A 57671-nucleotide genomic window follows, 5' to 3' on the forward strand; every position below is an offset into this window, starting at 1 on the left:
AGGGGTAACCCCCCTGCTTCTCCAGAGACCAGAGCATTATGATGTAAAAAAGAAACCCACGTCTCAAAATGACGGGGTTTCTCGACAATCTGAGAGCCTGATCTCAGGCTCTTTTTCTTCACTGCAATCTTGATCTACAACTGGAGTTCTACCCCTGTATAAGCCGCTTCCTGACCATTTACGAGCAACGCAATCCGATGCGTTCCCGCATAATGGCGACGAGTTGTCAGGTCTGCAAAACGGTGTGTCCGTGTACCTGTAAGATGGGTTCCTCCGGGGACCGTTTTGTCAGATAGCAAAAACAGTTTACGTGAAACTTGTCCTCTCGCCTTTACAAAGTCAATGCCGTACTCGATGCGGACTCGTACCGGGTCACCTTCACGAAGCTGAAGCGCGTAGCTCAACTCACAGCTATCACCAAGCTTTAGCACGGTAAGGTCTGTGGTGAAAGAGGCACCCGTGACCAACGGTCCCCCGTCTGTTTCATCCGCATAGCCGAACATTGCCATCACTTCGGGGATAGATTTGCGAATCAGGGTCCGGCAGCCATGACGCACAATCCAGTCGGTGTCAGGATGTGTCCCTTTCCACCGTTGAGCCGTAGCAATGACCACATCAGGATGATCCTTGGCAATATCGTTCAGGTTGTTGGCTACACTTTTACGTACATATAGTGATGGATCGGCTTTCAGTAATTCCAATACAGCCAATACTGGAGCAGGATCGCGCTTAAACACAGGCAACGCCTGTCCCCAGGGTAGCCGTGGACGGCAGCCTTCGCTGGCAAGACGACGAACGTGCTCACTTTGATGTCCCGCCCAGGTCGTCATTTGCTGCATCATCCGTTCCGGTTCACGCAGGAGGAAGGGTCTTACGGCGAACTCCGCAGAGGACCTAGATGTGAATCGCTCCAGCGCCTTCATGGACAGGTCCCAATCCCCTTCTCCCTGCCCATACACCTCCACAAAATCGGGGAAAAACAAGTACGGAAAACCACTGCAATGCTCATCTATATTAAAAAGAATACCCAGAGCTTCTTCATAATTACTGGGCAAAAATGCCCCTAATGTTAACGAAATACGCCGTATTCGTTCTTTCAGCTCCAGCTCATCCCATTTTTCATCCATCACTTGATGGATAAATCCGATGGTATCGAACGGCCTGTATGCAGACTGTACTTTTTCACCGAATTGTTGAAGAAAATTCTCCGTGTACATATTTTTTAAGGGCTCAGCCATTATATATCTCCTTTTGAATGAGGTTGAGAGAATTGTAGCAAGGCATACTAAAAATGCCAAGTCCTATGATGAGGACCTGACATTTTTACATCAACACAAGAAATCGATTTAACTTATAATTCGTGTTGGGCAAACCAATTGGTAATGCGTTGCAGTCGTTCCACGCGAAGCTGCGGGTGCCCTTTTCGTGAAAGCTCGTGACTTGAAGCTGGAAAACGGACAAATTGCGTAGGTTTCCCCAAGCGACGCAATGCTGTAAACAGCTGTTCTCCCTGCTCTATAGGGCATCGCAGATCCTGCTCCCCGTGCAATATGAGCAGCGGTGTGTTAATTTGCTGCACATAAGCCAGCGGAGATTGCCTCCACAAGAGCTCGCAATCCTCCCACGGATTCCCGCCGACTTCATCTTCAGTAAACGAGTACCCTATGTCGCTCACTCCATACATTGACAGCCAATTAGATATGGAGCGCTGGGTTACAGCTGCGCGGAAACGATCGGTATGGCCAACAATCCAGTTTGTCATAAAGCCACCATAGCTGCCCCCTGTTACACCCAGCCTTTCCGGATCAATGAATGGGAACTGGCGTATAGCCTCGTCCACTGCGCTCAGTAGATCAGTGTAATCGCGTCCGCCGTAATCTCTAAGGACGACATTGGTAAAAGACTGTCCGTACCCTCGGCTTCCTCCGGGATTCGTGTAGATGACTGTATATCCCTGAGCGGCCAGCAACTGAAATTCATGAAAAAAAGAATTGGAATACATGGCATGAGGGCCACCGTGTATCTCCAAAATGGCAGGATAGGATACTCCCTCCTTAAACCCAGCAGGCTTCATTACCCATCCCTGCACCCGTCGGCCATCCTCAACCTCCGTCCAAAAGCACTCAGGCACACTAATCTCAATCTCATCAAGCAAAGAATCATTTACTCGTGTCAGCCGTTCCTCAGTTCCTGAATGAATCGCAATCCGGAACAAATCGCCTGGTAAAGTTACATCGGTGGAAGCGGCAATGATATGCTGCTCATCCGATGTAAGCTCGAATTGGTAAATTTCTCGTTCTCCTTGCGTTAAAATTTTAAAAGTTCCATCAAGAGCAAACTGATATACGTGCACATTTCCTTCACGTGTAACCAGCGTGTACAGGGATTGACCGTCGGCACTAAAGCGTGGTGGTCCTATATGAAGATGTGAACGCATGTCGCTCATACCCGCATTACCAAGGTGAGCGTCAAGCATCTCACTAACGCATACTGCCGTCCCCCCACTGGAAGGAACCGTGTACAGTCGGGTCTGAGTAGCGCCTTTGGCATGTCGATCATGGCCGTAAAAGGCAATCGTTGAACCGTCGGGAGAATAAGCAGCACTCTCGATGTGCAGTTCAGTATAGGTCAGCTTAAGCGGTGCTGCGGCATCATCATTTGAAATCGCAGGAGTTATCGTAAACAAATCATTTAGTTCACGTAAATCCGTATCCTCTTTCGAATGTTCTGCTATTCTGGCGACGAATAAAATACGTTGAGCATCCGGTGACCACACAGGCTCTGCCGCATCATAAGCGCCGGAAGTCAGTTGAACTGTGTGCCCCGAAGTCACATCCGTTACATACAAGTGATCACGAGTATCATCCCACAGTCCATAGCCGTCGGATTTAGCTTTCGTTCGATTAACAACTCGTCCCTTAAGTTGCGCCTCCTGAGTTCCTTCATCGGATATCGGGCTTGACGGGTTCTCGGCCGTTTTAGCTACAAACGATATGCAGGTCCCATTAGGAGACCAGGCTAATGAACGAACGTTGTTCTCTACGTATGTAAGCTGTCGTGCCTCTCCCCCGCGTTCTGGAATAATCCATACCTGGCGCTTGCCGTCTGTTGTACGGAGAAAAGCTAGTTGTGATCCGTCGGGTGACCAGACAGGCATTTCATCTTTCGGTCCGTATGTAAAGGGTAATGCGCTAGCGCCATCGGACGATAATAGCCAAATTCCTGAGTTATAATCTGTCCGTTCTTTATTAATATACTGTTCTACGTAAGCGATTTCACCACTAATAGGATGAATAACTGGATCGCTAACCCAGTGAAGTCGATATAAATCCTCGGCTGTTATACAGCGCTTGGTCGTGCTAAATTGCGAGTCGCCCAAAAAAATCCCTCCTTATATCATCAGATTCCACATTTTCAAATTTTAATTAATCCGATTAATTTTATGTGATTATAATAATTATACAATTACGTTACTCTTTTAATTTATTTCTGTCAATTTGTCCAAAATTAAAAAGCCCCTCTCTCAGTCGCTATCGACCAGAAAATACCGTTATTTCGGTTAATTTCATGAGAGAGGGTAACGTTATTCATCAATCATAACTGAAAATTCATTCGCTCCAAGCCCCTTTCAGCGAACGAATCGGCTTCGTCTGTTCCGGTTGATCGGGTCTAATTTTGGTTGGCTGTCTCGGCTTCATTTTTTTCACGAATGTAAGTGGAGAATAATTCAGGATTCACCACTTTACGCAGTAAATGCATCGTCCCGTCCCCTGTTCCATGGTCAAAAGCATGGATACGTTCATATCCCCAACGCTCGTACATGGATAGCAAATAGGGATGCTTTTCTGCAGTCGCCAGTGTTACTGCAGGAGCTCCCACCTGATCACGTATAATCGTTTGCTCTACCCAATTCAACAATTTTTTCCCATATCCTTTGCCCTGGGTAGCCGGGTCTACAGCAAACCACATCACAAACGGTAGATCGGTTATAAAATTAAGGGCTCTATTTTTGAGATGGCTAACGGTAGCCTGAATGACACCGTCTACTTCCAGCACATAGCAATCATTATTTTTAATATTTTCTTGAATGAGAGCAACGTCTGCCTGAGCGGCAGGCCATCGAAGCCCCAACTGCCGAATTGTTTCATACGCCTCATACGTCACATACTGCAATCTTTCTGCGTCCTCTTGGAGTGCCAGACGATAGATTTCACTCATACTAACCCGCCTCCTTATAGTGTTTTTATAAAACGCGTGAACCACTATATAATTATTCCTATCTATTTAATCAGATATAAAAGTTAAAATAACTGTAGCATGCTCACCATCCAGCGACAAATTAATTTTTTCTATAACTCCATTTAAAATAACAATATCCCCTCGAAAGAGGGGCATTCGGTAAATCAAAGTCAACGCAAAAAAGCCCGAAAGCCGGGCTCCTTTACTTTCTTGACGAATAAAATGCTGTCCATGCCTCAGGCATTTTCAAACACAACATGTTTGCAGTGTTACTCCGCAGGGGCAGTAAAGCTGCGTTTGGCAAACTCGCTGTCCAGCATATAAAAGGCGTTGCTGTCTCTTTCAATGCGTTTAAGCTTCTGGATAACACTGTCGAACAGCGCTTCTTCCTCGACTTGCTCATCAATAAACCATTTCAAGAAATGGATCGTTGCATGCTCACGTGCATCGAGGGCCAAGTCAGCCAAATGATAAAATTTTTGCGTGTTTTGCTGCTCATGCTTGTAGCCATGCTCAAATACGTCCAGCATGGAATCGTAGCTGTTCTTGGGCTCTGGTAATGCAGCCAATGTAGCACGTCCTCTACGGTCATTAATGTATTTATACAGTTTCATGGCATGAAACCGTTCCTCCTCAGCTTGTACTAGGAAGAAGTTTGCAAACCCATCCAGACTTTCACTGGAGCAATAAGCAGCCATCGCCAGATATACGTGAGCGGAGTAAAATTCAAAGTTCATTTGCTCATTCAGAGCCTGTGCCAAATTGTCATTCATGTCTCAGGTCACCTCGGTCATGTATGTAATGATGTAACGATCATAGTGTACCACGAATCCGATCACAAAAAAACGGACGGAAATGAATCCAGTTCAGTGCTCTCACATTCCGCCCGCGATTTCCACACTCAGTTCGCAATCAAGGCTCCAGGCCCCAAACACGTTTGTCGTTTATATACAAAGGTGCTTTGTCCCAATCCGTATAAGAGGTCTTGGTAGAATCATAGGAAAAATCATCACTTTCGTTATAGTCGCTCCAGTCCGTCTTGTTCATGCGAATTTGAATATCTCCTGTATTTTCCCCTGCTGCCAGACTTCCCGCACCAGCTCCAAAGGAGATCTCCAGATAATAATCTGCACCTGTAACGGCCTTATCCAGTTTCACAAAACGTCCCTGAACGTTACTACTACCCAACTGTGCATAGTCACAATGGAATTCCTGTGACTTGTCGCCATCTACGGTATAGTAGTATCTCAGCTTAACATTTTTCAGTTCGACAGCCTCTTTACCCTTGTTTACAACACGGAACAGTGGCCGAATCTGGTTATCTCCCGGATTAGTGTCGCCCACGCGGTATTGGGCAATCACGTCTCCCGTTGCTGGAATGGGAGCTGCCGTAGGCTTAGCACTGACCTCGACAGAATCCGGGCTGGTTCCTAAAGAATTTGTTGCATTTGCTACATAATAATAAGTGGTTTCATTCAGCACTCCTGTATCCTTGTAAGTGCTGTCTGTTACCGTTGCTACTGTGGTATAAGGACCACCACTGGTTGTCGAGCGCTTGACCGTATAGCTATCGGCACCCGTCGCTTTGCTCCAAGTGAGTGTAACCTGAGCATCCCCTGCGTTTGCCTTCACATTTGCCGGAGCTTTGGGAGCTGTCGGCTCGGTTGGTCCACTACCGTTAATGAGACGGTCATACTCAGCATAAGCCGTTGCCATATCGACTTGGGACCAGAAACGGTGATACGTAAATTCTGGAGCACCTTTATCCCATTTTTTGGTCTGATTGTTCCAAGAAGTCGTGTATTTATCTTTAAGATAGGACCATTGCGGATCTTTAGTGATATTAGGCCGGATATCGCTATAGCTGGAATAGGTACCATTGCCGCCCTTGGACGGGTCAGAAGCGGTAGCGTCTGTGCCAGGGATCGTGTTGCCTTGTCCAGTCTTACCACTCCAGCCGTTCGGGATATACACTTCTTTAGTAAAATAACGATAATAATCCTCGCGAGCTTCCTTCGTTGTAATACCTATACCATCGTTATAACCCCATGCAGCATCAAGCAAAGCTTTAGACAGATCCTTAGCTTCCTTGCCTAACTCGGAATAGTCTCCTTTTTCAGCTTTCGTTCCAGCAGCAAAGAAAGTAAGTGCTTTAACATAGCTGCCCAGTACTCCGGCATCCTGCCCCGGATTCTTTGTTACCACATGGAGATTGGTATTCCCTTTATGATTGGCAAATCCGCTCCAGGTTTCAGGCTTTCCACTCCACTCCAGATTGCTCGGCAGCCAGAATTCGCCTTTAGCTGCTGTAGTAGCCACTTTCGGATTTTTGCCACCCAGAATACGCTTGCCTTGTGCATCCAAATAATATCCCTGCACGTCAGTCACAGGCCGTTCGTTGGCAAATACATAGTTCTTGGACCATGCGATCCAGTTTTCCGTCACTTGTTTAGCCATTTTAAACTGCTCGGACGAAGTATCCCCTTTCTTGGCTAAAATGTAGTACAGCTCGGCAACTCGCTCGACAGGCCAAGCCTGCATCCCGAACCAGTTATTCGACGGTGGATCGTTATATACAGGAGCCCCTGTATAAGCCATGCCATAAAAGGTACTTGTGCCAGATGGATAAGCCTTGTAGGCACCATCCCAGCTATTCGTCGCTCCGCCTGCAATGGCCCCCTCATCGGATTGCAGCCAAGTATAAAACTCCAGTTGGCGCTTCAGCGAGGTCGCCCAATCCTGTCCCGCCGTTGGTGAATTCGGTATTAATCCACCATCTTGGTTGGACAACGCATATGCTGCGACGACATTTTGGTAGCCCTGATGTGCATGGCTGGCACCAATACGCCAAGCCCAGTTGCCGCTTTGGCCAAGTCCGCCGCCCCAGGATGTATACCATGCCATCAGATAAAGACTGGCATCCTTGCCCGTACCAGCAATTGGACTTCCATTGGAAGCGCTTCCGGTTTTCTGGAAGTATTTATCGTACATGCCGTAACGCAAAAAGTCTCCCATCTTTTTGGCTTTATCCAAATATACGGAGTTGTCATATCCCAATTCCTTAGCCCAGTACATCGCTTGAACTGCCCGTGCATCTGCATCGGTGGCATTCGTGTAACGCCATTGCTGAGCCGGGGCATTATTTTCCTTGGTGAACAAGCTCATAAAGCCTTCATTAGGCTTGCCAAACTTTTGATTGTCTTGCGATGGATGTGGTACAACCTCCCAGACCGATTCCTGTTCCCCGCGCTGGAAGGTGTTTACATAGGCTGCTGTATGCGACGGATTCAGAAGATTTCCGAAACCGTACCAATTATCCACGTCCAACAACCAGTGCATCAGATAAGTCTGGTTGTTGCCATAGGTTGCCTTCAGCTCAGAGTCCAGTGGATCCTTGCCAGCACCATACTGACCACTTAGGCGGCTTGGGTACTGATCCGGCTGCGAATATTCTGCTGCATAAGTGGCGGGGCTGTTCGGGTTATAGTTACTCATTGTCGGTTGCTCTTCCTTACCGTCGCCTTCATTAACAGGAATGATATATTTCTCCATGTTGTCCCACGCGGATTCCAAATGCCCCCAATCCCCGGTATAATGACCATACAGTACTTCCAGCCACATCCAGTAGCTGTACGCTTCCGAAGTCGTTAAGTGTCCGTAATCCGGAGCCTCGCTCATGAGCGTTTCAACGGAATGATAAGGTATGCCTTCTTTTGAAAAGTATCCGCTAGCCGGATCCTTCAGCTGTTTATACAATTGTAGAAAGCGTGTCGATTCCGGTGTTGTAGCTGATGCACGGTCGGGTTCTGCCTGAAATAAGCCCAAGGTTAACGGAAGTACCAAAATAGCTGACATGACCATAGAGACAGATTTCCTGAACACGGATTTTCTGCTGATCACTTTGCATTCATCCTCTCCATTATCAATTTTGACTTTACACAAGATTTTATTCCGAAAAATGACAGCATAAAAAGACAGCACCATCACCTCACTTTCCCATAAAAAAGGTGGAGGACACGCTGTCTATTGCTCCAAATGCTTCGCATTGGCCCTGGAAAAAATATACCACACTAGGCGCCAAATGAGAGTCGAAAAATTATATATGTTTAGAGTTTCACAAGGAAAATTGACGAAATCAATTGGAATCGGTACTATTTCACAGGGAGGCGTTAAAACATGAAAATTTTGCTATTGCTTGGTTGTATCGTGATGTTTTTAGCCGTAGCGCTTGGAGCGTTCGGCGCACACGCATTGAAAAAGAGACTTTCCGCAGACATGATGAGCATATTCCAGACAGGAATTCAATATCAAATCGCTCATGGACTGGGTTTGCTGCTGCTTGGAGTTCTTGCTGACAGACTTGTCCATTCTTCTCTCATCGTAACCGCAGGCTGGGTTATGCTGGTGGGTATTCTCCTATTTTCCGGTAGTCTGTATGCCCTTAGTATATCCGGTGTGAAAAAGCTTGGAGCAATCACCCCCATTGGCGGGTTGGCTTTTTTGGCAAGCTGGGTCATTGTGATCGTGGCGGTTGTGCAGGGTTAAACAAGGGTAAAGAAACAGAGACTTGGAAAAGGAGGCGCTTCCAAGTCTCTCGAATTATTAACGTAGCATTCCTGAGTATTATGATAGAATACATTATTTCGTCTGCACTTGTTGCGCTTTCTGAGCGGCTATCCGGTGTCCTTCGATATAACGTCTGGATTCAGCCATCTCATGCTCCTGAGCAGCTTCCATAATAATATGAACCCCCGGCTTGTACTGCTCCAGCAGTTCCATGTAGAGGCCATAGTTCATGTCTCCAAAACCCGGCGGCACCGTCTCAATTTCACCCGACGATGACAAACGCCGGTCTTTGGCATGCGCAGCGATAATCCGGGGGCCCAGCAGTTGGAAAGCTTCCCGAATGATCTCATCCTGCTGCGCCATATTTTCCGTTTTCAGCAGATTACCAGGATCAATCACAACACCGATGTGTGAAGAGGGCACTTCCTCCAGAAAGGTAGCCAACTCTACGGCAGTTCCTACCAAGTGATCGTTTGCAGCTTCCAATCCTACGAATACGCCCCACTTCTCCGCTTCATCTGCTAATTCACGCACTACTTCCCTTACAACTCTCCAGTCACGTTCCGTATAGGCGGTACCATCCTCATTACGTCCCACTTCAGCTGCAACCATGGGTGCTCCTAACAGACCCGCATATCGGATCAGCTCTTTAAAGCGCTCTACATTTTCACGCAGCAATTCCTCATCCTGTACAAAAAAATGCAAATAGCACCCGAGCACCGATATGGAAACACCATGCTTACGAAATTCTTCTGCGATAGACAGTGCCAATCCCGGATTGAACTTACCCGGTTTATTAAAATCCACATCACTGATCGCTCTCCACGGAGCCAGCTGAACATGAGTAAAGCCCGCTGCGCCTACCTTTGCAGCCAATTCGCGATAAGGCAACTTGCCAAACAAATGTGCCAATACACCTACTGTCACTAAAATTCACCTCTTATTTTTATTTTTGTATGCTACTTGTTACCGTAATCTGCTCCAAGGTCTCATTGATGATGTGCGTAATCCGCTCCACTTCATCATGAATAAAAAAGTGTCCTCCCTCAAAGGTAAACATACGAAATTGCTGATCCGTATGCTGTGCCCATGCCTCTGCATCTTGTAAGGTCACCGTGTTATCGGTCATTCCCGTCAAAGCGGTGATAGGACAATGTAAAAGTGCGGCTTTAGCCGTGTACTTATACAACTCAACAGCTTTGAAATCCGCTCTTAACACGGGCATAAAATAGTCGTATAATTCCTGATTGTCAAAAATCGCTTCCGAAAGCTGACCGTACCGCTGCAAATGCGTCCTGAACTGATCTGCGGGCAGATCGTGTAACCACGAGGAATTTCTTGGGACATGCGGTGCCCGTCCACCCGAAACGAACAGATGAGCAGGCTTGCCATATCCACCGGCCACCAGCTTGTAGTACAGCTCGAATGAGATCATCGTCCCCATACTGTGGCCGTATATGGCATAAGGATTGCCGGGGGCTATCTCTTCGCTGATCTTGTGCATCAGATCCTCGCTCATCTCCTCAATGCTTTCCTTTAGCGGTTCCCCAGAACGAATACCCCTGCCCGCTAATTCCAGTGGAACAAGCTTAATCTGCGGAAGTAGCGACTTTTTCCATTTGAAGCTGACCGACGCCGATCCGCCTGCATATGGGATGAAAAATAATGTGATAGGTGCCATTCTTGCAACCTCCTGCCTTGCTAAGTTCTAACTTTTTCATTTTAGCATAAAAAGGTATATTTACCCATTTCAAATATTTTGCAAATCCCAGAAGAAAGGTTGAGAAAATCAAGCGCATTTTACATAAAGAGGGGAATATCTTCCTAAAGGAAGAACGGCTTCATGTTTGAATATAATCATGTATTGGGCCTTTTATTTTTTCAAATCGAGAGGAGTTCTGCGCCATGAAGTATGGTTTCTTCGATGATGTCAATCAAGAATATGTCATCCACACCCCTCAAACCCCTTATCCTTGGATTAATTATTTAGGTAATGAACGATTTTTTGGACTGATTTCCAATACAAGTGGCGGCTATGCATTTTACCGGGATGCTCGCTTACGTCGCTTAACACGTTACCGTTACAATAATATTCCTGTCGATAACGGTGGTCGTTATTTTTATATTTATGATGATGGGGATTATTGGACTCCAGGCTGGATGCCGGTCAAACGGGAGCTGGAGCAGTATGAATGCCGCCATGGACTTGGTTATACCTCAATTATGGGAGAACGCAACGGTATTCGAGCCACGCAGCTGGCTTTTGTACCCCTATCCTTTGACGGCGAGGTCCATCAGGTTAAGCTTCAGAACACATCATTACAAACCAAAAAGATCAAACTCTTTTCGTTCGTGGAATTTTGTCTGTGGAACGCCTATGACGATATGACCAACTACCAGCGCAACTTGAACACGGGCGAGGTTGAGATACAGGACTCTGTCATTTATCACAAAACGGAATACCGTGAACGCCGCAATCACTATGCTTTTTTCTCTGCTAATCGTCCGCTAGCGGGTTATGATACAGATCGTGAAGCTTTTCTGGGACTCTACAACGGATTAGATCAGCCTCAAACGGTCGCCGCTGGGCAAGCCTCGAACTCTATTGCCAGCGGATGGTCCCCTGTCGGATCACATTGCATTGAGATCACGCTGGAGCCAGGCAAAGAAACAAGCTGTAACTTTATACTCGGTTATGTGGAAAATCCCGAGGAAGAGAAATGGGAGTCCCACGGTGTTATTAATAAAAAACAGGCACATGCCATGATTGCGCAGTTTGCGGATGAAACCGATGTAAAACAAGCTTTGAGTGAACTCCGAGCCTATTGGTACAATCTGCTGTCCAAGTACACCCTTCAAAGCCACGACGACAAGCTGAACCGAATGGTAAACATATGGAACCCGTATCAATGCATGGTTACATTCAATATGTCACGTTCAGCTTCGTATTTTGAATCTGGTATCGGACGTGGTATGGGCTTCCGGGATTCAAATCAAGATTTGCTCGGTTTCGTCCACCAAATACCGGAGCGGGCACGGGAACGGATTATCGACATTGCCTCTACTCAATTTGAAAACGGCGGAGCTTATCATCAGTACCAACCGTTAACCAAAAAAGGAAACCACGAGGTTGGCGGTGGCTTTAACGACGATCCGTTATGGCTTATTGTCGGTACCGCAGCGTATATCAAAGAAACGGGAGACTTTGGCATACTGGACGAACAAGTGCCCTTTGACGGAAATGTAGAGCGTGCGGCTACGCTGTTTGAACATTTGAAGCGTTCTTTTTACCATGTAATAAATAATCTTGGTCCGCATGGTCTTCCACTCATTGGCCGAGCTGACTGGAACGATTGTCTGAATCTCAATTGTTTTTCCGCTACACCCGATGAGTCCTATCAGACAACACAGAATTTGGAGGGCCGAGTAGCTGAATCCGTGTTTATCGCCGGACTATTCGTATATACGGGACCGGATTTTATTGAGCTCTGCAAGCGCAGAGGTTTGGATGAAGAAGCGTCCACAGCTCAAGCCCATGTGGATCGTATGCGAGCAGCTACATTGGAGCATGGTTTTGATGGGGAATGGTTCTTACGTGCGTATGACCATTATGGAGACAAAATAGGAAGCAAGGATTGTGAGGAAGGTCAAATTTTCATTGAACCTCAAGGTTTCTGTGTCATGGCAGGAATTGGTGTTGAAGAAGGCTTGGCACATAAAGCTCTCGATTCTACACGTGATCGACTGGAAACTCCCTACGGCATCGTGCTGCAACATCCATCTTATTCCCGTTACTACATCAATCTGGGCGAAATCTCATCTTACCCTCCCGGGTATAAGGAAAATGCCGGTATTTTCTGCCACAATAACCCGTGGATTATGATGGCGGAAGCCGTAATAGGACGTGGAGATCGCGCTTTTGAGCTATATAGCAAAATTGCACCTGCCTATCTGGAGGACATCAGCGACATTCACCGCACCGAGCCGTATGTGTATGCACAAATGATTGCGGGCAAGGATGCTGTTCGTGAAGGCGAAGCCAAAAATTCCTGGCTGACGGGTACAGCGGCATGGAACTTTATAGCTATTACTCAATCCATCCTCGGTATCCAGCCGGAATGGGACGGTCTGCGTATTGACCCGTGCATTCCTACAGCCTGGGACGAATTCATAGTCACCCGCGTCTTCCGTGGCGATACCTACGTGATCCATATCACGAATCCACAGCATGTCTCCAAGGGTGTAGCTACGGTTACTGTAGACGGTACCCTCCTTACGAATAATATTCTGCCGGTTGCAGCGGACGGGGCTATCCACCAAGTAAAAGTGTTACTAGGCTAACAAGTTCATGGCCTTCAAAAAAATTAGCTTCAACTTCATCACATAGTATCTTATAATACGAGAATGGCTAAAGATACATTAAGTGTGGTGACATCATGAACAAGACAAAACGGCTTACTCAAACCATGGATTACAAAACAAAGCAAGCCCACTGGGTACGCAAAATGTTATTACTGTATTGGATGATTATAGCTGTACATTTTATCGTCCAGCTGGGCAGCTACTTATTTCTTGATTACGCCGCTTCGCCTTATGAATTTTACGTCGGAACCCTGATTGTTCCTACGCTAATCATGAGTGGTTCCAACTTACTGGCAGAGTTGGCTCATTTTAAATTTAACAGGTATTCTTTTGCGATCCTGTTTATGGCAAGCACCGTCATTTGCTGGATGATTATTCGCCTAAATTATGATATCCGGATTATTCCTGCGCTATGTTTGTTGCCTATTTTCTCTTCTATTCTGTTCTTCAATCGTCGCTTAATATGGCTTTCCTTTGTATTGCAAGTGGTCGTCTTTTTTCTGTTGCTGGCAGCAGATGGATCATTCCGCAGCTATTTGTCAGACTTTGATATTGTGGCGATTCCAACCTTTTTGATTATGTCCACCTTTCTTGCTCTCATTATTCAGGCCAGCGGCCGCGATTTGTTAGTGGATTTGTATAAAACAAAGCGTGCCCAACAGGAATTAATGATCAGTAATGCGATTATCAGCAAAATGTCAATGACTGATGGTTTGACAAAGCTGTACAATCATTTGTCCTTTCAAAACTTTTATGAAAAAGCACTCGAATATGCTGAACAAGGAGCGATCATCCATCTGGCGTTAGTGGATATTGATAATTTCAAGAAAATCAATGACAATTACGGACATCAGTTCGGTGATAAAATTTTGGAAGGCATCTCTCAAATCATTACAGAGCAAATTACAGCGAATGACATTCCGGCCCGCTATGGCGGTGAAGAATTTGCTATTTTGATGTTTGAGCATACTTCTGAGGAAGCCTATCAGATCGTTGAGAATATCCGGCGTGAAGTAGAGAATATGACCTTTCAGGAGAAAATGCAAATCGTTTCCGTAACCGTTAGCATTGGATTAAAAGGCTATACCGAGGATATGAACAAAGACAAAGATGTATTTTTCCAGGAGACAGACAACTATTTGTATCAAGCCAAGCGCTCCGGGAAAAACAAAATTGTTGCTCTTAATCATACCGCTTAATGTAAAAACGCTTCATTTGATGAGACTCCGGCTTGCCGGAGTTTTCTTGTATATAGAGCTCAAAATTTAATAGAGTTGACAACTCCATAAGTTGAAACTAAAATAGTTACATATGTATTGGTTATTTACTTACTAAAAATAAGTCTAAGGAGATGATTTTTGTATGCCAACCCTCGTTATTGTCGTTCACCCTGATCTTGCGGAATCTCGAATTAACAAAAGATGGGTGCAAGAACTCAAGAAACAATCCGGCGTGACCGTTCACAACCTGTATGAAGTATATCCGGATGAGCAAATCAATGTCGCCCAGGAGCAGGAACTGCTAGAGCAGCATGACCGTATCGTTCTGCAATTTCCTTTTTACTGGTACAGCACTCCTTCCCTACTGAAAAAATGGCTGGATAAGGTTCTAACCTACGGCTGGGCTTATGGGAGCGAAGGTGGCAAGCTACAGGGCAAAGAGTTGTTGATTGCCTTGTCTGCTGCCAGTGTTGAGGAAAACTATCAACATGACGGACGGAATAGGTATACGATCGAAGAGCTACTGAGACCTCTGGAAGCTACAGGCCATATGATTGGTGTCAAATTGCTCCCTTATTTCGTACAATATGGTGCTGCAGTACTGACCGATGAGCAACTAGACCAATCCGCACAAAAATACGCGCAAACAGTTATTTCTTAATTTTTTACTAGAAAGCCCCTTGGACGGCGCCTGTCATACCTGCTTTACAGCAGACGGCAGCTCCAACCAAGGGGCTTTACTGATTGATTACATCGTAACCAAGGTACTGGTTACCTGTGCCATGCTTTCTTTAATAATGTCGCAGCCCTTACGCAAGTTTTCCAAGCTTATCGTTAACGCTGGCATAATTTTAATTACTGTATCGTTACGCCCAGCACGCTCAACAATGAGTCCCCTACTAAAGCAGAGAGTCGTTACCTCCTTGGCGAACGCTTCTCCCAGATGAGATACATCAATCCCCCAGATCAATCCCATGCCGCGAATTTCAATAAGAGGATCTATGGATTGGATTTGTTCACGCAAGAACTGCTGAACAAAAGCCTCTTTTTCCTTCACTTGTGCTTCCAGCCCTACCGTATCTCTGAACTCAAGCGCCGCCTTTGCCCCGACGAAAGCAAGCTGATTTCCACGGAAGGTGCCGTTATGCTCACCTGGACTCCATATATCCAATTCTGGCTTGAGCAGCAATAGAGACATGGGCAAACCGTATCCACTGATCGACTTGGACAAAACAACCATATCAGGAACGATTCCCGCCCGCTCGAATGAGAAGAACGAACCAACTCGACCGCAACCGACTTGAATATCGTCCACAATAAGCAAAATATCATGATCATCGCACAACTGTCGCAAATCACGCAGCCATTCGGTATCTGCAATATGAATGCCGCCTTCAGCCTGTACCGTTTCCAAAATGATCGCGGCAGGCTTTTCCACACCTGAATGGGTGTCTGTTAAAAGCTGCTCCATATACAAAATGGTATCCATTCCGTTAAATGTGCTGTTATAAGGTATAAAGGTAACATTGTTCAGGGGAACCCCTGCGCTCTCTCGCATGGAGGTGTTGCTGGTAATCGATAAACTACCCAGCGACATTCCGTGGAACGCACCCATAAAGGCAAAAATACCATTTCTGTTTTTCACCTTGCGTGCAAGTTTCAGTGCTGCTTCCACCGCATTGGTTCCGGTCGGTCCGCAAAATTGCAGCTTATAATTCAAGCCCTTGGGCTGGAGAATACGCTCTGAAAAAGACTCCATAAACTCTTGCTTGGCCGTCGTGTACATATCCAGACCATGCATAATCCGATCGGATGTCAAATAATCCAATAACCGGTTTTTCATAAAATCATTATTATGCCCATAGTTCAAAGCCCCTGCCCCGGCAAAAAAGTCAATGTAACCCTTGCCTGTCTCCGTGTACAGTACATCGTTTTTAGCTTTGTTGAATACAACTGGAAAACTTCTGCAATAGGATCTTACATTGGACTCCAGCGCTTCGAATGTGTTCATGATCTCTCGTCCTCCCGCTGACCTGATTTTAAAAACATACAAGCATGGAAAGCAAAAAAAGTGTAAATATGTAATCTAAATGAGAAGACAGTCTGAATTCACAATGGGATATCCACACCAAAGAATCATGAGTACGATTACAAGAACAATTAAAGTACTAAAATTAAATACAGAGATAGCACATGAGAGTAGATTAGTAGAAGATTAAATAGTGGGTTTTTCTAAGAGGCCTATCAGAGGATGTCAACTCCTATGTAATAAAATACCATAATTTTCATTTAAGTCAATGCATGTTTCTGAGGTGTTTTGTTAAATTTTTGTAATTTATCATCAGCGGCTTGTAGTATATTGTTAAAATAAAACGAAAAATGTCGTATTATAGTGATAAATCTCAAAAATAGTACATTTCCATATCAAATAGATATACATCTGGACTAATTGTCCACAGGATTGTCACAACAAACCTGATCTTTTGACAGACTGTCCAAAGGAGTTTACTCTATCAACAGAACCTGTCAAAACTTGTTGTAAACATTGCAGTTATCCTAACTATTTGGCTCGAATTTGATAGAAAGATAAGGAAATATGATCATGTCTAATGTTTTGATTATTGAAGATGACAATATGCTGGGAGATACCCTTTCCTTGTATTTAACAGGAGAAGACTACAACGTTACTCGAGTGGAACAAGCGTCTGAGGGTATTGCAAGGCTTAAGGTCGTACAGCCCGATATTATTTTGCTGGATCTGCTGCTTCCAGATTTGGATGGCGTGAATCCCTGCCCACTGATACGCAAGCATACGGACGTCCCCATCATCGTGATTTCTACAGAAAACAACATATCAGAGCGCATTCGTACACTTACGTTGGGAGCAGATGATTATATTTGCAAGCCTTTTAGTATGCAAGAGCTAAAAGCACGGATGGAGGCTCTTTTTCGTCGTATTGAAATCACGCGCTTACAAGGAAGTGGCAGAGCACCTGAACCTGAAACGGGCATTACTTTGGATCTAGCGAGAAGAATGATTACCGTTAACGGACAAAATGTGGAGACAACATATTCAGAATTTGAGCTTATGAAGCTTTTTTATTTGAACCGAGGAATTGTATTCAGCAGGTATGCTTTAATTCAGGCTCTCCGTGGCACAGACTCCTTTATTAACGAGAGGGCCGTGGACGTACATATTAACCATTTACGCAGAAAAATCGAAAAAGACCCTAAGAAACCGCAATTGATTAAGACCATCTGGGGAATCGGCTACAAATTTATGCAATAACACGGTCAGCTCCAAGGAAGTGATGACTTGATTTGGTTAATATCCTTCTGAACCGCGCTCAGATGCTCTTTCCAGTCTGGATACAGTTCTCCTGTTGAGGTTTCATTGCTGCGCTTCAATGCCTTTTCCAGCTCTATAACCTTTGCCAGCAACTCAGGCGCGCACAGGTTCCCCGTTCCTCCCTTAAGCGAGTGGATTAATCGAAGAGCAGAAGATAACTGTCCATTGTCCATTTTTCTCACAACTCTTTTATCGAGATACTGGTATTCCTGTATCCATTTGTAAAGGGCAAATTGAAAAATATACACCTTGCCATCCATACCTGCTATCGACTGCTCAGCGTGAATACCATGTAAATCTTGCAGCCACGCTAAATTAATCCAGCTAGTTAACACTCTAGCAGCGGTCAGTTCATGGACAGGCTTGAGCAACACGGCATTAATACCGGCACGAAGACAAACTTCCTGTTCATGCTGCACAGCATCAGCGGTAAAAGCGATAATGGGAAGCCTGTTAAAAGCTTTGTTTCTCCGAATATGTCTCGCCGTCTCAAAACCATCCATCTCTGGCATATGCAAATCAAGCAGCACCATATCCCAGTAACGCAGTTCAAGTAACGCTATTAGTTCCCTTCCGTTCGTGACCATCGTTACCTCAAAGTTACGCTCTGCTAAAAACTCGGTAATCACCACCTGGTTAATTTCGTTATCCTCTGCTATGAGAATTTGATACTTTTGTGTTGTATCCCCTATCTCATTGCGGGAACTCATCGTCGCATGAGTCTCCAGAGTATTACCATCTGCAGGCACTGAATGTTCCTTCTTCCAGCAGAGAACCTCCAGCAGAGCGTTCCGGGTAACGGGCTTGGACAAAAAGGCATCCACACTATAATCCATGTCCCCTGCAGCTATTTTTTCCATCTGAAACACGGTTGTAAGTCCAATGATCTGAGTTATCTGCTTATCCAGCATTTGAAGCCATTGCCTCCGGGAGTCCAGTTCTCTCAAACCTTCCATCCCCATATCAATGATAACATAATCAAAATGCTCACCCTTTTGAAAAGCATCCACACTTTCTTGGAAGGATGAAATAGTGAATGTTTTTAATCCCAAGTCTTGCAGTAGTTCGTTCAAGCTGTATCTCACCAGTTCATGCTGCGCAACAATTAGGGCTTTGCCTTTGATTTGTTTTTCTATTCGTGTGCTTCCTGCATTCAATTCCCCAGTTTCCAGCTCGACATTAAAGTGAAATTGACTGTACTCTCCTAATCGGCTTTTCACCTCTACTTTCCCCCCCATAGCTTCAGCCAAATGCTTGCTAATGGCCAAACCCAGCCCAGAGCCCCCATATCTGCGGCTGGTTGCTGTACTCGCCTGGATAAAAGGGACGAATAGCTTGTCCATACACGTCTCGGAAATTCCTATGCCCGTATCTTCTACCATAAAAGAAACGCCTACTCGCCCTTCCTGCTGACTTAGCATTTTTACCTGTAACAATACATGTCCCTGATCCGTAAACTTGATGGCGTTGGTCAGAAGATTTGAAAGCACCTGCTCGATTCGAAGCGGGTCTCCCTTAAAGCTTTTCGGTAACGCCGGGTCCATTATAAATAGAACCTCTATTTCCTTATCTTCAAGTAAAGTTCCAACGGTATCTGCGAGATGCCGAAGCATTTTTTCCGGCTCGAATTCTACCTTTTCCAGTTCCAGACTGCCGGCTTCCATTTTGGAAAAGTCCAATACGTTACTGAGCATGGATGAAAGGGTACGAGAGGAAGCGAGAAGCTTGTGGAGGTAATCTCTTTGAACGGCAGTCAGTTCAGTCTTATTTAACAGCTTTGACAGACCGATGATTCCATTCAGCGGGGTGCGGATTTCGTGACTCATATGAGCCAAAAAAATGCTTTTCGCACGGTTAGCCTCGTCCACTTCCTTTCTCTTCTGCTCTGAGGCTTTACACTCCGTAATATCCAATGCGTGACCGATAACAGAGCTAGTAACCCCGTCCTCCATAACCGGATGTAAGGTAATGAGAGCCGAATATTCCCAAAACTCCAATTCAAATACGGTCCGATCACCGAACCAGGCCTGTTTGTAGTATTGGCAAAGCTGCTCCATCGTTTCAGAGGAAAGCTCCAAAATGTCCCCAAGACGCTTCACATGCTCCCTTTTATTGTAGTTGACTTGCATATTCAGACCCACGCGCTCCAGCAATTCACCTTCAAGCAGCCTATAATAAAATTCATTACCGCTTTTCTCTAGCTTGAAGGTAAAGCCAGGTTGAACACCTAGTAAATTCAGCAGATCACGGTCTTTGTTTAACAAACGTTGTCCATATGTATACTTAGCGGTGGTTAAAGTGTGCACAAACAGAGTCATGAACATTAGACCCATCCCTAACTCTAGCACGCAGGTCAACGGTGTTTTATCGCTTATGCCAAAACATAAGAACAAAATTCCCGCTCCTCCATAAAATACACCTGTGATCGCCTGACGAACAAGTTGACGCTGAAAAACCAAAACTAACAATAAAATCACGATAGCACATAGCACTAAATCTCGAACCAAGTGTCCACCCCCTATAATCTTCCATTTTTTTTAGAATATATCGAAAATACAAAAAACTCAGGACAGATTCCTTATGCCATAAGGCTTAAAGAACTGTCCCGAGCATTCATTGTACTATAGATTCCATAAGGTTCAAGCTCGTTTTAATATTTGAAACGACTGATCATCATCTTCAAATCAGCAGCCATCGTCGAAAGCAACTGTGCTGAAGCTGATATTTCCTCCATGGAAGCCAGTTGCTCTTGTGAGGAGGCAGCAACTTCCTCAGATGTGGCGGCATTACCGGTTGCAATCGTCGCCAGCTCGTTGGCTGTCGCTGCGATTTCTTGTACACTGGCTGATATTTGCTCTGCAATCGCAGCGACCTCCTCTACCTGAGGTGTTGTCTCTCGAATGCCTTCCATCGCATAACCCAGCTTGACAATGGTTGCTTTGGAAATCTGTAGTCCATCCTGCACCTCAGTCGTGACCCTGTCCATCGTCTTCACTGTTGTTTCGGTTTCATGCTGAATTTCGGCAATCAAGGTGGCAATCTGTGTGGCGGATGTCTGAGACTGCTCTGCCAGCTTACGCACCTCATCAGCAACGACGGCAAAGCCTTTTCCATGATCGCCCGCTCTGGCTGCCTCAATAGCTGCATTCAATGCCAACAGGTTTGTCTGATTGGAGATATCGCCGATAACCTTCGTAATTTCACCGATTTCATGAGAGCGGGCTTGCAAGGTTTGAATCATCTGGTTGGAACGCTCTACTGATTGATGAATGGAATTCATTTGCTCGCCTGTCTGCTCAACAGACTTTCGTCCTTCCTCGGCTTGCAAGGCAGATCGTTTGGCCAAATCAGCTACCGAAATCGATCGTTCAGCAATTTGGGTGATCCCTTGTGCAATTTCATCCAGGGCCACCGAATTATTTTCCAGCCCTGTAGTCTGCTTCTCTGCACCACTGGCAATTTCTTGTACAGCCTGGGACACCTGCTCACTTGCAGCACTGGTTTGTTCCGCGCTTATTGTCAGTTCATTGGAAGAAATTGTGACATGATCTGCACTGTTCCCTACGTTCTGAATGACAGATCGCAAGTTATTCTGCATATTTTGAAAAGCTACTCCTAATTCTCCGATCTCGTCCTCGCTCTTTACTTGAATGTCCTGTGTGAGATCTCCGGCGCTCACATTTACCGCTTGTTCTTTTAACTTTAAAATCGGTTTGATGATGGAACGGATCAGGAAATAAACAATGATAATACCAATCACAAGACAACCGACAATGGTTAGTAAAGTGCTGATCAAAATCGGTCCTGCTGCATCATCGACTTCAGACAAATACAGCGTTCCGCCTATCTTCCAGCCAGTCAGCTTGTTAGTCGCATAGTTCATATATTTGAGCTGGCCCTCATACTCATACTCGTATTCACCAGTATCACTCTGAAACATGCGTGATTCAATATCTGTAATTTTGGTACCTGGTTCCTTCGTCGGATGAACAATGTAAGTATGGTTATTGTCCAGCAATATGGCATAACCCTCATGACCTACTTTAATATTGTTCAACGTCTCTTTAATACCACTCATTTTCAGGTCAATGCCAATAACACCCGATCCATCTGACGTTGCCTTGGACACAGTAACCGTCATTTGCTTCGAGCTTGCCGAAAGATAAGGAGAACTAATTGCTGCCTTCGCTTGTTCCTTTATCGCTTTATCGTACCAAGGTCTGACTCGTGGATCATAATTATCTGGTAATTGCTTCTGTGGGTAGGTTGTAAATTTGCCGTCCTTCGTACCATAATAAATGGATTCTGTTTCAGGATGGAGTGCAATATATTGCTTAAAGAATTCTTCCAAATTCGCCGCTTGTTCCTCCGTCTCTACCCGATTGCCTTTTAGTCTTTCTGCAAAATAGTCTGCGTCATGTACCTTGGGTTCAATAGTACTATCAATAATAAAATTAGTGCGGACAATAGCCTGCTCGGCACTTTCTTCAATCTGGTTTCGAATCTGCTGACTCGCGCTTATAAACGACAAAGCCCCCACGATCATGGACGGTAAAATCAAAAATGCAATAAAGGCGACCATTAGCTTCGTTTTAAAATTTTTGCTGAGCTTCCTTGCGACTAGCCACTTTTTCCCCGATAACTTCTTCATTAATAAACATCTCCATTTCATTACCTGTATTTCCCAACCTATAGCGAACCTCTTCGTCTTGCCGATGACGACAATCACCCGACAGACTCTCTTTCACATTTTTCACATCTGCTGCTAAAACGCTTGGACATAAAAGATATAAACACGCTAGTTAAATAGGTATATGTACTTATTTTCGAAAACAGCAAGGCTGGTCGGAACCGGTTCTTTGATATAATATACCTAAAAAATATTAAAAAAAATGCAGTATAGATGTTAAGAAAGTGTTAGTTTCATCTCACTATACCTACCACTTAACATGAAAATAATCCCCCTGAAGGTAGCAAACATAGGGTCATTTTTGAAAATCGCCATATATTTTCTACTCCCAAGGGGATTAGGTTCGATCGCTTTATTCAGTTCTAATCCAACAACACCTTCAGATCTTCGAGCCTGGTAACAGGTGCCTGACAGGTAAAATGCTCACACACATATACGGCTGATTTGCCTTCCACAAGATCATAATCACGGATATAAGAAACTGTCTCTGCAATCTCCGACTGTCCTTCATCCTTCAAAATAACGACCGTATTCGGCCTGAACCCAGCTCGAACCGCCTGAATGAACTGTACGGTCTGCGGATCATCCCTGTGACCCACAATCACAATCTCCTTCGTCGTTCCCATCGCATACAACAACGCGCTGAGCAACGCGGAGTGGCCTGACGGGTAATGAGCAACCATACCGCCAAAAGCCTTAAACTGCTTGGCTGCATAGTTCTCCAATCCAGATTCACCCGTTAGCCGCGCAAGCCGCACAAAATTATAGGCCGCAATGCTGTTACCTGACGGAATGGCTCCGTCATCAATTTCTTTAGGCTTGGCAATGAGCTGCTCACTATCTGACCCATAAAAGAATAATCCGTCCCGTTCCTCATCCCAGAACAAATCGATCATATTTTGATTGAGCGTCAATGCCCGTTGCAGATATTGTACATCGAAGGTCGCCTGATATAGCTCGATCAAGCCCCACACATAAAAAGCATAATCATCCACATAACCGGGATAAGCTGCCTCGCCGTCCCGATAACGCGCCAACAGCCGTCCGTCCTCCTGTCTCAAATGGTTCCACAAAAACGTCTCCGCTTTCTGAGCTTGCTCTGTATATCTCGTGTCTCCAAAAGCTTGTCCTGCCTTCGCCAGTGCAGCAATCATCAATCCGTTCCACGAGGTCAAAATCTTGTCATCTTTGTGAGGATGAACCCGTTGTTCTCTGGCAGCAAACAGCTTGGCCCGTAGCTCACTAACCCGCTGCTCCAGTTCCTGCTCAGTCAAGTCATGCTTGATCCTATAGGCTTCCAGATTGATATCAATCAGGTTTGGAATGTTGTGACCTTCAAAATTGCCGTAAGGTGTAATCCCATACAAATCGTTGAAAAAGGCGGCATCCTTATCGCCTAGTACAGCCTTTACCTCAGAGTCGTCCCAGACATAGAATCTCCCCTCTTCTCCTTCGGAATCCGCATCCTCCGCCGAATAAAAGGCACCACCTGCATCCGTCATGTCCCTTGCGATATATGTAAAGATTTGTTCTGTAATCCGTCGGTACAGTTCCTTGCCTGTCACCTGCCAAGCCTCTGTATACGCGATGGCCAACAGAGCATTGTCATATAGCATTTTTTCAAAATGCGGCACCAACCACTTCTCATCCACGGAGTATCGTGAGAACCCCATGCCTATATGGTCGTAGATTCCGCCCCGGGACATCGCATCCAGCGTCTTCTCTGCCATTTCCAGTGCCTGTTGATTCCCCGTATGCTGTGCATATCGCAGCAAAAAAGACAGGTTATGCGGAGAAGGAAACTTGGGTGCTTCCCCGAAGCCGCCATATTCCTTATCGAAGGTGTGGCTGTATTCATGGAAAGCTTTAGTCAAGCTCTGTTCATCCAGTTCACCCCGATAACCCGCAAGCAAGTCCTGCCGCTCATGCTCGATCAGTACCTGCTCACTCAACTCCACCAGCTCTTCCGGCTGTTCTTTCCACCGGGTACCCACCTTGCCAAGCAGCTCCAACAGTCCGACACGGCCAAACTTCTGCTCCTTGGGCAAATACGTCCCCGCAAAAAAAGGTTTCTGATCCGGTGTCATCAATATCGTCAGTGGCCAGCCTCCATGCCCCGTCATCGTCTGGCAGATGGACATATAGATATGATCCACATCTGGACGTTCTTCACGATCCACCTTAATGGATACATAATCCCGGTTTAATACCTCAGCCACTTCTTCATCCTCGAAAGATTCTCTCCCCATTACATGGCACCAATGGCAAGTGGAATAGCCAACAGATAGGAAAATAGGCTTGTTATCACGTTTAGCCATTTCAAAAGCCTCATCTGACCAAGGGAACCAATTTACCGGATTGTGAGCATGCTGTAGCAAATACGGTGATTTTTCCTTGGATAGTCTATTCGGTTTGCTGCTCGTTGTCATGGGACATCACCACTTCCGTAGTTGAATTTTATACTTGGTACTATTTTACCCTAAATGGGTGGTAAAAGTCGGAAGAGATGAAAAAAGATAATGACTCTCAAGCATTATACTCATTAGAATTTATATCAAAGATCTCGAGAGCTTTCAGTAAGGCGTATTCACTTGTTCTGGCCCCTTCTTTGGAAAAATGTGCATCCGGAAACGCGGGCGACATATGATGGTACCCGGGAAAGACATGTAATTCGACTAAGACTCCATCAAAGGCCAATTGTTTTGCAAAAAACAAGGATTCATCAATGAATAAATCAATGGTACCTATATTTATATAAGTCGGTGGTAATCCGGCCAATGACTTAGCACGAGCCGGCACATAATACTCACATACCTCCTCCTGACCCGGTTCATCCCCCAATACAGATTTCCAGCCAAAATAATTACTTTGTTTTGTCCAAATAAACTCTCCTGCGTATGGGTGCTCTGGTGCGGTACTTGTGCGATCATCTAGCATTGGCCTCATTAATCTTAGATGATGGATTTCGAATTCCTTCTGATCACGAATGTACAAGGCTAGGCCAGCCGCCAAACCGCCGCCAGCGCTGCTGCCCCCTACGGCAACTTTCTGAGTATCTATCCCTAACTCTTCCGCATGTTCAATGCACCATTTTAGGCCCGAATAACAATCCTGTAACTGACTTGGCTGTACATGCTCTGGTGCTAGGCGATAGTACACGGATACGCAACAGAAACCATGTTGTGCCGCAAGAGATGCATTAGCAGGACGATCCACGACTGGACTTCCTAAGACCATCCCGCCTCCGTGTATCGAATAATATAGAGGCATCTTATGATGCTTTGATTGTTTGGGCTTAATGATTTCGATTTGAATATCTGGACCACTAAAATAACTTGGCACAGCCTTTTTTTCTAATGTAATAGGGAACATCTGCGTTACATCTATTTGTTGCATCATTTGAGATTGATTTTTACGTGCTTCCCTTAGTGTAGATTCGGTAAGATCGGTTGTTGGTATTAAATCAACTGCACTGATAATTTCTGGATCAATCAGATGTCTACTTCTACTTTTTTGCTCCCTCATAGTAATCTTTTCCTCACTTTCTTGTTTTAAAGACAATGAATCAATACATATTTCCCTTCAATTGTTGTTGTCGTTTATATTTATATTTTAAGTTTAAAATCAGCTTTATAAATGAAAACAACGAGTTAGAATCATTCTTGACATAAAAATTATAAAAAAATGGAATGCCAAAAAAGTATTTCGGAATCTGGCTGTGGGAATGCGAAGGCACATCAAACCTTTTACCAAACAAAAAGACGCGACCGGATTGGTCGTTCATAGCGATTATCCGGTCGCGTCTTAAGCTTATCACGTTATGTCCATCTACTTTTTATGTGAATAAACAATTTTCTTAATGGTTTCGGTAGAGAGGAAAAACTCATTAGCTAATTGCTCGATACTGCTTCTATTTTGAAAAGCATTTCTGATTGCGGCATTTCGCTGTTCTAGCAACCATCTCCCGCCACTCAAGCTTCCCCAATCCATATATTCCGTTTTTGGCTTAGGAATATACAGAGTCTCTCCTTGAACATATTTTTGGATTTCTATAATTAATTCTTGAGGTAAAACTTTGGAAGCATTCGTATATCTCAATTTTACTCGCCCCTTATTTTGATTTTTTAAAATAAGGTGCAAAGCCAAAAATATTAAAAAGCTTATTCAGCGTTAAAAATTGTTTCGCCCCATACAAAGTAACGCTTTCTTAATAATTGGCTTTGCATGAGTGTAAGAAGTCACAGACAATCCTAACAGATTCTCCATCAGTAGGCACCCCCTTTTACCTCGCAAGTATAGCATAACTTCTGCTCACCTGGGACCAGCTAAATGATATCAGCAAAAAGCAAGCGATTAAAAATTGAGCTGTTAGATAGCTGATTTTAAACACTAACCATGAATACGAACCACATAAATCCGTAGATTAAAGCAACTAGACCTACAATGCCCAACAAGCAAAAAAGTAAAAGCATAAGAACAAATTTTTTACCATCCATAACCGACTCCCCAATACTTTTTTCAGAGTGTGAGACACACTTTCTAACTTAGCTTCCGAATAAAAATTTGAAATTAAGTGCATTTATCCAGCTGAACAGGAGTCCTCGTTAGCCTAGGAGCGGCTTCTAGATGTTACTGATTTACACTTTCTGCTTGGTTAGCCTGTCTTGCGTTTATTTTTTTCATTGCAAATCTTGCTATTGGCTGAGCAACCAGTAGCTCAATCCAAAATGCTACACCAAAATTTCTAAACCAACTGTGGAAAAAGTTCTGATAAGGTTTGTTTGTCCTACGAATTTGGGTATCACTTTACCCACTAATGGTCTCGCAACCAATCTTACAAACAAAATAATGATAATGTATAATCAAGCATAAGACTCATAAAGGAGCATATGAACCAGATGAACAATTTTTTGAATGAATTTGAGGAAAGATTTAGGGCAGGATTTTTGGATGATCTTAAAAGCATACTGGAAGAAGTGAAGAATGAGAAAGTTTACACTTGTGCTTTTGGGACAGACAGCGATTTTGCCACTTTGTTTCTTGCTGTTAATACAGAGGAATCACTTGTTAGACATATCACAAACATGAAAGCCCAAGGGCTGTGCAACAGCAAGGAAGATGAAAATTATTATAGATGGGGATTTTGCGAATATCAATATGGTGATACAACACACCTCAATCATATTAGCAAATTTCTATATGCAACTGACAATGTGCTTGACTATAAAGATGAAATGATAAAAATTATGGCCAAGGTAGTTAAGGAAACTGACTACGTGCTTTTCAATCAATTTGGTCAAGCCAAAGAAGATATTATTTTTTTCGTGTCCATGACGGATGATGATATGGCCGAGGAATTCGAAGATCGGTCTGTAATTCAGATGACAAACGCCAAACTAGTTGATGGCTTCTTGCATCGTTATCAAAAGAAATACAGTTTGAAATATTACACTCATTTCGTTCAGGTAGATTGCTTTAATTCGCAATGTGCTTGTCCCATGCATCGATTGATTACGTATCCTTTTCATTTGGTTTATGCCCATTAGATACGAATAAACCTATTTCTCCTCTTGGTTCGAGTTGAAATAAGTTTATTTAAAGCTTTCATCCAGATGAACAGGAATTCTTACCATTCAACTTCATCAAATAATCGGAAAACCATCTTTTTTTCAAATTCATCTAAAGTTCTAAATCCAGATATTTCTTCTTTCTTTTCTCCAAGTTTTATCAAAGTCGCTATTGCTAGGTCTCCCACCTTATAATAACCTAATAGTTTATCTTGGGGTTCCCTTTTTAATGATAATTCACTTAATTTTTTTATCATTTTCTCTGTACGGAAGCCTTCTTTTCCTATCTGTGTCATTGCATGATATAAGACTATGGGGTTATTATCTTCTAACAAATTTTCTAATTCACCTATTTGAACCTTCCCCTTCCGCTATCTTCTTTAATATACTTCATTTTAATCCCAGATAAGAGCTATAAATTGGAATGACCGGGAACATGTTTTATCAGAAATAACCACTATGATGAGTTCCACATTTCTCTTCGCAAACTACGCCGCTATCATACTCATGCTATGGAAATCCGTTTGTTTTACTGAAGCGAGACTCCGGCGCAGCTTATGATTAACGATTCCGATTACCACGTCCGGCTCCATTACATCCTGATGGGAGAGCATAACCAATGTTGCAATATCCCCCCTATGATATGCCGCTGTCAACGTTCTCAGAAAAGTTTTCGAGTTTTCACTTTCCGGTAAGGATAACTCTCCTTTGAGGAGATCCTCCTTGACTGCTTCAAGCGATTTTCGTGCCCGATGAAGTGCAGCTTTTATCGCTCCCTCTGTTGTGCCCAGTATATCGGATGTTTCACTAATCGAAAATGCGAACACATCTCGCAGCAAAAAGACAGTTCTCTGAAGCGGTGATAGATGATTCATTAAGGACTGCAACGCTATCTCAATTTCAACAGTTCCATGATCCGGTTCAGTCACTTTCGCTTGTTCCCTGTTCAATATCCGAGTAAAGACTGCTTTTCTCCGTATCTCATCAATCCAGGTGTTCTTCGCAATCCGCAGCAAAAGCGCTTTGGGGTTTGTATGTTCGAAATTGTTTAACTTTCCTAATGCTTTTACCCAAGTATCCTGAGCCAATTCTTCCGCATCCCAATTTGATTTCGTAAGCGACAGACAGTAACGCTTCAGGACTGCCTGTAATTCCTCCAAGTTCTCGATGTTTATTGTATTATCTGTCATTTGTATAGAATCATCTATGCGCACAGGTCCTCTCCTCCACGGTCTTATTCTGCCCTTTCCTAGAGCAAAGCCTTTTGTTACCTCCAATGTAAACGAACAAGTGGTTGTAAAAGTTACACCATTTACGCAAATCGTTTTCCCATTGAAACCTCCGTATCTTTTTACGGCCTCGGTTCGTTTACAAGGAGAAATCAACTGAAAACAGGAAATTGGGGGTATCAAAATGAGTGTTTATGTTCCTTATGTTGTTGAGCAAACTGCTCAAGGTGAAAGATCGTACGATATCTATTCCAGACTATTAAAGGATCGTATTGTGTTTGTCGGGGCAGCCATCGATGATCATTTGGCTAACAGTATTATTGCTCAATTATTGTTCCTGGCGGCAGAAGATCCGGAAAAAGAAATTTACATGTATATCAACAGCCCGGGTGGCTCTACTTCCGCAGGATTTGCCATTTATGATACGATGCAGTACATCAAACCCAATGTACACACGATATGTACGGGATTCGCTGCTTCGTTTGGCGCGATCCTGTTGCTAGCGGGCGCCAAAGGGAAACGTTCGGCGTTGCCGAACAGTGAAATCATGATCCATCAGCCGCACGGCGGCGCACAAGGTCAGGCCAGCGATATTGCGATCAGCGCAAAACGAATTTTATGGACTCGTGAAAAGGCAACCCGTATCACAGCTGAACGGACCGGACAATCTTTTGAAAAAGTCGAAAAAGATATGGACCGGGATTTTTACATGTCCGCTCAGGAGGCACTGGAATATGGTGTTATTGATCAGGTGATCACTTCTTTATAGAGTGCTCAAACCCTAATGATCCGCAAGGAACTTTAAGAAAATATGAGGTGATATCATGTTAGCAAGTTTACAAGGTAAGGAAGTAACTATTCATTTTATAGATGGGGCAAATGTATGCGACGGGATATTGGATCAGATTGACGACAAGTTCGTTAAATATCTTACGCAATATCAGACGCTTGTTATTCCTATCACATCTATTCGCACCGTATCCATTGACATTAAGGAACGGCAACGCCATAGAGTTGGATTCGCCCCTTGAACCTATTTTAGTATGGGTGTCAATTACATTGTACGGAGGCCCGATATTATGAAAATTTCACAGGGAGTAGAAATGCTTCAGCTAAGACGTGTCGTTCGACAAACTAAAAGCTGTGATTTTGACGCATCATGATGTCGATCATATAGGTTGTCTTCCTGAGATTTTGCAGGAGTGTGGCGATCATATTAAAGTCTATGCACACGAACTGGATAAGCCGTATATTCAGGGGGAACTCCCACTTTTAAAAGATAGTCACCTTGTGCATCGCCCGAAGGGCAAAGTGGACGATACCTTAATAGATGGTCAGGAACTGCCGTTTTGCGGCAGGATTCGCGTCATCCATACGCCTGGGCATACTCCTGGTCATATCAGTCTTTATTTAAGGCAAAGTAAGACTCTTATTGCCGGGGATTCGATGTACAGTGTAAACGGGGTTCTCGGGGGAATTCATGTCCCGACCACACTGGATATGGATGCAGCTCGTCTCTCATTGAAAAAGTATTTAGATCTCGACATTGCATCCGTAGTTTGTTATCACGGGGGATTAAGTAATGTACATGTGAATGATCAGATATTAGGACTTAGTGGCGAGTTAATTTATAGCGAATTGAAGCAACCCCGTAAATGACCGGGGTTGCTTTTATAATGTTCATATGAATTGTATCTAATGCCCACACTTTATTGATAGACACGCACGTAATCGACTAGCATTTGGGACGGGAACTGCGTCGAGTTATTGGGAGCACCAGGCCAGTTTCCGCCGACCGCTAGGTTCAGGAGAATAAAGAACGGCTGCTGAAATTCTTCGGTGTTCCCGGTTCCGTTCTCTATATAAAATTCATTGAACTGCTGTCCGTCGACAAACCAGCGGATATACTTGGAGTCCCACTCGATGCTATACACATGGTATTGGGAAAAATCCAGATTGCCCGATACCCGCCCGAAGTCAGCGTGGCCTCCCGCATCCCAATGCACAGTACCATTCACAGAAGGATTGTTGTTTACACGTTCCATAATGTCGATTTCTCCGCATTTCGGCCAACCTACCGAGCTGATGTTGCTGCCTAACATCCAGAAAGCTGGCCATATCCCTTGACCGGACGGTAACTTGATGCGCGCTTCTACTTTCCCATAAGTAAATTTTTTCAAGTCTTGAGTTTTGATCCGGGCAGAGGTGTAATTCATTCCGCCGTAAGCTTCTTTTTGTGCCGTAATCACCAGATTGCCTCCGGTAACCTGCAAATTCTGCGTACGGTTGGTATAGTACTGCAGTTCATTGTTTCCCCATCCGCCGCTTCCGGTACCGATTTCAGGGGTCCAATTGGACCGGTTTAACGAAGTTCCATTAAATTCGTCGCTCCACACAAGATTCGAGTTCGGTGCTGCGCTTGCATGCATTGCTGGAAGCAGAACGATTAGGAGACTGAGCAGCGCAACCGCACATAATCCTTTTCTTAGCATTAGTTCCCTCCTCAATAATAATAATCCAAGTTCTTAGACACTTCAGAAAATAAGCCTTCAAGCGGTATTGACGATTGAAAGGGGGATCACCTCTATTTATATTTTTCTTCTTGGACAGCTCATAAATTAGAATCGTAGATAGACGATTGAAAAAGTATACCGCTCAAGCAGGAGTATAATGGAAACAAAATCCATATTCAACCTATATTTAAGGTTTTTTCTTAAAAATAACTTTCTCATATAGATAAAGCCGGTCTTTATAAATCAATAAGAAATTTAACTGCCATTAAAACAAACGTAGTAGCACGTATCGCACCGGACGCGGTGTAGCCCCGTCGGTCATCTACGATTACCAGAAGACACGTGGCGGCGAGCATCCACAAATCTTCTTATCCGGAGGAAACCTTCCCCCTCAATTCCGTACAACTCATAGCGATGTCGCCACTTCACTAAGGTGGTAACGCTGTGTTATGTTTTTTTGCTACTTCCACACGGCTGCTCTGTCCTGCTTTTAACTCCTGTATGATGGCTAGTTTCTCAATCGCATTGTATTCGTTTTTCTTAGACAAAATAAAACTCCCCTTCAAGCAGCGGTTTATTTATTAAACCTGTCTACTTGAAGGGGAGCATATCAAAATCGGTACTCTGTTCCGTAATTTATAATAGCGAGGTTACGAACTTCACCTCCGGAAAGCGGTTATCCGGTCCTTTCATTAAGATTCCGCCTTGATTTTTCAGATACCTATCGAAGAAATCCAGCATATAGGCATTGATAACGGAGTTCGCTCTTTCGGGCGCAATCTTTCCTGTAATGCCCAGCATTTTGAAAATCGGAGAAATGAACTGTACGTCGGTAAAATTCAAATGCTCCGTATTTTCGATATAGAGGACTTGTCCTCCTTCGTCGACCGTTTCGCGCATCCGTTCAAGCTCCAACTTTTTATCTTCCGTTACTTGATCCTCCCACTCTCTTGTTGATCCCATACGGTTAAGCTCTGCATCCGTGTAGACCCGGTTATCCATCACCATTTTCAATTTTTCGAAATAGCTTTCCGAGTTGATGAACAAAAACGGCTTTCGTAGACCCTCTCTGTCACGCAGTCGATAAAGCCCTCCATCAAGGTCTATTCCAGCCGTGATTCGCGGATCATAAGAAGCGTCATAGGCCGTCGCTCCGCCGATGGAATGACCGAACGTCCCGACATGACCGAGATCAATCCTCCCTTTTAGATGACTTGGAATCAACCCCGATTGGATGAGCTCGAATTGGTCCAACGCAAACGCCACATCGCCGGTTAAAACTTTTCCCAACTTGTCGCGATTTCCTCTACTCGTCTGGTAATCATGGTCGGGCGAGAATAAGTCGTTGGTTGTGCTGGTCGTGATTCGCCCGTCCGGAAACTCGGTTGCAAATGTATTGTAGGTATGGTCGATCACTGCCACGATATATCCATGACTCGCGAGATTTTCGGCTTGCGACGTGTGAAGAAACCTGGAAGAGCCGTTGCCGGGATTCGCAAGGATCAGCGGGTATGAAGTCTGTGCCGAAGAGACTTCGGCCCCCGAATAAGCATGACTGGATACGTACTTCAGGTGTTGAAACGTAAACTCGGGAAGGCCATAGTTCGCGGCCATATAACGTAAAATCTGGGTATCGGGAATAAAGGGAGCGTACTTGCCGGTGCTAGCTTGAGCCGGATACCAGACCTGAACCATCAATTCTCTCTTACCCTCTCTGGCTTCGTCGAAAATCTCTTCCCTATTTGTATCCACGAAATGAAAAGTTTGCGTTCCTACCTTAAATTCGCCTGTCGGTTCAGGTAGTTTAAATACAGGAAAAGCATACATGAGACCCGCTGTTGCGACCAGCATTATTGCTATAGCGGTATAAGCTGAACCCAACATGAATCGTGGGATTTTTTTGGGACCGTTTTTTTTAAAATAGCTATAACCTGAAATGGCTAAAAAAATGATCGTTATGCAATATGGGAATAATAGCTGAACTCTGTATCCTTCCACCGTCCAATGAATGACCAGTAAAAGTGTGGCAATCCCGCTTGCAACGAATACTGGAATTCTACGCCGTCCTTTTTTTAATAGTACGGTTAATACAAATAAGCCGATGTTTGACAATAAAAGCAACAGTTCAAACAGCCTCATCTCGATTCTCCTTTTAAAAAATTTCTATTTTCGTTTGTTCTAATCTTATCCTGCCAGGCTGGCCTAAGCTATCGATTTGCCTTACATCTACCTAACAATTTTGTAATTCGATCTTGCGGTATTGGAAGACTCGTAAAACCAAGGATGAATCAGTAAATACCAATAAGTATGTGGTTAATACATCACAGACTTATAACGACTATGGTAGTATCACAAGCACTGTTGACGTGTTGGGTGTACCAACAACGTACACCTATGATGCAACGTTGCATTTACTTGTTGGTGTCTCGAAACCAATTTCTGTGACTCAAACACAATATACGGAATATGTACGTGATGCAGTTCACGGCAATGTGACAAAAATTCGTGTTCGTGAAGTCCGATATTATGGAAATTTCACAGGGAGTAGAAAATGCTTCAGCTAAGACGTGTCGTTCGGCCAACTAAAAGCTGTGATTTTGACGCATCAGGATGTCGATCATATAGGTTGTCTTCCTGAGATTTTGCAGGAGTGTGGCAATCATATCAAAGTCTATGCACACGAACTAGATAAGCCGTATATTCAGGGGGATATCCCCCTTTTAAAAGATAGTCACCTTGAGATCCCTCGAAAGGCAAAGTAAGACTCTTATTGCCGGGGATTCGATGTACAGTGTAAACGGGATTCTGGGGGGGGATTCATGTCCCGACCACACCGGATGTGGGTGCAGCTCGTCTCTCATTGAAAAAGTATTTAGATCTCGACATTACATCCGTAGCTTGTTATCACGGGGGATTAAGTAATGTACATGTGAATGATCAGATATTAGGACTTACCCAAGGATTATAAAGTTAAAGTTCCAGCAAGCTACCTTTTCGTGAAACGATGTTGTTAGCGTAGAAGAATTGAACCAGTGCTTCAATTCTCCTACTGTTTCCTCCCTTCAACCCCTTCTTTAAAGTTTATTTCTGCAACCCATTGATGATTTATCAGTCATAAAAACATCACTCCACGCGTGCTAACTTGTATATAGATCAGACTTTAACTGATTAAAAATGTATTCTTGCATTTGATCTAAAAGAAGAATGATGTTAGTATCTTTGCCATTTTTCAAAACCCACTGAATAGACGTCATTGAGTTAGCAGCATATAGTTCAGCTAAATACTCCAATGCGATCGAAGTTGAAGAATTCTGTTGCTTTAAATAATCTAAACAAGTCCGAAACAAAATTTGTTCAAATTCTTTACGTAAATCGGCGGATATTTCATGAACGGTTAACAATGTTGAAATTTCCATCTTATTTTTAATCATTTGATCGGTTACAAGTTCTATGGCGTTTGCCACCTTGCCATCTTCCATGGAATCAAAACGCTGCTCAATTTCAACTTTAAAATCAGAAGCATACTGTTTAACTATCTTTTCTAGCAAGTCGTACTTATCCAAATAATGACTATAAAACGTAGAACGTCCGATAAGGGATTGATCACAAATTTTTTTGATCGTAATATCTTTAAAATCATGTTGTTGGAGTAATTCAATGAAAGCTCGCTCAATAGCTATTTTTGTTTTATAAATTCTGATATCTTCATTCATTTAACCACTTGCTCCTTATGTGTAAGTTTTCGAACACTTCATATATACCGTGTAAGATATCTTACAGATTATGCGATACTAATTATTTTTTATGTAGTAACTATACTCTATAGTAAGCACATACCCAAATTGAAGGAGGACAATATATGTTTAAATCCTATGTCCATAACGAACAGTTCAATCTTCAAATTAATCGTTTTATCAATGATTATTATCAAGAAGATGATCGAGCACAAGCTGACTTAGAAAAAATGATTCCGAAATTAAAAGACACCCATAGCTGGTATGAAGCTTGGCTCAATTTTGCAAGGGAACGCGAAGACAGCAAGGACTATGACTTAGCCTCAGTCTACTATCAAGCTGCAGAATTTTATCTTGCAACCACAGACCCCAATAAAGAAAAAATGTATCGAAAATATAGAGATACCTTCTATAAAGGCTTTCATGATTTTGATTATGAATCCTACCAAATTCCATATGAAGATTCCTATCTTCCTGCTGTAAAATTGTTGACGCCTGGAGCTACGAAAACATTACTTGTCTTTGGTGGGTATGATTCTTACATGGAAGAGATGCTTAAAATGATGAAATTCATGAAGGGAATTAATTACAATATTATTGTATTTGATGGTCCAGGCCAAGGAACTGCATTAAAAAACGGCCTAAAATTCATTCACAACTGGGAAAAGCCCATATCAACGGTGATTGATTATTTCAAACTAGATCGTGCAAGTCTCGTAGGTGCTTCTTGGGGAGGATATTTAGCTATGCGTGCGGCAGCCTTCGAAAAGAGAATCGATAAAGTAGTTGCTTTTAACATTTTCTATTGTGGTTTAGATGCCTTAAAAATGGGAATGCCAGAAGAAACTTACCAAAGCATAGTGCAGCTAGTCGAACGTAATGAAGTAGATCAAGTGAATTCATTATTCGAACAGATGATGACTCACAATATTGATTTGCATTGGAAGATTACCAAAGGGATGGAAAACACCGGTGAAGCAACGCCTTTTGATCTCATTAAAAATTTCGAAAAGCACACGATGCACGGCATTGGGGCATTCATTAATCAAGATGTTCTTTTACTAGCTGGAGAAGATGATCAATACGTACCTATTAGCCGACTCGCACAAATCCAACAAGAATTAATCAATGCTGCGTCCATTACAACCAAAGTATTTACTAAAGAAACAGGTGGCGAGCAACACTGCCAAGCAGGTCACAGGGAGTTAGCATTTAATGAAATGAAGAAGTTCCTATAACAACTGTAAATATATATTTTTTTTATACGCAACATGCCCATCAAAAAATCGTAGTTCCATAGCTTCAATCGTTGTTATCCCATTGGCAAGTAAAAACCGACTCCAATTATGGAGTCGGTTTAGTCCATTCATTTCCCCCTGTTATCTCAATGGAGAAGTCCGTAATTTCCTCTGAGCTTTTCAATTCATGCGGCCTAGCATGGTTAGATTTTCGAACCGAAGAACCTTGAAGGAGCGCAAGAAACGAACTTAGATGTCTATCGGCCCTTAATTTCCATTATTTAACATCTAATAAATCCAGGGAGTTAAGTCCACAGCTTCAAACCCTCTTGTTTGTCACTGCAAGTTTAAATAATCAAAATCAACAAAACCACCCGTTGATTTAGTAGCATAATTGAACAAAGCAAAACGGTATCCCATAAAGTGAGGGATTGTATATGACATCGGAAGTGTGTTGCCTATAGCCGTCCAATTTGTGCCGTTAAGACTGTAGTAGAAATATGCTTTATCCATCTGATTTGTAAAATCACATATAAGCTTAAGATATACTCTGTTCTGGGTGAAAGGGACACTTGCCACTTCAGTCATTGCTCCAGAGCTGGCATTCACTATAACAATGGATTTGGAGGTCCCGTTCATCTTTATGCCTACAAATCCATAATTAGCCTGAAAAGCTGCAAGACCGGAATAGTCTCCGTCCTTCATCCCGCTTGTTTCCATTGCAATGATTCCTGTACTTTTCGGTCCAAATGTCCTTTGGGTAAGCGTATTTCTGGCATCCAGAATACTTTTACTCACTTTCCCTGTAGTCATTCTCATAAATCCAGGACGCTGTGTAAGGGACCAATGAGTATTGTCAGGATTGTGGTTCCATTGCCACTCCTTTTTAAGAGTCGCTTCAGAAGACGAGGTTCCTGTAAACGAAACATCGTCCACATAGAAATTCATCAAATCACTTGTTGGGTCTGGGGTTGAACTGTAGGGTGTCTCAATGAAAATAAACGTTTGTGAGAGGTCGGCATCTGCCGGAAGTGTATATGTTCCTTGAATTGTGCCCCATTGGCCCTTGGTTAGCGTGGTGGACCCAAGAATCGATATACCTGTGTAACTTGGACCATTCTGAATACCAAAATTAAATTGCTTAGTGGCAGGACCTTCAGTGTATTTAACCTTTGCAGAAAAATTATACATTCCGCCGGCTGTTACTTTTCCGGTAATTACTTGTCTTGGACCAGCAGCTGTTTGTTGTCTACCGCTGACAAACAAGCTTTTTGAGCCGATGTAATAGTCTGTAGTGGTTGCTGCAACAAATGCAGTGTTATTATTCGTCCACGGGCTTATGGTGGCATTTTCAAATCCACCGTTTGCAATAAGCTGACTGGAGGCTTGAGAAGATGAAAACTCATCAGACGCATAGACCTTCTTTTCGGGATAACCTTCAACAGGAACATCCATCGTAAGAGGAACCTTACCGTTAACACCGAATACCGGCCAATTATTTAACCATGTAACCGGAACAAGATACGGCATACGTCCAATTGCTCCGCTGTCTTTAAACAGCATAGCATACCAGGAGCCAGAAGGAGTATCAACAATTCCCCCCTGTGCAATACCTGAATCATTCAATGACACCTGACCTGTATAGGGTCCTGTCAAGCTACTTGCACGATAGGTTAATTGTGTGCGGTTGCCTCCCGATGGCCAGCATATAAGAAATATATAGTACATTCCCTTGATCTTTTGTATGTGCGCGCCTTCAGCCTTGACTATGAAGCTGGAACCGGCAATATTACTGGCAGCGGAAATAATCACCTGATTAAGTCCCCCTGGCTTGATAGCCTTTGCATCTGCAGTAAGCTCAATAATGCTGATATTATCACTGCCATAAACCAAGAATACACGTCCATTATCAAACAGCAGCGATGCGTCATGATAATAGTTGTCAAGCACTGATGATGTCCATGGACCAGTTTCTATATTGCTGGTTTGATAGATGTATGTTTTGCCGGTAGAATTGGAGCCAAAGGACACATAGTAGATGCCGTTATAATATCTAAGGCTGCTTGCCCACGAGCCTTTTCCATATTCGTTCTGCCCGTTGTTAAGATTTTGTGCGTCATTGTTGGCATACGTATCGTAAACATAATTTACGATTTCCCAATTGACGAGATCATAAGATTTCATGATCGGAACTCCAGGATTCATGTGCATGGTCGTGCTAGTCATATAAAAAGTATTACCTACCCTGATAACATCGTTGTCTGGAGAATCAGCATGTATAAACGGGTTTGTAAAAGTAGTAGCTGCAAATACAGAAGTATTGGACATCATACTCATGAATAATGGTAAAACTAATAAAAGCACACTTATCCTCCTATACATATTAGAATCGCCCCTAATCTTTGATAGGTTCAAAAGCTTTTAGTTTTAGTTAATTAAATTGTAAATAATCCACATAGGCATCCCAAGTACCGTTATCGGTGGTTACGATCAGTCTGACCTCTTGATTTCCGGTTACATGGGTGATATTAGACAAGGTTTGGACCGTCGGCGTAGTTCCCGTAAAATAAAAGGAGCCAACTGTGGTTCCTCCTATTTGCAAGTCTACTCTGGCGGTACTGGAGTTATTCGAAGCACCCCTGACTGAAATACTATGAGTAGAGTTGGCAAAATACTGAGTGTATGCACTATAATCATCATTGGCGTATAAAGCGACCCCATTGAAAGGAGAACTGATCTTCCCAGCGTAAGTCCCACCGAGAGTCATATCCTCAGCTTCAACCCTTGTTCCAGTAGTATTGGGTGTAAACTGCCAGTAATCAATATTAAATAAGTTACCAGTCCCTGTTCCGGTAAACACTAAGAAAACCTTGTGGACTCCTGTTGCATTGCTTACAGTGGTTTCGACTTCCTTCCAGGTCTGTGTTCCTCCAGTAGAACTGACATTAAGAGTTCCAACCAGAGGACCCGTTGCACTGTCCAGACGTATTTCTATTTTACCGCCTGCATTGGATGCTATGTTTGCTTTAAACGTCTTGGCTCCACCGCTACCAAAGTCGGCATTTCCTACAGCGATCCAATCTCCATTGTGTACGTTTGTCACATTCAGATTACTAATGGGACCGCCGCTGGCTTGAGTAGGCTCGGTTGTGACTCCCGCTTGCCACGCCATGGTCTCTGCTTCCACTCTGGTATACGGATTCAGATTGGAGAACTGAGCGATTCCTGTCATATTCCCCTGCACTTCAGCGATACTTCCATCTCCATTATGCGTCAGCTTATTAATATGCGGGGAGCGATAGCCTTTCCCAGCTCCAATTTGAGCCTTGCTGACCGTCTGGGCATGGTACACCACATACCATTCATTCTTAAAGTTAAATACAGCGTGATGGTTGTTGCCGCCCACACCGAAGAACGTATACGGATTTTTCAGGAAATGCCCTTTATAAGTAAAGGGACCCACCGGGCTGTCGCTGACCATGTAGCCAATTTCACCTGCAGGGTACTGTGGCGGGTGTGTCCCGGCAAAGTTGATACAGTAGGAATAGTAGTACTTTCCGTTATACTTATGAAGGCCCGAATCTTCAAACAGGTACGGGGCATCAATGGTGGTAGCGCTCCCAATAACGCTGGTCATATCTGCGCCCAATTTGATGACTCTGGCGGTTTTCGGATTCGCAATGGAGGCCGGATCGGATTCGTTCGGAATGCCGCCGCCGCTATACAAGTACCCTGTGCCATCATCATCCACCAGCACAGCCGGATCAAAAAGCCAGGTTACACCAGCCATTCCCGGCGTATTATGTGTCACAAGAGCTCTGCCCAGGGGGTCTGTCCAAGGGCCGATCGGCGTGTCTGCGGTCAGAACGCCAATGCCGGCTCCACCATTGGCAAAATAGAGAAAGAATTTATCTTTGCCATTGATTTTTTTTTGCGCAATGGCCGGAGCCCAGGAGTTGCCGGCCCACTTGGCAATGCCTCTGCCGTTGTTCTTGTTGTTCGCACCGGCAACCGGAATGGCACCGTGATCCGTCCAGTTCACCATGTCCGCGGAAGAGATGACCTGGATGCGATCCAGTCCGCTGAAGTCATTGTCTTTAATCGAGCCGTCATTGTTATACACATACGTATCGCTGGACATATAGATATAGACTCTTCCATCATAGACCAACGCATAGGGATCAGCGCCCAATTTATGGTCCATAAGAGGATTCGAATTCCCTGGAAGCTTTGCAATTGCATTGTTAGCAGCATGTACAGGTACCATTGGTAAACAACTCAGCAATAATGTAAAAGCTAATAAAAACACCGAAAATTTTTTAATCATAAACATATTCCTCCATTTTTATATATTATGTCTATTAAAAGTTTACAAATTGCCTATGCATAGATTTAATTAGTAATTTTGTATCCTATTTGAAGGTTGGTGCTCCGAAACTTGGACTTGTAACATTTTCAGCAGATATTATAGCCTCCCCTCTAAATTTGTAACCGCTTTCATTTTTACAGTGGGGACTCGAATCAAGCCGAATTAGCCAGTTCATCATTTTTATTTTCGCCCAATAAATTTCAGTTAATAGCTTTTTATAATTACCTTGGTTACGGTACATACAGCAAACTGCGTTGCACGGGTTCCAGGCATTCTTTTGGATATCAGCGCCTTAATTCACCGATGGCAAGCCATAACAGTCGTCTTCATGCAAGATGGTGCTCTTCGAGCTGTTTGTGCTCAAATGTCAATCCCCAAAGTTCAAGGTGCTCAAATATAGTGTCTGGTTCATAGGCAACCCTGTATATTAACGAACTACCGATCGTATTCCCAAATTCCCCTCCCTTCTTTTTCATTACACGTACCGATTGAAAACTTTAACTTTAGAGTTGAACTTGAAAGCTTTTACATAATTACAAAGGAATATTATGTCGTTAGTAAGCGTTGAAGCGAATTTTAGGCTACACAGTCGGGAAAACGATATCCAGGAATATAATACCATAAACGCCACTTTGGAACAAGTGGTCGATACTATTGGGCATCATTCCTGCATGGTTCGCCAAGGCTTTATCCTTCCGGGGAGAGCAAAGCATGCGATTCTAATCGTTGCCGGGGGGAAATGCCAAGATCGACAACAAGAAGTGTCGGCTTCTGTCCTTTAACAGACCGTTCAAATTGGGCGACAGCTTTGCAACTTGTGGAGTATGCTAATAATTCCAGGCTGTTGCGAAGCTTATATTCATGCCATTTTATGCGACTAGTTCTAACCAGAATAGCCATCAATCATGAGTTATCTTACAATTCAAACTTCAATCTATAAATAACATTTATCCCCTCTCATTAATGCCCGATCCTTTTCTTTTAGTCGCGGATATGCGTAACAGTAACCATATTCAACGATCCAAGCCAAACTGTTTTCACTAACATTTTTAGATCAAGGATATTTAGGTGTTCAATGAAATTGGGTTTAATATTAAACGGATTGTTACGGAGTCCAAGCGCACTAGCATCGATAACGATTGTCTTTACCTGTCTAAACCTACGATGTTTGCTTTTTGCCTTCTGGACCTCAACAACACACCTAAACTTTCAAAATGAATTGAATACAAACGCTCTACAGCTTGAATAAGTATTCTATTCATTTGGTCCACCTCCATTAGATATGAAAAAAACTTATTTCTCCTCATGGTTCGAGGTGAAATAAGTTTTGAATTAAGTGCATTCAGACGAACAGGAGGCATTACCATTCGATTTCTTCAAATAAACGGAAAACCATCTTTTTTTCAAATTCGTCTAATATCTTAAACCCAGTCATCTCATCTTCTTTTTCTCCAAGTTTTATCATAGTAGCTATTGCTAAGTCTCCTACTTTATAATGACCTATCAGCTTATCTTGATGTTCCCTTTTTAAAGATAATCCATTTAATTTTTTAAATATTTCCTCTGTACGAATACCTTCTTTTCCGATATGTGTCATTGCATGATATAAAACTATGGGGTTCTTTTCTTCTAGCAAATTTTCTAACTCATCTATTGAACATTTTCCTTCTTCAATTTTTTTAATATATTCATTTTATTCCACCTTTAAACTGATATTAATTAATGTTCCAAACTGTAAATACTTGCCCCAACTTGAACAAGATCAGGAGATGCTAACTTGCCAATGCATATTCCAATATTTTTCCTTTCAGCCATTGAGGTTGAAATTTGAACAGAGCTAACGCTTAATACCGTCTCAATTTGATCTGCATTTTTAATAAGAATTTTATCACCTATGATTTTTTTTATTTCTGGGTAGGTTAAATGGTCTAATCCTTTGTTTGTTCCTACTAAAATTGTACCTTCATCTTTTGACTCAAAAGTTATACTAACATCCATTATTTTTTCCATTTTAAACGCTGCCCCTTTATCGTTCTTCAATATAAAGTTCTCCCTTAACATCACGTATACGCAAATCAGCGCTTTTTAATTAGGTTATGGCATCCCTCAGTAGGTCATCCTTTCTATTGATGTTAAATCGGTATCGAACCTTGCGGCTCTTATACTAGAGTATGTCTTCAAACTATAAAACTATGATTTCAGTCAAGGTGATGGTAAAATTTATTTTCAAATGAAAAGACGAAACGATTGTCTCATCCGATCCGCTAAATTAGCGGCTTTTTTATTTTAAAAGTGCTGGTGCGTCAGTCCGTTTTCATAAAACTTCAACACGGTTTCCATTTATATCAATACCCAGAAATGTATGGTATGATGAAGGACGATTTAAAGAAATCGTATTGTAGTGAAGGGATGATTTATATTGATAGATCACGATAATCTTGAAGAGTATCGAGACCCGATTAATTATGATCTTGAATTTGGCGACGAGATTAATAAATATAATTTCTATCTTGATATTGCTAGATTGAACCCAGGCGAAGTTTTGGAACTTGCATGTGGTACAGGATTGACAACCATTCATTTATCAAAATCGGGGATACATATAACAGGTGTTGATATTTCTTCATCGATGCTTGAATATGCGCGAGTTAAAGCTCAAGGTTTGCCTGTGGATTTTATTGAAGCTGATGCTCGTACATTCGAATCCGAAAAGCGTTTTTCCATGATTTATCTGACAGGAAATGCATTCCAGGCATTTTTGAGCGACGAGGATCAACGAGCCTTACTCGAAACTGTCTACAAGCACCTAGAGCCAAATGGGGTGTTTGTTTTTGAAACACGAAACCCCTTTGGAACCGATTTATCCAACCAAGAGGAAAGCATCTGGGGAAAATTTATCGATAAGGATGGAATTAAAGTCAAGGTATCTGGGACACAGTCGTATGATTCAAGTAGCCAGATCATGCACTGGGTCACGTTCCGTGATTGGGGATCGGAGAAAACAACTTCTCGAATTGCATGTCGCTTTACTGATAATGACACGCTTCAGCGTTTATTAACGAGCCGCGGCTTTTTTTTCGAAAATCAATATTCGGACTGGGATAAAACACCTTTCACTCCTTTATCTCCTTCCATCATTAGTGTTTGTCGAAAAAAACATGGAGCCTAATACGATTGACGACCGCGCGTAAGATATCCATGCCATTCGCATGTTTTTGAAGGAACAACAGGCTATTCCAGTGATTCCCGAAAAAAATCGCCGAGTCATCCTAAAATATGATAAGATCGTTTACAAAAAAACGTTATTTGGTGGAATGCTCTTTAATAAAGTAAAGAATTTATCGTCGTCTGGCGACTCACTATGTAAAATGGCGTGTACATTCAAGTCTTTTTTTGCCTTGGCAACCATTATTGTTTGGCTTGCCTGAGTTTGAAGACACGCCCTAATTCATAAAAAATTCTATTGTTTTCTGCCAAGAATCTGATTGACCAAAAGAATTTCCTTTTAAAGTACCACCACAAGTAAAAACGCCTCCACCCATTTTTAAGTTCAATGTTTCGCTTAAAGGTATAATAAATGGTATTGGTAATGAGTGACCTAAATCCTTATAGTCTAAAAGATTGTATTTGTATTTATAATTGTTTTTTTTCAAAATACTCATTATTTCTACACATGCCTCGTGAGTATTCCAAATATTATCTTGATGACCTGCAATTAGCAATAAATTCGCATTTGCATTCTCTATTTTTATTCGAGCCTCCTCTTTATTTCTTGCCCTTTCCACACTTTTTTTATATGTAGTAGTAAAACCAAAAGGTATATTTTTTTCTAAGCAATGACGCTGATGGTCGTAAAAAATTTCATTATCAACTGGTATAAATGGTAATGATCTCCCTTCATACGACCATGATGAAACATTTTTACCACTCATCAAACCATCCAACGCTTGAAAACAATATGCATGAGGTGCAGAAGCCACAACTTTAGAAATGAATTTATATCGTGACGCCAAAAGTAACGCCAATTCTCCACCTTTAGATGTACCATGTACATATATTTCATTAGTACGTGTTAATGAATTCTTTTTAAGCCAAGAGAACACTTTTTCAAAATATTCAAGGGGAATTTCCTCAAGCTTTTTAGGCAATCCCTTTTCATTGAAATATCCAACGGTTAAAACATTAAAACCTCTAGATGCCAATGGTCCTGACAAAATCGAAAGACCACTTAGTTCACCATCAGACCCACCCAATAATACAATCGTTTTATAATTTGAGTTTTCAGTGTAAAACAACTCTCCCACGAATGCATCAGTAATCTGATGTCTTTTCACTTCCGGTAACTTAAACATACGCTCTAGACTTATGCATTCCCGATCTTGTCCATTTTCACATACTATGTCAATAAATAGACTACCATCTATTGAAATATTATGAGCGATATTTCCTCCCTCACTATTAATCTTCTGTAAAGAAGCAATAAGGCCCATACTATCTATATAATCATAAGTTCCAGAATCAGGTTTCTGTTTCGATAAATCAACACTACCGTTTGAATCCGCAGTAAACCAAGCAAATGATTGATACTTTTCACTAACTGCCCAAGGAAAATGCATGGATGCAGTTATTTTTATTTTGTCCTCTGGTGGTAACCCGGTGACACAAAAATCGATTTTTTCATCAATTATTGCAATTCTCGGTTGTACTTGTAATTTCATCTCGCGACCTCCAAAAGTAGCAATGAATTTTGATGGAAAAATGTTTCCCATTATTTAAAAATGCTTTCTCCGTAAAATAAAGCTATCTAAAGCTCGAATTTGTGCTTCTTGAAACCCTTCCAAGTCTTCAAATTTATAATTTACATCTTCCTCAAAACCAACGTACTCTTCGTTGTGAGCACCATATATTCTTTTCAATAAACTCCATAACACTTCTAATTCTTCAGTTGTGAATCCATTAAAAATATCTGCCATTAGGCATATTGCTTTCTCACCACATTCCAGCATGACTCTTTTCCCTAATTCCGTGATTTCCACGTTAATTGCACGTTTGTCCCGTTTGCTTGGCGTCGTAATTAGGTATCCTTTATTCTCTAAATTGACTATAAGCTTTTGTGCGCTTTGTTTGCTTGTTTCTAACTTTCTTGCAATATTAACAAGTGTTGTTTCATCCTCTGGCAAATGAGCTATTGCCAGCATGATCATGTACTGTCGTGATGTTAATTTCTCAAAATAGTTGTCGCCTTGTATTTGCAACTTATTAGTAACGGAAAAAAAAGTAGCGTAAGTTTGTTGCATTATATATAACTCTCTAAGCGCTTTAGAATATTCCATAAATATATCCTTTTCTTTTTATTGTCACCATACTGACTATAATTACAATAACAGCATTTTGTGTTATCGTCAACATGGTGACAATAATACCATTTGTAAATTGCATACATTAAATAAATAATTGTTATTGTGTATCTGGAATTCCTAGTCGTTATGAATGATCAGCCCGGTCACGTCTTTTGCCTTGCGGAAGTGAAGTTGTTTGCTAAGCCAGGAGAAGGAGCGATTATATCAACACGTACGACGAATAACTAAAAAGGGTGGAGTTGATATAGTTTATCAACTCCACCCTTTTTCTGTGTGTGACGAGTTCAGTCTCTTTTCTTGGTACCGCTTTTTACTGTAAAAAACAACAATGATAAAAAGAATAGAGCCTGTGAAGTTTTAACCATCAACCTGATTCCTTCACCGGAATCTTTTATATCAAACAAAATATCAGCTATGGATACCAAACCTGTAGTAATAAGTATAATCAATGCGAGTATGTACACGTTTAGTCCCCCTTTTTTCCGATTTTACAGCAAGAAGAAGACAATAGCTCTGGATGCGGGTTCGGCCAACCACGCAGGCAACCCAACATATTTTAAGGCGTAAGCAAGACCGTCCTCTGCTGTGCCTGTGAAATCTACCATGATATCCAAAGCTTGCATTATTACTTGATAACCAAGATAATATTTCAAAGTTTCTTTTGCACCGTCGGTCAAAAGTGGTATCTTATCTACATAAATTTTTATCTGTTCATTCCAAGCACGTGATCCAATATTTTTCAGTTTAGAAATTAATTCTAACGCTACTTCCTTTGCGAACTTTGATCTCCAGCCTTGTGTACTTACTTCCCCAGATGGACGTTGAGTATCGACCATTCCAAGATTAGTGCCTACAGTTTTGAAAAGGTCATCATAATCAACTTGTCTTAATTCTTGCTCTACTCTTTCATCAACAATTCCATTTTCCAAGTCTATCTTAGTCTCTGAAGTTATAGAAGATTCTACGGTGTTGGCAACTCTCTTCATATATTTGGTATTTTTCTTCAATATACTAACATGAATTATATATATTTGTAAAATAGAGGAATATAGTAGATGATTTTTCCTGTAATAATATCTATTCATAGTATTTGGACAATAAATGGTTATTATAACCTGTGAAAAGAGACTGTTTATTAAATAACTTTTGACCGAATGATGGCCGTTCGTTAGACTTTTAGCATGATATATTTATATCATGGAAAATTAAATAAGGAACACCCCGCCGCTTTCGAGCCTCGGTGAACCAGGTCGGCCAATGTGCCGGCCTTTTGATTTTTCAACAAACCAAATTAGGGAACATAAATCATGTCTACAGAAGCAAGCGCAGTAAGAAACGGTGGGTGCGCATATTTGGTAAAAATATTGAGTCTCAAAATCATATACTTCAAACAATAAATGGATGCACATACGTTTGTTCCCTTCATGCTCTAAACCTAAATGAAATCCTCTGACTAAATAGCGAAATATTCGCTAAAAATAAATAGCGATTATTTCGCTGGGATATTCTAGGTTTGGAGGTGAGAAGATGTACCAAAGGATCCGAGATTTGCGTGAAGATAGAGATTTGACTCAATCCCAAATGGCTGAATATTTGAATTGCAGTCAACGAATTTATAGCAATTACGAACGCGGCGATGTTGATATTCCTACAAGGATTCTAATCAAACTAGCTGATTTCCATAACACAAGCACAGACTACTTGTTAAACAGAACGAAACAAAAAAAACCTTATCCCGCAGGCTAGCTACTTTTAGAAATAAAAAAGGTAACTCCTCATAAAGGAGCTACCTTTTTTATTTTTTTATAATCGCCCCCTACAATCTTCTGAACTACCTATTTCAACTCTTCTTTCCCGTCAAATACTTCAATCATTATTAGTGCCCCCATTTTATAACCCTCAATATAAGCCGAAGCGGACAATAAGGAAATTAAAACATCTTGTAAATCCGAAAGTCTTCAATTAATTTGTAATCTTGTTCTGGCAATTTTGTTTTGAGGGCTTCCTCAGCATCGGCTATTCTCTGAGAGACCAGTTCAAACTCAGTGTCTTTCGATTTGATTCGTTCACTTGGGTTACATTTTCCGTAATAAAAGTTCTCCAAGATACTCATGTTCTACTCCTTCATGATATGTATTATTAACCCTCTGACTAATTTTAGCGAATTATTCGCTAAAAATCAATAGCGATTATTTCGCTAAGATATTCTTAGTTCGAGGTGAATATGATGTATCAACGGATTCGAGATTTACGTGAAGATAAGGATTTGACTCAAACTCAAATGGCCGATTATCTGAATTGTAGCCAGCGGATATACAGCAATTATGAACGTGGGGAAATAGACATTCCAACGGAGATTTTAATTAGACTAGCTAATTTCCACCATACAAGCACAGACTATTTACTAAATAGAACAAACCAAATAAAGCCCTACCCGGCGGGATAACATTTCTAAGAAATAAATATTAGTCTTAATCTAATTGTGCATTATTTCAATAAATGTTTTTCAACCAACGTAAAATTCTCTTTTATTGTAGATTTCCCATCCACCGTAATCAGTTTTACACCAAGAGTATGGGTCATTTTATTGGCTTTACGAAGGAGCGCGGAGGGACCATCATAATATATCTATGTACCTACCCAACTTTCCTTAGGCGACAAGCCGTTCGCAGACACAGAGCATCATTTGCTCCTAGTTCTGAAGGATGGTGAAGTCGAACTTACAGGCTACCAGTCTGGTGCGGAATGCACTTCATTTTTATCGTATGTTCGAATGCAAACACAAGGAGCATTGCCCTGTCGACAACATCGGCTTGGACAATGCGCTTTATTTTATAGCAACTGCCCTTGGGACAGCATCTTCTGTGCATTAAAGTTAGAAGTCATAACAAGAAAATTTTTAAAAAACCTTCACTAATTACTAGGTTAGTGTGGAGGGAACGAATACTTTTTGCCACCCCAAGCCACGAGAAGCGCAAGGAATAAGAGTATGAATAATGCCCATGAAAATGATCCCGCACCAAAAGTTTCGAGTAAAATACCCCCAGCCATCCCGCCGCCGGCGATAGCCAGATTCCATACGGTCGTGTTAATCGGCATAACCATATCCACTTTGCTCTCCCCTGCAGCCTGAGCAAGCGCCGTTTGCAACAGCGTTGCTGCACCGCCGAAAGTTAACCCCCATACCGTAACAATGATATAGATCATAAGGGCATTGGAGTTGCTAAAGCTCATGGCAATAGAAATTAAGACGAAGGAAATAAGACTAATCAAGACAAGCTTACGCAGCCAACGGTCGATGAATACGCCAGTTATCCATATACCTACGAGAGCAGCAATGCCAAAGAAAGACAGAGCCAGACCCACTCTCTCACCCATCCCATTGGCCGCAAGAAATGGAGCAATATAAGTATAGAGAATATTATGGGCTGTCATCCAGGTCAGTACAACCAATAGTATGGGCCGAATCCCCGGTGTAAGGAAGACTGCATAGATCGAAGCTTGCTTATCGGAGGACTGTCCCGGATAGTCCGGCACCTTCCAAAGCACCCACGCGATCAGTATAACTGTCAGTAGTGACATAATTCCAAAAACAGAACGCCAACCCATAAGGTTCCCCAGAAACGTCCCCGCTGGGACACCAATAGCCAAGGCGATCGGCGTTCCAACCATGGCAACGGCCATCCCCCTCCCCTTCAATGTAGCAGATACCATGCAGAGAGCGTAACCGCCGATCATCCCCCATAGAACTCCAGCCGAAACTCCTGCCAGTAGACGGGCAGCCAGCGTCAGTATGTAGCTGGAAGAAATTGCGGTGACACTGTTAAAAACCAGGAACCCCCAAATAGCCAGAAGTAACAGCGGACGCCTCCGCCATTGGCGGGTAACTATAGCTACAGGGATGGCAGCCACTAGGGAACCGATAGCATAGACAGTGACCAGTTGACCCGCCATTGCCTCTGAAATATAAAGTCCCTTGCTTATTTGCGGAAGCAAACCAGCCGGAATCGTTTCCGTCATAATACAGATGAATCCTGTCATAGCCAAAGCAAGCAGACCAAGCCAGGGAAAGCGCTCAGAGGAGGCGGAAGAAGCAATCTTTACAGTAGTAGAAGAGTTATTGCTGGACATTAGCGCAGCTCCTTAAAATCGATTTCAAAACAAGTTCAAGCGAAAAATCAAGCATATATGCCAATGATTTGCCCTCCTTTTATTTTACTTATGGATCGATCAATCCATATTTTAAAGATGCCTCTCTGTCTTGTCAATTACTTTTGGATCGATTAGTATATAAGTACAAGATAAAAGGAGGCGACTCCATGGTTAGAACCGGAAGACCACGTAAATTCTGTCGCGACGAAGCGATCTCCCAAGCTATGATGTTATTTTGGGAGCATGGATATGAATCAACCTCTTTGGCTCAACTCAAAAAGGCGATGGGCGGCATCTCCTCAGCCAGCTTTTATGCAGCTTTTGAATCAAAAGACGCATTATTCAAAGAAGCGCTGGACCGGTATTTGGCTACATACGGACAAGTATCGACAAGCCTTACAAACTATTCACTTTCATCGCGCACAGCTATTGAATTAGCCTTAAGAAGTTCAGCAATCATGCAGACTGAACAGACCCATCCCTTGGGTTGTTTAGTCATATTCTCTGCAAATACATGTTCCCCAGAAAACACTCATATTCGAGAACTATTGATCAGGCAAAGAGCAGTGACTAGGAACAAGTTCTATGCTCGTATTGAGCGAGCTACCAAGAATGGAGAACTTCAAGAATCCACAAATGTTAGCATGTTAACCACACTATTCGTTACCTTTCTGGAAGGTATATCTACGGAAGCCAGAGATGGTGTGTCCTTAGACAACATTGATACAGCCATAACTAAATTGATGGAGCTTTGGGATACTTGTGCCTGAGACTTGAGACTTGAGACTTGAGACTTGAGACTTGAGACTTGAGACTTGAGACTTGCCCAGTCTTCATGAAAATAAGGGCATACAAATAGCAAAAGGCAATCCCCTTAAAAAAGGAGATTGCCTTTTTATTCAGGAAGAATGCTTCTCTCGTAAACGGCTTTATTCAGCTATCCTACACATCAGCTGACCTAATTGAGTATCGAAGTGTGTTTTGAGATAGAATCGATTATTAAATCCCAGTCGTCATAGTGAAGCTCATGCCCGGCACCTTCCAATGTCAGTAAAACCGCACGCGGAATTGCGTTAGCAAGATTTATTCCGTGTTCATAAGGGATAATCGAATCTTCAGTACCGTGTATAACCAGTGTAGGAACGTTTATTTCCCCTGTTCTAGCCAAATAGGATTCTCCGCCTGACAGCATAGCGTGATTATTCATACTGGCCATATTGTTGCTTCTTTTCCATTCTTCTTTTGCTAATTGATAAACCTTTTTCTCATTGAAAGGATGCTTTGAACCGACTAAAATTCTTGATCTACCCACCACAAAATCGACCACCGATTGTTCGTTCGACCAATCTATTGCTCCCATATTCGAGAAATAGTCCATAACCTTTTTCTCCATCGGTGGAAGATCGGAAGCAAAATTTGACGTTGCTAAAAGAGTCACGGTTAATACTCTGTCTGGATGTCGTAGAGCTATCAACTGAGTCAGCATACCGCCCATAGACATCCCTACGATATGCGCTTGCTCAATCTTATAAGCATCTAATACTCGAATCGCATCATCTGCCATGTCTTCGAAGGTATAGTCCGGTTGACCAGGTTCATAGGTTGTAGAACGTCCAACATCTCGGTTATCATAGCGAATGACAAAGCGACCTGTCTCAGCTAAACGCTGACAAAATTCTTGCTCCCACCAGACCAATGAGGATTGAGCCCCCATAATCAGTAATATTGCCGGGTTAACTTGCTCGCCGAAACTCTCACTACAGATTTCTATTCCATCGCTTTTTATGAGTTGTTCGTTCATGTAGAATTCCTCCCCTCAATGATATATAACAAAAAAACACCGAATATTACCTTCATCACTTATCCCCATAAAGTACTTACGGTGCCCCGCCTTAGGCAGACAGAAATTACCGATCTACTCGGTCGCTAGTTTAAATTATTTTGTTGCAAGAAATTCAGAAAATCTCTTTGCATAGAGCCAAGAGTAAGAATTTTTTTGATTATCCTAAACCTACAATGCTGGCCTTTGATTTTAAATGACCATATTGCAGAAGACAGGTGTCCAAAATGATATTTTTGTTCTTGTAAATCAGCAACTTCATATTCAACTTTTTGTACTACTTTTGTGGAAAATAGATTGAGGAAAAGGATAATAATCCTATCATTATTTAAGAGTAATATGGCTCGACTTGTATAAGCCGAAAAGCTCTGTGGAGTTGAATAGCAGACAAGCATGTCAGATTCTCTATAAGGTTCTGCTAACTTATTGATTGTTTTTTTTGTAATAAATAGCATGATCAAATACCTCTCTATTTGGATGTTTAAATGAATTGATAGAAAAGAATATCCTTCAAAGATATTATACTACACAAGTAAACTATTCCAAAAAAGGATAGTCATCTGTAGCCTATTTAAACATACTCCCTCCTCCTCACTTTAGATGTGACATATACTCAAATGCTCCAAACGTATATTTCATTGCCTTTTTTGCTCCAAAATGATGCACTGTGGATAATATGACGATATTGGTAGGGCCTGGTGTGAAGGTAGCAATAAAACAATAAATTAAAACTGATGTAATATTCATAAGGAAAACTCCTTTTAGCGTATTCTCATGAAATATTACATCTTAAGATAAATAGCATATAGTATGTTATTGCAGGTATTGTATCCTTCGTAGTCACGTTCTCCCACCATTTTTGCCTTTCCTCATCATACCAAGCCTTCAAAGAAAGAGAATAGCCTTTATCCTCCACCGTTGAAGATATCATTGACCTTACCGACAACAACGCAATTATGGATTATTGTGGTATTATTGTGGTATTATTTTGGATTATTGTTAATACTACGTATCTGAGGAGGGTGAAAATGAAGTTACATACCAAATTTTCAAGACAATTATGCCAGAATATCGAGCTCATTTGTGACTTCATGGGAAACAGTTCGGATTTTGTTGTTCGTGAGATCACGACTGGCCATAAACACGCTGCTCTTTTTTATTTGGACGGCATGACTGACATGCAAAAGGTACAGGATAACGTGATCCGTCCGTTGCATGATCGTGTCTCCTCTGACGAGATCACTTTACCGTTATTGAAAAACGCAATTTTGGACATTGGTGAAGCAAACTTTACTCAAAACTTTGAAGATGCCTTGGAACAGATCCTCTCCGGTGGTCTTCTCCTACTCCTGAACGATATGGATGAAGGATTGGTCATTTCTTTGCCTGGATGGGAAGAACGCAGCATTTCGGACTCAAAGACACAGCCAGTGGTCAGAGGTCCGCAAGAAGCGTTTACAGAAACTTTACGTACGAATACGACTATGGTTCGTCGAAGGGTGAAGGATACAAGAGTACGTCTAACTACCCTAAAAGTTGGCAAAAAAACTAAGACCGATATATCGGTCATGTATTTACATGGGATCGCTGACCCAAAAAAGGTGCAGGACATGATATCCAAGTTAAAGAACATGCATGTGGAGGGCGTACTTGAAAGCGAATATTTGGAAGAATGTCTCCATGAAGATAAACAATTCACGATATTTCCGCTCTTTTATAATTCTGATCGCCCAGACTCTATTGCAGCAGGAATTATGGAGGGGAAAATAGCGATATTTGTGGATGGATCTCCCTTCGCCATCCTTGCACCTGCGGTGTTTGCAGATTTCCTTCAATCCGCAGAAGACTATTATCAATCCTTTGTTTACAGTAGTATCATTCGAATATTAAGGTACATTTGCCTGGCAATCTGTATGTTGGCTCCGGCCATTTATGTCGCATTAACGACATTCCATCAGGATATGATTCCAACCGTTTTGTTATTAAGCTTATCCGCGCAACGTGAAGGAGTACCGTTTCCAGCATTTATTGAGGCGATGATCATGGAAGTGGTTTTTGAAATTCTGAGGGAGGCAGGTCTTCGTATGCCACGGACGGTCGGTCAAGCCGTTTCTATTGTCGGGTCAATAGTGATCGGCCAAGCAGCTGTAGAAGCAAACATCGTTTCGGCTGTTATGGTCATTGTTGTTGCAATAACTGCCATTTCGAGCTTTGTCATTCCCTCGTACACTTTTGCTATTCCAATCCGGATATTACGTTTCGCTTTCATAGGCATAGCCGCTATGTTTGGTGTGTACGGATTGACTGTTGGTATTCTCATGCTCTTTGTACATCTGAATGGGCTTCATTCATTCGGTGTACCGTATTTGAGCCCCTTTGCCAATTACAAATCGTCGGAGCAGAGGGACGCCATATTGCGTTTTCCATATAGAACTAAAAAACATCGTAAAAACTAAAGGAGTAAACCATCATGAACTCGTATCGATCCACCATTTTATTACTGTTTATGTGCATCTGGCTAATGGTGTTTCTTACGGGTTGCTGGAACAGTAAGGAATTGAGCGCAATTTCCGTCGTGATGGCTCTGGGCATTGATGCCGTTGATGACCAATATGAAGTCAGTTTACAAGTGGTTGACCCATCGAAAATGTCGCAGAATTCCCCCATGGAACGGACGCCAACGATCGTTTTTTCCAAGCGCGCCGATACCATATTTGAAGCTATTCGAAAATTAACAACGGAATCGTCCCGAAAAATGTATATGTCTCACTTAAAGTTTGTCATTTTTGATGAGAAAACGGCAAAAAAAGGAATCAAGGAGCCGCTGGACTTTCTGTTCCGTGATCATGAAGTTCGGCCTGATTTCTATTTGGCCGTTGTCAGAGGAAACTCGGCAAAGGAGGCCGTTACTTTTGTAGCTCCAACCGAGATCTTGCCTGCAATGGATATGTATAAGGCATTAAGGCTTTCTGAAAAAGCATGGGCTCCAACTTCCGCGGTCAATGTGAAAGATATTTTAGAGAAATTTACAGAGGATGGCATTGAACCGGTTCTCACCGGTATTCGACTGACAAACGTAGAAAAAGGTCTAACTATTGATAATGTGACAAAGTCGCCCCAACATGTTAAATATTTTTTCACTGGAATTGGTGTTTTCAAGGGCGACCGACTTATCGATTGGATGGATGATTCACAAAGTAAAGCCTTTACCTATATATCCAACCGTGTTTCCAGCACCGTAGCTTCCATCGATTGTCCGAATTCCAAAGGGAAATTTGTTGTTGAAGTAATCCGTTCCAAAGTAAAGATGCGTCCAGAAATAATAGACCATGAGCCGCACATTTCTCTTATTGTGGATACAGAATCCAATATCGGAACGATCTCGTGCAATGCCAACCCTAAGAATGAAGAGACATTTAGAGATCTTCAAGAATCAGCTAAAGAGCATCTGCAACAGTCTTTGAAGAAAGGCATTTCGCACGCACAACAAATCGGTTCCGATATATTCGGGTTTGGAGAAGCTTTTCACCGCAAGTTCCCACGTGAATGGCATAGATGGAAAGAGGATTGGCCACAAAAATTTCAAACGCTTAAAGTGGATATTCAGCTCAACTATCGTTTAGTCCGGTTCGGAGACATTACCAGTCCAATTGATATGGGAATACACAATCAGGAGTGAATGCATATGCTTTATGTGATTCTCGTAACTTCCATTTTAACATCGTTGTATGAGTTTAAAAAATTTAAGGCGAAACAATATGTGCGTGAAATTGTATTCAGCTCGATATTGTTGATTATAGGCGTTATATTGATTATCCTACGGATCGCCAACATTAAACTGCCGACTCCACTGGCGGGCATCCAAATCCTATTTCAACCGATAAGCCGGTTACTTACTGAAATATTATCTTAAGGAGGCATGGGGATGAATTCCAATTTGACAGTTCGACAAGCTATTTTGTGGTTTGCATTGTATCAAATAGGAAGCGCATATCTGGTGCTCCCAGCGGTAATTACCGCTGTCGCTAAACAAGATGCCTGGCTCTCCATCCCAGTCTCCTTAGGTTTCCATCTGTTATTGATACCTTTATATGCCTCCATCGCTAGGCAAATGCAGGGGAAATCTTTTGTAGAGCATCTCCGTTGCCTCTTCGGTCCCTTGGGCGGGACGATTAGCATCGTTTTCATTTTTTTGTTTCCCTTTCTTGTGTTCATTATGACACTTCGAAATCTGGGCGACTTTATCACGACAGCTATTATGCCGGAAACTCCCTCCGACTCGATATATTTCATTATGCTTATAGTCATTTATTTTGCCGTTCGATCTGGCCCTGCTGTAATTGGCCGTTGTGCGGAAATCCTATTTTTTTTCCTTCTGGTTCTGTATCTGTTGGTCAGGATTACCCTTCTTTCTGATACCACCATAGATAATGTGCTCCCTATTTTTGAGTATGGTTTGAACCCTATCGTTCTCGCATCGTTCAATTTGTTTGCCTTTCCCTACCTTGAGGCAATTCTGTATCTTTTTTTTGCACAGTACATCCCCGATCCAAAAAAGTGGAGAAAGACAGTGATAACTTGTGCTTTGATTAGCGGCGGCATGTATTTTTTCATGGTTTTACAAATAATTGCCGTGATGAGTGAAGGTGTTGTATCTAATTTGACATTTCCTACTTTTTTTATTAACCGAACAATCAGTAACGGAGAGTTTCTTCAACGGTTTGAAATTTTCGTTGCAGTGTTTTGGTTTGTCACCATTTTTTTCCGACTCGCACTGCTTTTATATGTTTCAGCGCAAGGGCTTGCAGATGCTTTTCGTCTTCGAAGCGCTAACTCTCTCTTAGTTCCTCTGATCCTAATCGCATTGGCAATGGTTCATTCTATTTGGCCAAATATGCAATTTTTAATCAAGTTTTTTTCAGTATGGCCTTTTTACGCCATGATTTTCGGTATCGTGTTTCCTATTGTGCTATGGCTGGTGGGTAAGGTAGGCGGCTCGCTAAAATTTCGTAAAAAGTATCACTAAAGTTGCGTTGGCCGTATGAACATACTGTCCTTCAAATAAACTTTTGTTGTACTCATTATTGCAATTTAGCAAGAAGCAACTCCAGTTCCTCCCTCTCAAGATGTCTCCATTGCCCACGTTCCAGATGATCCAAGGTAATATTCATAATTCGAACACGTTCCAACTTGAGCACCCTGTACCCCAAGGCCTTACACATTCTGCGAATTTGCAAGTTCAG

General features: G+C 42.5%; 48 protein-coding genes and 4 pseudogenes (1 of these 52 running past the window's edge). 20 read left to right on the top strand and 32 right to left on the bottom strand.

Annotated features, from left to right (window positions below; genetic code table 11):
• Positions 1–134 precede the first annotated feature (134 nt).
• The 5 genes from JOD82_RS25320 to JOD82_RS25340 form a co-directional block, all read right to left on the bottom strand.
• Positions 135–1238 carry a DNA alkylation repair protein gene (locus JOD82_RS25320; RefSeq protein ID WP_069011136.1) on the bottom strand — a complete coding sequence of 368 codons (1104 nt, stop codon included), beginning with the start codon at positions 1236–1238 and terminating at the stop codon, positions 135–137.
• A 113-nt stretch (positions 1239–1351) separates the two neighbouring features.
• Positions 1352–3379, bottom strand: coding sequence for a S9 family peptidase (locus JOD82_RS25325; protein ID WP_069011138.1), 2028 nt, complete (start codon positions 3377–3379; stop codon positions 1352–1354).
• A 290-nt stretch (positions 3380–3669) separates the two neighbouring features.
• Positions 3670–4218, bottom strand: coding sequence for a GNAT family N-acetyltransferase (locus JOD82_RS25330; protein ID WP_029515029.1), 549 nt, complete (start codon positions 4216–4218; stop codon positions 3670–3672).
• 290 nt (positions 4219–4508) lie between these two features.
• Positions 4509–5012, bottom strand: a complete 504-nt coding sequence (locus JOD82_RS25335; RefSeq protein WP_039275069.1) for a ferritin — start codon at positions 5010–5012, stop codon at positions 4509–4511.
• 139 nt (positions 5013–5151) lie between these two features.
• Positions 5152–8139: a glycoside hydrolase family 48 protein gene (locus tag JOD82_RS25340; protein WP_029515031.1), complete on the bottom strand. Its 2988-nt coding sequence runs from the start codon at positions 8137–8139 to the stop codon at positions 5152–5154.
• 276 nt (positions 8140–8415) lie between these two features.
• Between JOD82_RS25340 and JOD82_RS25345 the strand changes: the two genes are divergently transcribed.
• On the top strand, positions 8416–8784 hold the full coding sequence (locus JOD82_RS25345; RefSeq protein WP_069011139.1) for a DUF423 domain-containing protein: 369 nt from the start codon (positions 8416–8418) through the stop codon (positions 8782–8784).
• Positions 8785–8877: 93 nt separating this feature from the next.
• On the opposite strand, the gene JOD82_RS25350 is transcribed toward JOD82_RS25345, so the two are convergent.
• Positions 8878–9732, bottom strand: coding sequence for a sugar phosphate isomerase/epimerase family protein (locus tag JOD82_RS25350; protein WP_039275066.1), 855 nt, complete (start codon positions 9730–9732; stop codon positions 8878–8880).
• A 19-nt stretch (positions 9733–9751) separates the two neighbouring features.
• A complete protein-coding gene (locus JOD82_RS25355; RefSeq protein WP_069011141.1) occupies positions 9752–10486 on the bottom strand; it encodes a thioesterase II family protein in 735 nt (244 codons plus the stop codon).
• A 224-nt stretch (positions 10487–10710) separates the two neighbouring features.
• On the opposite strand from JOD82_RS25355, the gene JOD82_RS25360 reads away from it, so the two are divergent.
• From JOD82_RS25360 to JOD82_RS25370, 3 genes are all read left to right on the top strand, one after another.
• Positions 10711–13146 (top strand): glycoside hydrolase family 94 protein, encoded by a 2436-nt coding sequence (locus JOD82_RS25360; RefSeq protein ID WP_069011143.1) that lies wholly within the window; start codon positions 10711–10713, stop codon positions 13144–13146.
• Positions 13147–13241: 95 nt separating this feature from the next.
• Positions 13242–14366, top strand: coding sequence for a GGDEF domain-containing protein (locus tag JOD82_RS25365; protein WP_029515039.1), 1125 nt, complete (start codon positions 13242–13244; stop codon positions 14364–14366).
• A 163-nt stretch (positions 14367–14529) separates the two neighbouring features.
• On the top strand, positions 14530–15048 hold the full coding sequence (locus JOD82_RS25370) for an NAD(P)H-dependent oxidoreductase (protein ID WP_029515040.1): 519 nt from the start codon (positions 14530–14532) through the stop codon (positions 15046–15048).
• Positions 15049–15135: 87 nt separating this feature from the next.
• On the opposite strand, the gene ectB is transcribed toward JOD82_RS25370, so the two are convergent.
• The gene (gene ectB, locus JOD82_RS25375; RefSeq protein WP_029515041.1) at positions 15136–16398 is read right to left on the bottom strand and encodes a diaminobutyrate--2-oxoglutarate transaminase; all 1263 of its coding nucleotides are present in this window, start codon (positions 16396–16398) and stop codon (positions 15136–15138) included.
• Between the two features lie 591 nt (positions 16399–16989).
• Between ectB and JOD82_RS25380 the strand changes: the two genes are divergently transcribed.
• Positions 16990–17676, top strand: coding sequence for a response regulator transcription factor (locus JOD82_RS25380; protein WP_029515042.1), 687 nt, complete (start codon positions 16990–16992; stop codon positions 17674–17676).
• 5 nt (positions 17677–17681) lie between these two features.
• On the opposite strand, the gene JOD82_RS25385 is transcribed toward JOD82_RS25380, so the two are convergent.
• The 5 genes from JOD82_RS25385 to JOD82_RS25405 all read right to left on the bottom strand — a co-directional run bounded on the left by JOD82_RS25385 (position 17682) and on the right by JOD82_RS25405 (position 26524).
• A complete protein-coding gene (locus tag JOD82_RS25385) occupies positions 17682–20243 on the bottom strand; it encodes a response regulator (RefSeq protein WP_209950177.1) in 2562 nt (853 codons plus the stop codon).
• A 143-nt stretch (positions 20244–20386) separates the two neighbouring features.
• Positions 20387–22387 (bottom strand): methyl-accepting chemotaxis protein, encoded by a 2001-nt coding sequence (locus JOD82_RS25390; RefSeq protein WP_029515044.1) that lies wholly within the window; start codon positions 22385–22387, stop codon positions 20387–20389.
• A gap of 401 nt (positions 22388–22788) precedes the next feature.
• Complete coding sequence (locus tag JOD82_RS25395) at positions 22789–24855, bottom strand: thioredoxin domain-containing protein (RefSeq protein ID WP_209950178.1); 2067 nt, start codon at positions 24853–24855, stop codon at positions 22789–22791.
• 97 nt (positions 24856–24952) lie between these two features.
• Positions 24953–25951, bottom strand: a complete 999-nt coding sequence (locus JOD82_RS25400) for an alpha/beta hydrolase fold domain-containing protein (RefSeq protein WP_069011149.1) — start codon at positions 25949–25951, stop codon at positions 24953–24955.
• A 303-nt stretch (positions 25952–26254) separates the two neighbouring features.
• Positions 26255–26524 carry a CD3324 family protein gene (locus tag JOD82_RS25405; protein WP_039275052.1) on the bottom strand — a complete coding sequence of 90 codons (270 nt, stop codon included), beginning with the start codon at positions 26522–26524 and terminating at the stop codon, positions 26255–26257.
• A gap of 800 nt (positions 26525–27324) precedes the next feature.
• On the opposite strand from JOD82_RS25405, the gene JOD82_RS25410 reads away from it, so the two are divergent.
• On the top strand, positions 27325–27972 hold the full coding sequence (locus JOD82_RS25410) for a DUF4303 domain-containing protein (protein WP_245249141.1): 648 nt from the start codon (positions 27325–27327) through the stop codon (positions 27970–27972).
• A gap of 80 nt (positions 27973–28052) precedes the next feature.
• Here the strand turns inward: JOD82_RS25410 and JOD82_RS25415 are convergent, their stop codons facing one another.
• Both JOD82_RS25415 and JOD82_RS25420 read right to left on the bottom strand, forming a co-directional pair.
• Complete coding sequence (locus JOD82_RS25415; protein ID WP_209950179.1) at positions 28053–28328, bottom strand: hypothetical protein; 276 nt, start codon at positions 28326–28328, stop codon at positions 28053–28055.
• A 153-nt stretch (positions 28329–28481) separates the two neighbouring features.
• A complete protein-coding gene (locus JOD82_RS25420; protein WP_209950180.1) occupies positions 28482–29207 on the bottom strand; it encodes an RNA polymerase sigma factor in 726 nt (241 codons plus the stop codon).
• Positions 29208–29406: 199 nt separating this feature from the next.
• Here JOD82_RS25420 and clpP point away from each other — a divergent pair, with 199 nt between their 5' ends.
• From clpP to JOD82_RS25435, 3 genes and pseudogenes are all read left to right on the top strand, one after another.
• A complete protein-coding gene (gene clpP / locus JOD82_RS25425) occupies positions 29407–29991 on the top strand; it encodes an ATP-dependent Clp endopeptidase proteolytic subunit ClpP (protein WP_069011152.1) in 585 nt (194 codons plus the stop codon).
• A gap of 55 nt (positions 29992–30046) precedes the next feature.
• The gene (locus JOD82_RS25430) at positions 30047–30253 is read left to right on the top strand and encodes a hypothetical protein (RefSeq protein WP_039275041.1); all 207 of its coding nucleotides are present in this window, start codon (positions 30047–30049) and stop codon (positions 30251–30253) included.
• A gap of 88 nt (positions 30254–30341) precedes the next feature.
• Positions 30342–30881: pseudogene (locus JOD82_RS25435) on the top strand (MBL fold metallo-hydrolase); the annotation flags it as partial.
• Positions 30882–30934: 53 nt separating this feature from the next.
• On the opposite strand, the pseudogene JOD82_RS25440 reads toward JOD82_RS25435, so the two are convergent.
• Both JOD82_RS25440 and JOD82_RS25445 read right to left on the bottom strand, forming a co-directional pair.
• Positions 30935–31714, bottom strand: a pseudogene (locus JOD82_RS25440) (glycoside hydrolase family 16 protein); the annotation flags it as partial.
• A 657-nt stretch (positions 31715–32371) separates the two neighbouring features.
• Positions 32372–33874 carry an alpha/beta hydrolase family protein gene (locus JOD82_RS25445; RefSeq protein WP_209950183.1) on the bottom strand — a complete coding sequence of 501 codons (1503 nt, stop codon included), beginning with the start codon at positions 33872–33874 and terminating at the stop codon, positions 32372–32374.
• 428 nt (positions 33875–34302) lie between these two features.
• Here JOD82_RS25445 and JOD82_RS25450 point away from each other — a divergent pair.
• Positions 34303–34703: pseudogene (locus tag JOD82_RS25450) on the top strand (MBL fold metallo-hydrolase); the annotation flags it as partial.
• Positions 34704–34872: 169 nt separating this feature from the next.
• On the opposite strand, the gene JOD82_RS25455 reads toward JOD82_RS25450, so the two are convergent.
• Positions 34873–35448: a TetR/AcrR family transcriptional regulator gene (locus JOD82_RS25455; protein ID WP_069011159.1), complete on the bottom strand. Its 576-nt coding sequence runs from the start codon at positions 35446–35448 to the stop codon at positions 34873–34875.
• Positions 35449–35594: 146 nt separating this feature from the next.
• On the opposite strand from JOD82_RS25455, the gene JOD82_RS25460 reads away from it, so the two are divergent.
• Positions 35595–36707: an alpha/beta fold hydrolase gene (locus JOD82_RS25460; RefSeq protein ID WP_069011161.1), complete on the top strand. Its 1113-nt coding sequence runs from the start codon at positions 35595–35597 to the stop codon at positions 36705–36707.
• A gap of 336 nt (positions 36708–37043) precedes the next feature.
• Here the strand turns inward: JOD82_RS25460 and JOD82_RS25465 are convergent, their stop codons facing one another.
• Both JOD82_RS25465 and JOD82_RS25470 read right to left on the bottom strand, forming a co-directional pair.
• Positions 37044–39071, bottom strand: coding sequence for a beta-xylosidase family glycoside hydrolase (locus JOD82_RS25465; protein WP_312887714.1), 2028 nt, complete (start codon positions 39069–39071; stop codon positions 37044–37046).
• Positions 39072–39138: 67 nt separating this feature from the next.
• Complete coding sequence (locus tag JOD82_RS25470; protein ID WP_069011167.1) at positions 39139–41034, bottom strand: carbohydrate-binding protein; 1896 nt, start codon at positions 41032–41034, stop codon at positions 39139–39141.
• Positions 41035–41624: 590 nt separating this feature from the next.
• Between JOD82_RS25470 and JOD82_RS25475 the strand changes: the two genes are divergently transcribed.
• Positions 41625–41858: a hypothetical protein gene (locus JOD82_RS25475; RefSeq protein ID WP_069011169.1), complete on the top strand. Its 234-nt coding sequence runs from the start codon at positions 41625–41627 to the stop codon at positions 41856–41858.
• Between the two features lie 578 nt (positions 41859–42436).
• On the opposite strand, the gene JOD82_RS25480 is transcribed toward JOD82_RS25475, so the two are convergent.
• Both JOD82_RS25480 and JOD82_RS25485 read right to left on the bottom strand, forming a co-directional pair.
• A complete protein-coding gene (locus JOD82_RS25480; RefSeq protein ID WP_069011171.1) occupies positions 42437–42712 on the bottom strand; it encodes a hypothetical protein in 276 nt (91 codons plus the stop codon).
• An 83-nt stretch (positions 42713–42795) separates the two neighbouring features.
• Positions 42796–43116, bottom strand: coding sequence for a hypothetical protein (locus tag JOD82_RS25485; RefSeq protein ID WP_245231689.1), 321 nt, complete (start codon positions 43114–43116; stop codon positions 42796–42798).
• Between the two features lie 379 nt (positions 43117–43495).
• Here JOD82_RS25485 and JOD82_RS25490 point away from each other — a divergent pair, with 379 nt between their 5' ends.
• A complete protein-coding gene (locus JOD82_RS25490) occupies positions 43496–44245 on the top strand; it encodes a class I SAM-dependent DNA methyltransferase (RefSeq protein ID WP_245231688.1) in 750 nt (249 codons plus the stop codon).
• A 274-nt stretch (positions 44246–44519) separates the two neighbouring features.
• Here JOD82_RS25490 and JOD82_RS25495 read toward each other — a convergent pair whose 3' ends face one another.
• From JOD82_RS25495 to JOD82_RS25510, 4 genes are all read right to left on the bottom strand, one after another.
• Entirely contained in the window at positions 44520–45794 is a 1275-nt protein-coding gene (locus JOD82_RS25495) for an acyl-CoA thioesterase/bile acid-CoA:amino acid N-acyltransferase family protein (protein ID WP_069011173.1), read from the bottom strand.
• A gap of 54 nt (positions 45795–45848) precedes the next feature.
• Complete coding sequence (locus JOD82_RS25500) at positions 45849–46409, bottom strand: MarR family winged helix-turn-helix transcriptional regulator (RefSeq protein WP_029515063.1); 561 nt, start codon at positions 46407–46409, stop codon at positions 45849–45851.
• A gap of 311 nt (positions 46410–46720) precedes the next feature.
• Complete coding sequence (locus JOD82_RS25505; RefSeq protein ID WP_029515064.1) at positions 46721–46900, bottom strand: hypothetical protein; 180 nt, start codon at positions 46898–46900, stop codon at positions 46721–46723.
• Positions 46901–46924: 24 nt separating this feature from the next.
• Positions 46925–47365 (bottom strand): hypothetical protein, encoded by a 441-nt coding sequence (locus tag JOD82_RS25510; protein ID WP_155271725.1) that lies wholly within the window; start codon positions 47363–47365, stop codon positions 46925–46927.
• Between the two features lie 598 nt (positions 47366–47963).
• Between JOD82_RS25510 and JOD82_RS25515 the strand changes: the two genes are divergently transcribed.
• Positions 47964–48182 carry a helix-turn-helix domain-containing protein gene (locus JOD82_RS25515; protein ID WP_029515066.1) on the top strand — a complete coding sequence of 73 codons (219 nt, stop codon included), beginning with the start codon at positions 47964–47966 and terminating at the stop codon, positions 48180–48182.
• Between the two features lie 184 nt (positions 48183–48366).
• Here JOD82_RS25515 and JOD82_RS25520 read toward each other — a convergent pair whose 3' ends face one another.
• Positions 48367–48549, bottom strand: coding sequence for a DUF6809 family protein (locus JOD82_RS25520; protein ID WP_312887715.1), 183 nt, complete (start codon positions 48547–48549; stop codon positions 48367–48369).
• A 114-nt stretch (positions 48550–48663) separates the two neighbouring features.
• Between JOD82_RS25520 and JOD82_RS25525 the strand changes: the two genes are divergently transcribed.
• Complete coding sequence (locus tag JOD82_RS25525) at positions 48664–48882, top strand: helix-turn-helix domain-containing protein (RefSeq protein WP_076295896.1); 219 nt, start codon at positions 48664–48666, stop codon at positions 48880–48882.
• A 479-nt stretch (positions 48883–49361) separates the two neighbouring features.
• Here the strand turns inward: JOD82_RS25525 and JOD82_RS25530 are convergent, their stop codons facing one another.
• On the bottom strand, positions 49362–50567 hold the full coding sequence (locus JOD82_RS25530; protein ID WP_209950185.1) for an MFS transporter: 1206 nt from the start codon (positions 50565–50567) through the stop codon (positions 49362–49364).
• Between the two features lie 188 nt (positions 50568–50755).
• Here JOD82_RS25530 and JOD82_RS25535 point away from each other — a divergent pair, with 188 nt between their 5' ends.
• The gene (locus JOD82_RS25535; protein WP_069011175.1) at positions 50756–51358 is read left to right on the top strand and encodes a TetR/AcrR family transcriptional regulator; all 603 of its coding nucleotides are present in this window, start codon (positions 50756–50758) and stop codon (positions 51356–51358) included.
• 188 nt (positions 51359–51546) lie between these two features.
• Here JOD82_RS25535 and mle read toward each other — a convergent pair whose 3' ends face one another.
• The 3 genes and pseudogenes from mle to JOD82_RS29395 all read right to left on the bottom strand — a co-directional run.
• The gene (gene mle, locus JOD82_RS25540) at positions 51547–52389 is read right to left on the bottom strand and encodes an alpha/beta fold macrolide esterase (RefSeq protein WP_069011176.1); all 843 of its coding nucleotides are present in this window, start codon (positions 52387–52389) and stop codon (positions 51547–51549) included.
• A gap of 125 nt (positions 52390–52514) precedes the next feature.
• Positions 52515–52883: a hypothetical protein gene (locus tag JOD82_RS25545; RefSeq protein ID WP_208332777.1), complete on the bottom strand. Its 369-nt coding sequence runs from the start codon at positions 52881–52883 to the stop codon at positions 52515–52517.
• A gap of 163 nt (positions 52884–53046) precedes the next feature.
• A pseudogene (locus JOD82_RS29395) lies at positions 53047–53175 on the bottom strand (LysE family translocator); the annotation flags it as partial.
• Positions 53176–53456: 281 nt separating this feature from the next.
• Between JOD82_RS29395 and JOD82_RS25550 the strand changes: the two are divergent.
• The 4 genes from JOD82_RS25550 to JOD82_RS25565 are packed head-to-tail and all read left to right on the top strand — an operon-like array spanning position 53457 to position 57454.
• Positions 53457–54884 (top strand): spore germination protein, encoded by a 1428-nt coding sequence (locus JOD82_RS25550; protein ID WP_069011178.1) that lies wholly within the window; start codon positions 53457–53459, stop codon positions 54882–54884.
• 14 nt (positions 54885–54898) lie between these two features.
• Positions 54899–56107 (top strand): Ger(x)C family spore germination protein, encoded by a 1209-nt coding sequence (locus JOD82_RS25555; protein ID WP_069011179.1) that lies wholly within the window; start codon positions 54899–54901, stop codon positions 56105–56107.
• Between the two features lie 6 nt (positions 56108–56113).
• The gene (locus tag JOD82_RS25560) at positions 56114–56341 is read left to right on the top strand and encodes a hypothetical protein (RefSeq protein WP_069011180.1); all 228 of its coding nucleotides are present in this window, start codon (positions 56114–56116) and stop codon (positions 56339–56341) included.
• A 12-nt stretch (positions 56342–56353) separates the two neighbouring features.
• Entirely contained in the window at positions 56354–57454 is a 1101-nt protein-coding gene (locus tag JOD82_RS25565) for a GerAB/ArcD/ProY family transporter (protein WP_069011181.1), read from the top strand.
• Between the two features lie 55 nt (positions 57455–57509).
• On the opposite strand, the gene JOD82_RS25570 is transcribed toward JOD82_RS25565, so the two are convergent.
• Positions 57510–57671, bottom strand: partial view of a pseudouridine synthase gene (locus JOD82_RS25570; protein WP_029515081.1) — the end only. Its footprint extends 531 nt past the window's final position; 162 of the gene's 693 nt are visible here — the last part of the coding sequence; the start codon falls outside the window, past its right edge; the stop codon is at positions 57510–57512.

This window comes from Paenibacillus sp. 1182 (assembly GCF_017833915.1).
GTDB classification, from domain to species: Bacteria; Bacillota; Bacilli; order Paenibacillales; family Paenibacillaceae; genus Paenibacillus; species Paenibacillus polymyxa_D.

Excerpts from the sequence above, each read along its gene's own strand:
- JOD82_RS25395 (WP_209950178.1), bottom strand. The coding sequence starts at position 24,855 with ATGACAACGAGCAGCAAACCGAATAGACTATCCAAGGAAAAATCACCG.
- JOD82_RS25475 (WP_069011169.1), top strand. The coding sequence starts at position 41,625 with ATGTCGTTAGTAAGCGTTGAAGCGAATTTTAGGCTACACAGTCGGGAA.
- JOD82_RS25355 (WP_069011141.1), bottom strand. The coding sequence starts at position 10,486 with ATGGCACCTATCACATTATTTTTCATCCCATATGCAGGCGGATCGGCG.
- JOD82_RS25365 (WP_029515039.1), top strand. The coding sequence starts at position 13,242 with ATGAACAAGACAAAACGGCTTACTCAAACCATGGATTACAAAACAAAG.
- JOD82_RS25410 (WP_245249141.1), top strand. The coding sequence starts at position 27,325 with ATGAACAATTTTTTGAATGAATTTGAGGAAAGATTTAGGGCAGGATTT.
- JOD82_RS25565 (WP_069011181.1), top strand. The coding sequence starts at position 56,354 with ATGAATTCCAATTTGACAGTTCGACAAGCTATTTTGTGGTTTGCATTG.
- JOD82_RS25430 (WP_039275041.1), top strand. The coding sequence starts at position 30,047 with ATGTTAGCAAGTTTACAAGGTAAGGAAGTAACTATTCATTTTATAGAT.
- JOD82_RS25500 (WP_029515063.1), bottom strand. The coding sequence starts at position 46,409 with ATGGAATATTCTAAAGCGCTTAGAGAGTTATATATAATGCAACAAACT.
- JOD82_RS25390 (WP_029515044.1), bottom strand. The coding sequence starts at position 22,387 with ATGAAGAAGTTATCGGGGAAAAAGTGGCTAGTCGCAAGGAAGCTCAGC.
- JOD82_RS25525 (WP_076295896.1), top strand. The coding sequence starts at position 48,664 with ATGTATCAACGGATTCGAGATTTACGTGAAGATAAGGATTTGACTCAA.
- JOD82_RS25320 (WP_069011136.1), bottom strand. The coding sequence starts at position 1,238 with ATGGCTGAGCCCTTAAAAAATATGTACACGGAGAATTTTCTTCAACAA.
- JOD82_RS25455 (WP_069011159.1), bottom strand. The coding sequence starts at position 35,448 with ATGAATGAAGATATCAGAATTTATAAAACAAAAATAGCTATTGAGCGA.
- JOD82_RS25345 (WP_069011139.1), top strand. The coding sequence starts at position 8,416 with ATGAAAATTTTGCTATTGCTTGGTTGTATCGTGATGTTTTTAGCCGTA.
- JOD82_RS25545 (WP_208332777.1), bottom strand. The coding sequence starts at position 52,883 with ATGCTATTTATTACAAAAAAAACAATCAATAAGTTAGCAGAACCTTAT.
- JOD82_RS25515 (WP_029515066.1), top strand. The coding sequence starts at position 47,964 with ATGTACCAAAGGATCCGAGATTTGCGTGAAGATAGAGATTTGACTCAA.
- JOD82_RS25495 (WP_069011173.1), bottom strand. The coding sequence starts at position 45,794 with ATGAAATTACAAGTACAACCGAGAATTGCAATAATTGATGAAAAAATC.
- JOD82_RS25460 (WP_069011161.1), top strand. The coding sequence starts at position 35,595 with ATGTTTAAATCCTATGTCCATAACGAACAGTTCAATCTTCAAATTAAT.
- JOD82_RS25550 (WP_069011178.1), top strand. The coding sequence starts at position 53,457 with ATGAAGTTACATACCAAATTTTCAAGACAATTATGCCAGAATATCGAG.
- JOD82_RS25535 (WP_069011175.1), top strand. The coding sequence starts at position 50,756 with ATGGTTAGAACCGGAAGACCACGTAAATTCTGTCGCGACGAAGCGATC.
- JOD82_RS25335 (WP_039275069.1), bottom strand. The coding sequence starts at position 5,012 with ATGAATGACAATTTGGCACAGGCTCTGAATGAGCAAATGAACTTTGAA.
- mle (WP_069011176.1), bottom strand. The coding sequence starts at position 52,389 with ATGAACGAACAACTCATAAAAAGCGATGGAATAGAAATCTGTAGTGAG.
- JOD82_RS25370 (WP_029515040.1), top strand. The coding sequence starts at position 14,530 with ATGCCAACCCTCGTTATTGTCGTTCACCCTGATCTTGCGGAATCTCGA.
- JOD82_RS25380 (WP_029515042.1), top strand. The coding sequence starts at position 16,990 with ATGTCTAATGTTTTGATTATTGAAGATGACAATATGCTGGGAGATACC.
- JOD82_RS25530 (WP_209950185.1), bottom strand. The coding sequence starts at position 50,567 with ATGTCCAGCAATAACTCTTCTACTACTGTAAAGATTGCTTCTTCCGCC.
- ectB (WP_029515041.1), bottom strand. The coding sequence starts at position 16,398 with ATGAACACATTCGAAGCGCTGGAGTCCAATGTAAGATCCTATTGCAGA.
- clpP (WP_069011152.1), top strand. The coding sequence starts at position 29,407 with ATGAGTGTTTATGTTCCTTATGTTGTTGAGCAAACTGCTCAAGGTGAA.
- JOD82_RS25555 (WP_069011179.1), top strand. The coding sequence starts at position 54,899 with ATGAACTCGTATCGATCCACCATTTTATTACTGTTTATGTGCATCTGG.
- JOD82_RS25445 (WP_209950183.1), bottom strand. The coding sequence starts at position 33,874 with ATGAGGCTGTTTGAACTGTTGCTTTTATTGTCAAACATCGGCTTATTT.
- JOD82_RS25560 (WP_069011180.1), top strand. The coding sequence starts at position 56,114 with ATGCTTTATGTGATTCTCGTAACTTCCATTTTAACATCGTTGTATGAG.
- JOD82_RS25330 (WP_029515029.1), bottom strand. The coding sequence starts at position 4,218 with ATGAGTGAAATCTATCGTCTGGCACTCCAAGAGGACGCAGAAAGATTG.
- JOD82_RS25520 (WP_312887715.1), bottom strand. The coding sequence starts at position 48,549 with ATGAGTATCTTGGAGAACTTTTATTACGGAAAATGTAACCCAAGTGAA.
- JOD82_RS25400 (WP_069011149.1), bottom strand. The coding sequence starts at position 25,951 with ATGAGGGAGCAAAAAAGTAGAAGTAGACATCTGATTGATCCAGAAATT.
- JOD82_RS25470 (WP_069011167.1), bottom strand. The coding sequence starts at position 41,034 with ATGATTAAAAAATTTTCGGTGTTTTTATTAGCTTTTACATTATTGCTG.
- JOD82_RS25360 (WP_069011143.1), top strand. The coding sequence starts at position 10,711 with ATGAAGTATGGTTTCTTCGATGATGTCAATCAAGAATATGTCATCCAC.